50 protein-coding genes and 2 pseudogenes (1 of these 52 running past the window's edge) are annotated in these 57,671 nt (G+C 61.6%); 32 read left to right on the top strand and 20 right to left on the bottom strand.

Annotation, left to right across the window (positions count from 1 at the left end):
- From NKH91_RS32420 to NKH91_RS24610, 12 genes and pseudogenes are all read right to left on the bottom strand, one after another.
- Positions 1–111, bottom strand: the 5' portion of a protein-coding gene (locus tag NKH91_RS32420; RefSeq protein ID WP_023678248.1) for a 4Fe-4S dicluster domain-containing protein. 84 nt of this gene lie to the left of the window's left edge; 111 of the gene's 195 nt are visible here — the first part of the coding sequence; the start codon lies at positions 109–111; its stop codon lies off the left edge, out of view.
- A 32-nt stretch (positions 112–143) separates the two neighbouring features.
- Complete coding sequence (gene nifB / locus NKH91_RS24660) at positions 144–1,622, bottom strand: nitrogenase cofactor biosynthesis protein NifB (RefSeq protein WP_352811392.1); 1,479 nt, start codon at positions 1,620–1,622, stop codon at positions 144–146.
- A gap of 238 nt (positions 1,623–1,860) precedes the next feature.
- Positions 1,861–2,217, bottom strand: a pseudogene (locus tag NKH91_RS24655) (helix-turn-helix domain-containing protein); the annotation flags it as partial.
- A 231-nt stretch (positions 2,218–2,448) separates the two neighbouring features.
- Positions 2,449–2,748, bottom strand: coding sequence for a ferredoxin family protein (locus tag NKH91_RS24650; protein WP_023678245.1), 300 nt, complete (start codon positions 2,746–2,748; stop codon positions 2,449–2,451).
- 11 nt (positions 2,749–2,759) lie between these two features.
- Complete coding sequence (locus tag NKH91_RS24645) at positions 2,760–4,067, bottom strand: FAD-binding protein (RefSeq protein WP_352811497.1); 1,308 nt, start codon at positions 4,065–4,067, stop codon at positions 2,760–2,762.
- Positions 4,068–4,076: 9 nt separating this feature from the next.
- Positions 4,077–5,186, bottom strand: coding sequence for an electron transfer flavoprotein subunit alpha/FixB family protein (locus NKH91_RS24640; protein WP_352811394.1), 1,110 nt, complete (start codon positions 5,184–5,186; stop codon positions 4,077–4,079).
- Between the two features lie 18 nt (positions 5,187–5,204).
- Complete coding sequence (locus NKH91_RS24635; protein WP_352811396.1) at positions 5,205–6,056, bottom strand: electron transfer flavoprotein subunit beta/FixA family protein; 852 nt, start codon at positions 6,054–6,056, stop codon at positions 5,205–5,207.
- A 188-nt stretch (positions 6,057–6,244) separates the two neighbouring features.
- Positions 6,245–6,625 carry a nitrogenase stabilizing/protective protein NifW gene (nifW, locus tag NKH91_RS24630; protein ID WP_352503026.1) on the bottom strand — a complete coding sequence of 127 codons (381 nt, stop codon included), beginning with the start codon at positions 6,623–6,625 and terminating at the stop codon, positions 6,245–6,247.
- Positions 6,622–7,830: a homocitrate synthase gene (gene nifV, locus NKH91_RS24625; protein WP_352811399.1), complete on the bottom strand. Its 1,209-nt coding sequence runs from the start codon at positions 7,828–7,830 to the stop codon at positions 6,622–6,624. Before nifV ends, nifW begins: the two co-directional genes overlap by 4 nt.
- On the bottom strand, positions 7,827–9,044 hold the full coding sequence (nifS, locus tag NKH91_RS24620) for a cysteine desulfurase NifS (protein ID WP_352811402.1): 1,218 nt from the start codon (positions 9,042–9,044) through the stop codon (positions 7,827–7,829). Before nifS ends, nifV begins: the two co-directional genes overlap by 4 nt.
- Positions 8,995–9,240, bottom strand: coding sequence for a NifU family protein (locus NKH91_RS24615; protein ID WP_352811405.1), 246 nt, complete (start codon positions 9,238–9,240; stop codon positions 8,995–8,997). Before NKH91_RS24615 ends, nifS begins: the two co-directional genes overlap by 50 nt.
- A 264-nt stretch (positions 9,241–9,504) precedes the next feature.
- Positions 9,505–9,825, bottom strand: coding sequence for a HesB/IscA family protein (locus tag NKH91_RS24610; protein ID WP_023678237.1), 321 nt, complete (start codon positions 9,823–9,825; stop codon positions 9,505–9,507).
- Positions 9,826–10,413: 588 nt separating this feature from the next.
- Between NKH91_RS24610 and hemP the strand changes: the two genes are divergently transcribed.
- Positions 10,414–10,518 carry a hemin uptake protein HemP gene (gene hemP, locus NKH91_RS24605; RefSeq protein WP_023678236.1) on the top strand — a complete coding sequence of 35 codons (105 nt, stop codon included), beginning with the start codon at positions 10,414–10,416 and terminating at the stop codon, positions 10,516–10,518.
- A gap of 32 nt (positions 10,519–10,550) precedes the next feature.
- On the top strand, positions 10,551–11,618 hold the full coding sequence (locus NKH91_RS24600) for a hemin-degrading factor (protein WP_352811408.1): 1,068 nt from the start codon (positions 10,551–10,553) through the stop codon (positions 11,616–11,618).
- Positions 11,619–11,822: 204 nt separating this feature from the next.
- Here the strand turns inward: NKH91_RS24600 and NKH91_RS24595 are convergent, their stop codons facing one another.
- Positions 11,823–12,170 (bottom strand): hypothetical protein, encoded by a 348-nt coding sequence (locus NKH91_RS24595; RefSeq protein WP_502897199.1) that lies wholly within the window; start codon positions 12,168–12,170, stop codon positions 11,823–11,825.
- Between the two features lie 318 nt (positions 12,171–12,488).
- On the opposite strand from NKH91_RS24595, the gene NKH91_RS24590 reads away from it, so the two are divergent.
- The 4 genes and pseudogenes from NKH91_RS24590 to NKH91_RS24575 all read left to right on the top strand — a co-directional run.
- Positions 12,489–13,706, top strand: a complete 1,218-nt coding sequence (locus tag NKH91_RS24590) for a cytochrome P450 (RefSeq protein ID WP_352811411.1) — start codon at positions 12,489–12,491, stop codon at positions 13,704–13,706.
- 41 nt (positions 13,707–13,747) lie between these two features.
- Entirely contained in the window at positions 13,748–13,939 is a 192-nt protein-coding gene (locus tag NKH91_RS24585; RefSeq protein WP_352705440.1) for a ferredoxin, read from the top strand.
- Between the two features lie 360 nt (positions 13,940–14,299).
- The gene (locus NKH91_RS24580; RefSeq protein ID WP_502897205.1) at positions 14,300–14,920 is read left to right on the top strand and encodes a nitrogen fixation protein NifQ; all 621 of its coding nucleotides are present in this window, start codon (positions 14,300–14,302) and stop codon (positions 14,918–14,920) included.
- A gap of 145 nt (positions 14,921–15,065) precedes the next feature.
- Positions 15,066–15,831: pseudogene (locus tag NKH91_RS24575) on the top strand (ABC transporter permease); the annotation flags it as partial.
- A 237-nt stretch (positions 15,832–16,068) separates the two neighbouring features.
- Here NKH91_RS24575 and NKH91_RS24570 read toward each other — a convergent pair.
- From NKH91_RS24570 to NKH91_RS24560, 3 genes are all read right to left on the bottom strand, one after another.
- The gene (locus tag NKH91_RS24570) at positions 16,069–17,319 is read right to left on the bottom strand and encodes an MFS transporter (RefSeq protein WP_352811416.1); all 1,251 of its coding nucleotides are present in this window, start codon (positions 17,317–17,319) and stop codon (positions 16,069–16,071) included.
- A 23-nt stretch (positions 17,320–17,342) separates the two neighbouring features.
- Positions 17,343–18,752 carry an RNA polymerase factor sigma-54 gene (gene rpoN, locus NKH91_RS24565; RefSeq protein ID WP_352811419.1) on the bottom strand — a complete coding sequence of 470 codons (1,410 nt, stop codon included), beginning with the start codon at positions 18,750–18,752 and terminating at the stop codon, positions 17,343–17,345.
- Positions 18,753–18,823: 71 nt separating this feature from the next.
- The gene (locus tag NKH91_RS24560) at positions 18,824–19,357 is read right to left on the bottom strand and encodes a peroxiredoxin (RefSeq protein ID WP_352483748.1); all 534 of its coding nucleotides are present in this window, start codon (positions 19,355–19,357) and stop codon (positions 18,824–18,826) included.
- A 1,289-nt stretch (positions 19,358–20,646) separates the two neighbouring features.
- Here NKH91_RS24560 and NKH91_RS24555 point away from each other — a divergent pair.
- The 23 genes from NKH91_RS24555 to NKH91_RS24445 all read left to right on the top strand — a co-directional run bounded on the left by NKH91_RS24555 (position 20,647) and on the right by NKH91_RS24445 (position 44,328).
- A complete protein-coding gene (locus tag NKH91_RS24555) occupies positions 20,647–20,889 on the top strand; it encodes a P-loop NTPase family protein (RefSeq protein ID WP_352818396.1) in 243 nt (80 codons plus the stop codon).
- Positions 20,890–21,034: 145 nt separating this feature from the next.
- Positions 21,035–22,237, top strand: coding sequence for a cytochrome P450 (locus tag NKH91_RS24550; protein ID WP_352811423.1), 1,203 nt, complete (start codon positions 21,035–21,037; stop codon positions 22,235–22,237).
- 94 nt (positions 22,238–22,331) lie between these two features.
- The gene (locus NKH91_RS24545) at positions 22,332–23,621 is read left to right on the top strand and encodes a cytochrome P450 (protein WP_352884528.1); all 1,290 of its coding nucleotides are present in this window, start codon (positions 22,332–22,334) and stop codon (positions 23,619–23,621) included.
- A gap of 1 nt (position 23,622) precedes the next feature.
- Positions 23,623–23,931 (top strand): ferredoxin, encoded by a 309-nt coding sequence (locus NKH91_RS24540; RefSeq protein ID WP_352811425.1) that lies wholly within the window; start codon positions 23,623–23,625, stop codon positions 23,929–23,931.
- Positions 23,918–24,763: an SDR family oxidoreductase gene (locus tag NKH91_RS24535; RefSeq protein ID WP_352811426.1), complete on the top strand. Its 846-nt coding sequence runs from the start codon at positions 23,918–23,920 to the stop codon at positions 24,761–24,763. Before NKH91_RS24540 ends, NKH91_RS24535 begins: the two co-directional genes overlap by 14 nt.
- Positions 24,763–26,106, top strand: coding sequence for a cytochrome P450 (locus tag NKH91_RS24530; protein ID WP_352811428.1), 1,344 nt, complete (start codon positions 24,763–24,765; stop codon positions 26,104–26,106). The genes NKH91_RS24535 and NKH91_RS24530 overlap by 1 nt, the downstream gene beginning before the upstream one ends.
- A gap of 137 nt (positions 26,107–26,243) precedes the next feature.
- Positions 26,244–27,236, top strand: coding sequence for a polyprenyl synthetase family protein (locus tag NKH91_RS24525; RefSeq protein WP_352811430.1), 993 nt, complete (start codon positions 26,244–26,246; stop codon positions 27,234–27,236).
- A gap of 147 nt (positions 27,237–27,383) precedes the next feature.
- Positions 27,384–28,934: a hypothetical protein gene (locus NKH91_RS24520; protein WP_352884503.1), complete on the top strand. Its 1,551-nt coding sequence runs from the start codon at positions 27,384–27,386 to the stop codon at positions 28,932–28,934.
- The gene (locus tag NKH91_RS24515) at positions 28,931–29,833 is read left to right on the top strand and encodes a terpene synthase family protein (protein ID WP_352811434.1); all 903 of its coding nucleotides are present in this window, start codon (positions 28,931–28,933) and stop codon (positions 29,831–29,833) included. The genes NKH91_RS24520 and NKH91_RS24515 overlap by 4 nt, the downstream gene beginning before the upstream one ends.
- An 85-nt stretch (positions 29,834–29,918) precedes the next feature.
- Complete coding sequence (gene fni / locus NKH91_RS24510) at positions 29,919–30,968, top strand: type 2 isopentenyl-diphosphate Delta-isomerase (RefSeq protein WP_352811436.1); 1,050 nt, start codon at positions 29,919–29,921, stop codon at positions 30,966–30,968.
- Between the two features lie 286 nt (positions 30,969–31,254).
- Entirely contained in the window at positions 31,255–31,581 is a 327-nt protein-coding gene (locus NKH91_RS24505) for a helix-turn-helix domain-containing protein (RefSeq protein ID WP_502897203.1), read from the top strand.
- Positions 31,556–32,812: a type II toxin-antitoxin system HipA family toxin gene (locus NKH91_RS24500; protein WP_352811438.1), complete on the top strand. Its 1,257-nt coding sequence runs from the start codon at positions 31,556–31,558 to the stop codon at positions 32,810–32,812. The genes NKH91_RS24505 and NKH91_RS24500 overlap by 26 nt, the downstream gene beginning before the upstream one ends.
- A gap of 480 nt (positions 32,813–33,292) precedes the next feature.
- A complete protein-coding gene (gene nifH / locus NKH91_RS24495) occupies positions 33,293–34,186 on the top strand; it encodes a nitrogenase iron protein (RefSeq protein ID WP_023801970.1) in 894 nt (297 codons plus the stop codon).
- Positions 34,187–34,284: 98 nt separating this feature from the next.
- The gene (gene nifD / locus NKH91_RS24490; RefSeq protein ID WP_352811440.1) at positions 34,285–35,787 is read left to right on the top strand and encodes a nitrogenase molybdenum-iron protein alpha chain; all 1,503 of its coding nucleotides are present in this window, start codon (positions 34,285–34,287) and stop codon (positions 35,785–35,787) included.
- A gap of 130 nt (positions 35,788–35,917) precedes the next feature.
- Positions 35,918–37,459, top strand: coding sequence for a nitrogenase molybdenum-iron protein subunit beta (gene nifK / locus NKH91_RS24485; protein WP_352811442.1), 1,542 nt, complete (start codon positions 35,918–35,920; stop codon positions 37,457–37,459).
- Positions 37,460–37,523: 64 nt separating this feature from the next.
- Positions 37,524–39,014: a nitrogenase iron-molybdenum cofactor biosynthesis protein NifE gene (nifE, locus tag NKH91_RS24480; RefSeq protein ID WP_352884505.1), complete on the top strand. Its 1,491-nt coding sequence runs from the start codon at positions 37,524–37,526 to the stop codon at positions 39,012–39,014.
- Between the two features lie 9 nt (positions 39,015–39,023).
- Positions 39,024–40,406 (top strand): nitrogenase iron-molybdenum cofactor biosynthesis protein NifN, encoded by a 1,383-nt coding sequence (nifN, locus tag NKH91_RS24475; RefSeq protein ID WP_352884507.1) that lies wholly within the window; start codon positions 39,024–39,026, stop codon positions 40,404–40,406.
- The gene (nifX, locus tag NKH91_RS24470; protein WP_352718331.1) at positions 40,372–40,869 is read left to right on the top strand and encodes a nitrogen fixation protein NifX; all 498 of its coding nucleotides are present in this window, start codon (positions 40,372–40,374) and stop codon (positions 40,867–40,869) included. The genes nifN and nifX overlap by 35 nt, the downstream gene beginning before the upstream one ends.
- Positions 40,870–40,886: 17 nt before the next feature.
- Positions 40,887–41,366: a NifX-associated nitrogen fixation protein gene (locus NKH91_RS24465; RefSeq protein ID WP_352884509.1), complete on the top strand. Its 480-nt coding sequence runs from the start codon at positions 40,887–40,889 to the stop codon at positions 41,364–41,366.
- 112 nt (positions 41,367–41,478) lie between these two features.
- A complete protein-coding gene (locus tag NKH91_RS24460) occupies positions 41,479–42,183 on the top strand; it encodes a winged helix-turn-helix domain-containing protein (protein WP_352884511.1) in 705 nt (234 codons plus the stop codon).
- A 233-nt stretch (positions 42,184–42,416) separates the two neighbouring features.
- Positions 42,417–43,172, top strand: coding sequence for a universal stress protein (locus NKH91_RS24455; RefSeq protein WP_352884513.1), 756 nt, complete (start codon positions 42,417–42,419; stop codon positions 43,170–43,172).
- A 362-nt stretch (positions 43,173–43,534) separates the two neighbouring features.
- Entirely contained in the window at positions 43,535–43,852 is a 318-nt protein-coding gene (locus NKH91_RS24450; RefSeq protein ID WP_352951014.1) for a GDP-mannose 4,6-dehydratase, read from the top strand.
- 128 nt (positions 43,853–43,980) lie between these two features.
- Complete coding sequence (locus NKH91_RS24445; RefSeq protein WP_352884515.1) at positions 43,981–44,328, top strand: ArsR/SmtB family transcription factor; 348 nt, start codon at positions 43,981–43,983, stop codon at positions 44,326–44,328.
- Between the two features lie 1,104 nt (positions 44,329–45,432).
- Here the strand turns inward: NKH91_RS24445 and NKH91_RS24440 are convergent.
- From NKH91_RS24440 to NKH91_RS24425, 4 genes are all read right to left on the bottom strand, one after another.
- On the bottom strand, positions 45,433–47,583 hold the full coding sequence (locus tag NKH91_RS24440; RefSeq protein WP_352884516.1) for a peptidase domain-containing ABC transporter: 2,151 nt from the start codon (positions 47,581–47,583) through the stop codon (positions 45,433–45,435).
- A 31-nt stretch (positions 47,584–47,614) separates the two neighbouring features.
- On the bottom strand, positions 47,615–48,700 hold the full coding sequence (locus tag NKH91_RS24435; protein WP_352884517.1) for an HlyD family secretion protein: 1,086 nt from the start codon (positions 48,698–48,700) through the stop codon (positions 47,615–47,617).
- 85 nt (positions 48,701–48,785) lie between these two features.
- Positions 48,786–48,974: a hypothetical protein gene (locus tag NKH91_RS24430; RefSeq protein WP_352884518.1), complete on the bottom strand. Its 189-nt coding sequence runs from the start codon at positions 48,972–48,974 to the stop codon at positions 48,786–48,788.
- 800 nt (positions 48,975–49,774) lie between these two features.
- Entirely contained in the window at positions 49,775–49,969 is a 195-nt protein-coding gene (locus tag NKH91_RS24425) for a hypothetical protein (protein WP_352884520.1), read from the bottom strand.
- A 2,291-nt stretch (positions 49,970–52,260) separates the two neighbouring features.
- On the opposite strand from NKH91_RS24425, the gene NKH91_RS24420 reads away from it, so the two are divergent.
- The 3 genes from NKH91_RS24420 (at position 52,261) to NKH91_RS24410 (ending at position 57,627) form a co-directional block, all read left to right on the top strand.
- Positions 52,261–53,565: a lysine N(6)-hydroxylase/L-ornithine N(5)-oxygenase family protein gene (locus NKH91_RS24420; RefSeq protein WP_352884522.1), complete on the top strand. Its 1,305-nt coding sequence runs from the start codon at positions 52,261–52,263 to the stop codon at positions 53,563–53,565.
- Complete coding sequence (locus NKH91_RS24415; RefSeq protein WP_352884523.1) at positions 53,562–56,642, top strand: class I tRNA ligase family protein; 3,081 nt, start codon at positions 53,562–53,564, stop codon at positions 56,640–56,642. Before NKH91_RS24420 ends, NKH91_RS24415 begins: the two co-directional genes overlap by 4 nt.
- 616 nt (positions 56,643–57,258) lie before the next feature.
- Positions 57,259–57,627 carry a hypothetical protein gene (locus tag NKH91_RS24410; RefSeq protein ID WP_352884525.1) on the top strand — a complete coding sequence of 123 codons (369 nt, stop codon included), beginning with the start codon at positions 57,259–57,261 and terminating at the stop codon, positions 57,625–57,627.
- The last annotated feature ends 44 nt before the right edge of the window (positions 57,628–57,671 follow it).

Raw genomic sequence — 57,671 nt, 5'->3', positions numbered from 1 at the left:
TTGCGGCTCGATCACATAGCTCTCGCCTTTGAACTTGATCGCGCCGGAGGGACACTCGAATTCGCAGGCGCCGCATTGGGTGCATTGGGATGCGATGATCTTGAAAGCCATTTTAACTCCTGGTCCGAATGGATGAGACGCGCTCAGGCCGTCGCCGCGAGTGCGGGGGTCCCAGACGCGGCCGCGTAAATCGCGCTGATTGCGGTCTCGATATAGTCGTGGGCATATGCGTCGGTGGCTTGGATTCCAGCGTCGGCGAGCTGATCCTGCGGGCAGTTTCCGATCTTGGCGCACAGCACGATATCTATGCCTTCAAGCGCTGCGATGACGCCATCGAGGGCGGCTTCTCCGCCCCAGCCGCCGAGGCAATACTGCTCCACCTTCCGATGCCCGGCAAAACTGATCCCTCTCGGCGAGGCTTGATAAACCTGGAATTCCTTCGCATGGCCGAAATGTTCATTGACGCGGCCGCCGCCCTTGGTCGCCACCGCGAAGAGAAGGGACTTGCCGGGGCTCGCTGCCTTGACCAATCCGATCGCTTCTCTCCTAGCCGCCACGTGATCACGGCGCTCCTCCGCGACCAGCTCCCGATAGGCCTTGCGATTGCTGGCATCGTAGGTGACCTCGCCGGGAATCCGGTCGACTGTGAATTCCTGGCCACGATCCTCTCCGAGCAGGCCGACGGCATCTGCCCGGCACTGCCGGCAGTGGCGCATCAACTGGGCGCCGCCTTCGACACGATCCTGAAGAGCCTTCATCTCCATTGCGTTTGGGCCGCGTTGCCCGCTCAGTCCGTAGTGCGTGCCGTGCGCCGGGTCCGAAATCAGCGGCATGAGGTTGTGCAGGAACGCGCCTCGCTCCTTGACCCATCTATTCACCTGGATCAGATGCTCATCGTTCACGCCGGGGATCATCACTGAATTGATTTTGGTGAGGATGCCGCGCGCGGTCAGCATCTCCAGACCCAACATCTGCCGCTCGTGCAGGATCCGGGCGGCTTCGATGCCGACGTAGCGGCGATGGTCGTAAAAGATCCAAGGATAGATCTTTGCACCGATCTCAGGGTCGACCATGTTGATGGTGATCGTCACGTGATCGACATTCATGTCGGCAAGCTCATCGACATGGTCCGGCAGCGCGAGCCCATTCGTGGAGATGCAAAACTTGATGTCTGGGATTTCCCTGGCAACTCGTTCGAACGTTGCCTGCGTCTTCTTCCAGTCGTAACAGGCATCGCCCGGTCCGGCGATGCCGAGCACGGAGAGCTGCGGCACCTCGTTGGCGACCGCAACCACCTTGCGTAGCGCCTGGTCGGGCGTCAGCTTTTCGGAGACCACCCCAGGCCGGCTTTCGTTGGCGCAGTCATATTTGCGATTGCAGTAGTTGCACTGGATATTGCAGCCGGGCGCGACCGCGACGTGCATGCGCGCGAAATAGTGATGCGCCTCTTCTGAAAAGCAGGGGTGATCCTTGATCTTCTCCCAGATAGCCGGATCCGTGTCGTCCGGCTTTATCGACGAGCCGCAGGACGAAGACGCGCAGCCACCGGCTTTCACGGTGGCAAGCAACTGGTCACCGAATGTCGTGCTGAGGCTCTCAAGCGAAATTGCCGGTGCGGACATCGAACGGCTCCGTTGCTGGGTGAATGTCGCAGTTCAAACCGCAAGAGCTATGCCAGCTCAAAGAGCGGTTTTGGTTCACGAATTGGCTTTCGTGTCGGATTCCGTCGGATTGCTCCGACACACCTTTGTCGGGCTTCCGACAGTGGACAAGCAAATCGGGTCGCGAAGGCTACCAGCCTTGGGCGCGCAGAGTGTGAGGGAGACTACTCCGGGCTTACGTTTGACGTCATCACGACGTCTAGAATTTCTTCACCTCGATACCATGCCGGCGCAGCGCGTAGCCGATTTGCCGCGGCGTGAGGCCGAGGATACGAGCCGCCCTGGCCTGAACCCACCCGGCTTTGTCCATCGCGTCGATCAGCCGGTCGCGTTCCGTCAGACACGGGGGACAAGCGGGATCGCTCGGATCGCCGGCCGCAAGGGGAGATACGTTGCCTGCGGAGGCACCGATGCGACTGGCCGGCAGCCGCAATCCGACCGGCACTGCGTTGACCCGTGCGAGATCGTCGATGGTATTGCCGCCATTCGAGCGGTCGGCTCGCTTCCAGAGGAGCCAGGAAAGGCACTGGCTCTTCTCACAGGCGAAATCGGATGAGGGCGGGTATCCCGAGGTGCTACCTCGTCGACCCGATCTTGCGGTACGTGAGCCATGGAAACACCTCAGGGGTTGTCGTCCAGAGTGCTCCTCCTTTTGTATCTCAATTCTGAAAGCACAGTATTCACGAGCTTCTCTTCGTTGCGAGGCCATTCCACCAAAGATAGACTTGGCCTTGGTCCCGACCTCAGGTGTACCAAGACTAACCCTCTTGATACGTGCGTGCGTCGGTCATCCGAATTTGAAGAGGACTCCGAAACCGCCGCGTGGATAGTTCCACTCGATCTCGCCACTGGTCTCACACAAAATCCGGCAGGTGCCGCACTCCATGCAGCCGTCGGCAGTGATCTCCACTTGACCTTTGTCGTTCAACTCATAACATTTCGCCGGGCAGACGTGGGTCAGCGCGAGCAAGTTCGCGCTTGGCCTCTCGTGCGGTCGCACTTTGATATGCGGACGGCCGGAATCCACCAAGTAGCGGTTCTGGTAAAGCTTGTCCTCGACACGTGACTTCGTCACTGCGATCGTCATTTCGTCTCCCCTCAGCGCCACGCCAATGCAAGGCGGACCGCGTCGCTGACCAGCCCCCAGCGCGAGCGCGCCTTGATGAAGGCCGCCGTGGTCGCCTTTTCCTTCTCGATCTTCGGCGTGCCGTCGACACGCATGAAGTTCTGCGCGGCTTGCGACATCAACCGCGGATAAGTCGTGAAGTAATTGCAGGAATTGGTGTGGAGCAAGGCCGGCATGTCTTTGTATTTCCTTAGGTCCTTGACCACGAAGGACTTGTCCAGCATGGCTTTGTAGAGGGCGAGATTCCGTTTGGTCATAGGACCGTTACGGCTGCTGACCTCGACGATTGCCTCAGCCGCGATGCGGCCGGAGGTCATGGCGAGGTTCGAACCCTCGCGGTGAATGGCGTTGTTCAGTTGCGCGGCATCGCCTACCACGACCCAACCGTCGCCAAAGAGCTGCGGAATAGCCTTGTAGCCGCCTTCGGGAATGAGATGCGCGGAATATTCTTTCACTTCCGAGCCGGCGATCAGCGGCCGGATCGAAGGATGGCTTTTTAAGGCGTCGAGGAGGACGTAAGGGCTCTCGACCATCGCGGCGAAATCGGAGACGAGGCAGCCAATGCCCAGTGAGATCGACTCCTTGTTGGTGTAGAGGAAGCCGAGCCCGGCCATGCTGCGGGAGGTCGTGCCCACCGCCTCGATCACGCAGCCTTCATCGCCTTTGAGGCCGAACCGCTGCTCAATGACCTCTTCGGGCAGGAAATGCATTTCCTTGACGGCGAGCGCCACGGTTTGCGGCTTCGGCATCTCGCGCAGGCCGGCCCGCGTGCCAAGCAGTCCACAGACACCTTCTGCGAGGACGACCACGTCCGCGTAAATGGCTCCGCCGGCCCGGTCTGTGCGGACGCCGATCACCCTGTCCTTGGCGTCACGGATGAGTTCCGTCACTGTCGTCTCGCACAGAACCGTCGCGCCGGCCTCGCGCACCTTACGCGAAAACCACTTGTCGAACTGGGCACGAATGATCGTGTAGCGGTTGGGCTTCGCCTCATTGAAGTCGTCCGACCGATAGTGAATCCCGGTATGGGATGTGTCGTCCATCACCCAAAGCCGCTGTTCAACCAAATGCCGCTCGAGAGGCGCATCGTCCCGGAAATCCGGGATGATCTTCTCCAGCATGTTCGCGTACATGATGGCACCCTGGACATTCTTGGAGCCTGGATATTCACCCCGCTCCAACTGCAGCACCTTCAGGCCGTGGCTGGCCATGGTGTAAGCAGCTGCGTTTCCGGACATGCCGGCCCCAATAACAATGGCGTCGAATTTTTCCTCAATCATGTCCATCCCTTAGCTCGCAAGCTTATCGCGACTGTGGGGCGACAGCCGCCGGGTGAAGGCTTCCGTCAGTGCGGGCAGGAAGCGGATCGCGTCGGTGACGATCCCGAGGTGAGCGAAATCGAAAATCGGCGCGTTCGGGTCGGTGTTGATGGCCACGATGAGATCCGCCCCCTCGACGCCAACCCGGTGCTGGACGGCGCCGGAAATCCCAGCCGCTATGTAAAGCTTCGGCCGGATGGTCTTGCCAGTTTGGCCGATCTGCCGATCAGCCGGCATCCAGCTCTTCTGGACCAACGGGCGCGAACAGCCATGCTCGGCACCAATTGCCCGCGCGAGATTCTTCACAAGCTGCAGGTTCTCCGCCGCTCCAAGACCGAGGCCTCCCGCAACCACGATGTCGGCATAGGCAAGATTTGCCTTTGCCGACTGACTATCCGGCAGGAAGCCCAGGACTTTGGTAACGATCTCGTCCTCGGCTACCGAGAGCTTGTGCCGGATGACACGCCCGACCGGTTTATCCGCTCGCTGCGGCATGGGCATGACCCTCGGTCGCACTGTCGCCATCTGGGGTCGGAAATTCAGCGTATAGATCGTGCACAACAAGGAACCGCCGAAAGTCGGACGGGTGGCGGCGAGCGAACCGTCGGTATCCACATCGAGTTCGGTGCAGTCGGCCGTGAGCCCTGTCTGCAAGGTCGTCGCCACGGAGCCGGCAAGATCCCTGCCGAGTGTGGTGGCACCGAGAAGAAGGATCTCGGGTTTGTGGGTATCGACCAGATCCGTCATCGCCTTGGTGAATGGCTCGTTCCGATAGTCGGCGAGCAGCGGCGCCTCGACGATATAGACAAGGTCGGCGCCATAAGCGAAGGCTTCGGGAACGGCGTTCCCGATGGCCTCTCCCGGCGGTCCGAGCACGACGCCCGCAAGCTGGACCTGAAGCTTGTCGGCTAACTTGCGACCTTCGCCGAGCAGTTCGAATGATACGGGATGAACCTGGCCGCGTTCGAGCTCGATGAAAACCCAAACGTGCCGGTAGTCCTTGAAATGCGCGGGCAGCTCCTTCTTTATGCCGGCACGGCCGGCGGCAGGGCGAGGCGTTTCTCGGTTCGCGTTCGACATCGTCTGATCCTTGCCCTCTCACGCGCCGCCGTTGAAGGCGAGCTCATGTTCCAATGCCGGCTGGCGGGTGAAGATTGCCGTGATGAGTTCGTCAGCGACATCGCGCAAGGCCATCTCGGCGGTGTCGATTTTTGCCGCCTTTTCCGCCCGCGCAGGAGGGGCGAAAACGCGCTTGACGACCGTCGGTGAACCGCGCAGGCCGCATTTGGTGAGATCCTCAATGCCGGCGTCGGCCGCACTCCATTTCAAGACCTGGCTGCGCGCGGCGCACAGGGCGTCCTGGATCGAGCCCCGGCGGATCTCGTTTGTGCCTTCCAGCATGGTGATCAGGCAAGGGAGCCTGCTCTTCAGCATCTGTGTGCCGCCTTCGGAGCGGCGCTCAACCTTGATCTCGCGCGCAGCAAGGTCAATAGAGGCGATCTTCGCGACATAGGTCAACTGCAGGAGTCCGAGGCGCTTGGCGATGCCGGGCCCGACCTGGGCGGTGTCGCCATCGATCGTCTGCTTGCCGGTGAAGACGAGGTCTGGCGTGCCGAACGTCTCGCCAACCTTCGCGATTGCCTGGGAAAGGGCGAACGAGGTCGCCAGCGTGTCGGAGCCGGCAAAATAGCGGTCGGTCAAGAGCACCGCTCGGTCGGCGCCGTAACCGAGCGCCTTGCGCAGCGCGTCCTCTGCCATGGGCGGACCCATAGTGAGCACGGTGACTTCGCCACCATAGGCGTCGCGCAGTCTGAGGGCTTCTTCGAGGGCGAACAGGTCGTAAGGGTTGATGATGGTCGGAACACCCTGGCGCATGATCGTGTTCGTCACCGGATGGACCCGTATCTGTGCCGAGTCCGGCACCTGCTTGACGCAGATTACGATGTGCATTGGCGGTTTCTCCAGGCTCCTGTCCGGATGCGGGCTTGGCGGTTCATCTCCTTGGTTTGCATCATTCGTGCCAACTGTTTTGCGCTGCCCCCTATTCCTAGAACTTCACTTGGTTGCTTCTGAGGGCGCTTGGTGATGACTGGGTTTGTCGGCTTCTCGACATTGTCGCGTCGCAACCCGTGTCGCGGTCATTCCTGTCCGAACCGCTTCAGTACGGAGTCGAACGGGACAAAGGTGCGGCCCGGCGTGGCAGGTTTGTTTGGATCGTGGTCTTTGAGCACCTTGAAGACCCGATGGGTGAGCGGCGAGGAAACCGCGAAGTCCTCGTAAGCGCGTTCGAGCGTCGCGCGCACCCGCGCGGCAATCACCTGGTCGGGCAGACCGGAGAAATCTTCTTCGGCAAGGTATTGGCCCACGCGCTTCATGATATGGAGCCGCGAGACATTCAGCACCTTCGGATCATAGGAGACGCCAAGGACTGCGAAGAACTCCTCCGCAGCCGACAGGCGCTTCAGTCGTGCGAGGATGTCGGTGACATCGATGGGGCGGCTGTCAGCGGAACAATTCATTGCATTCTCCCTGGTCGCAAAACTGTGGCGTCGGTGCGCTCGCGAACGGCTGACCTGGACCCGCACAGCTCCGCGAGGGATGCCTCGCTGCACATTCCATCGTAGAGCTCGACCAGTTGAGTTGCAGTGACGGTCGATTTGGTCTCGGCCGCCTCGCGCCGGACGCGGGCCACCATCGCGGCTGCCAGATCCGGGTCGAGATCGCGACCGCTTTCGCTCAGCACATGGGCAATCGCAGTAGCGCCGGAATGCTTGCCGATGACGATACGCCGGCAGCGGCCCACGAGAGCTGGATCGAGCCCCTGATAAGTACGCGAGTCCTTCAGCAACCCTGCGACGTGAATGCCGGATTCGTGCGTGAAAACATCGGCGCCGACGACCGGTTTAATGGCCGCGGTTTGCCGGCGGGCGGCCCAAGCCACCTGGGCGGCGAGGTCGGGCAATGCGGTCAGCTCGATGCCGGTATCCGCGCCGTCGAGGACCGCCATCGCGGCGGCCACCTCTTCCAGCGCGGCATTGCCCGCACGCTCGCCGAGCCCCAGGACGGTGACGGACGCATGGCGCGCGCCTGCGCGGATCGCGGCAAGCGTGTTGGCGGCAGCAAGTCCGAGATCGTTGTGCGCATGAAATTCAAGTTCGATTGGAGACTGCGCCACGAGCTGGGCGACAAGTTCGAAGGTCGAAAACGGGTCGAGAACGCCGACTGTGTCGGCTAGCCTGACGCGGCTTGCGCCGGCGCGTGCAGCCGTCTCGATGACGCGGGCGAGATGATCTCGATTGGCCCGCGAGGCATCCTCGCAGCCCACCGCGACGAAGAAGCCGGCGGCGGCTGCGCGCCTGACCATATGCTCGATGACCTGGAGCGCTCCCGCCTTATCGAGGCCGAGCTTGGCGGCAAGTTGGATGTCCGACGCAGGCAGCGATAGATTCACGGCGTGGACGCCGCTCTCGATCGCTGCATCGAGATCCAGCGACGTCATCCGGCACCAGGCCATGAGCCGAACCGGGAGACGCCGCGCGACCGCGGCGCGAATTGTTTCGATCTCGTCGGCGCCCATGACCGGCGTGCCGATCTCGATCTCTGTGACGCCGGCCGCCGCAAGAGACTCGGCGATCTCCAGCTTTTCCGTCGTGGTAAAGGCGACGCCGGGCGCCTGCTCGCCATCGCGCAAGGTCGTATCGTTGAGAAAGACATGACGGGTCATGAACGGTAGCCTGTTCTGCTGCCGCCCAGGCACAGACCGGATTGAACGTCTTCGGAGCTTCGCTTACCCGGCCCAGAACTGGGAAAGCCACGCAGCTTCTCCACGATTGCCGGCATGACCTCGAGCACCCGGTCGACGTCCGCTTCGCCGTTGTCCCGCGCCAAGGAGAAGCGGACTGCCGCGTGTGGCGTTTTCATCGCGCTCAGGACATGGCTCGGTTCCAGAGAGCCGGAGGTGCAGGCGGAGCCGGAGGAACACGCGATGCCCACGCGGCTGAGGAGGAGTGGAATTCCATCACTTTCGACATGTTCGAAGGAGATGTTTGCGGTGTTGGGCAACCGTTCCAGGGGATCACCAGTGACACAGGTGCTTGGGATGCGCTGGAGAATCCCGTCCTCTAAACGGTCGCGGAGCGACTTTACCCGTGTGGTCTCGTCGTCCATGAATTTCAAGGCGAGTTCGGCCGCCATGCCGAGCCCGACTATGCCGGGCGTATTCTCGGTGCCAGCACGCCGGTTGTGTTCTTGGTGCCCCCCCTTGATCAGCGAGTGGAAATTGACGCCACGTTTTACGAAAAGCGCGCCGATCCCTTTCGGCCCGTGCAGCTTGTGGCCGGAGAGCGACAGCATGTCGATTGCGGTCGACTTCAGGTCCATCGGAAGCTTGCCGACCGCCTGCACAGCATCGGTATGGAAAAGGGCGCCCACTTCCTTGGCCAACTCGGCAAGCCTGGCCACGGGGAAGATCACACCAGTCTCATTGTTCGCCCACATTATCGAGACGATTGCCACCTGTGGGGTGAGGGCGGCCATATAGGCGTCGAGGTCGAGCCGGCCACGGCAATCCACCGGGATCCTGTGCACCTTGACGCGGCGGGTCTTCTCAAGATGCGCGCAGAGCGTCAGCACGGCGGGATGCTCGACCGCGGACGTCACGATCTCGGTTCGGTTGGGCGCCGCCTGGAGCGCCGAAAGAAGCGCTGCATTGTCGCTTTCTGTCCCACCCGAGGTGAAGGTGATCTCATCGTCGAACTCCGCGCCGATCAGAGCTTGCAACTGCCTCCGCGCCTTTCCCACCGCCGCACTGACTGAGGCGCCAAGAGCGTGCGCCGACGAAGGGTTGCCGAATTGATCCCTAAAGAACGGCAACATCGCTTGCACGACCTCAGGATCGACCCGTGTGGTTGCGTTGTTGTCGAGGTAGACAGGTATCATGTGCGATCCTCAGTTGACCGGAATGACGCGAGCGCGCGACCGCCTCATTGAGCCTCTGGCGTATGCCGTTGATGATGATGGGCCCGAACTGGCAGCCGGCGCGGACGCCCGAGAGTTTGACGTAGACTGGATCGGCGTCGACATGGACAAGTCCGCAGTCGCCGCCGTCAGCCCGCAGGTAAGGACGCCCGAACACGACAACGTTATCGATAAGCCGAATTTGGCGCAGCGGCGCGATTTGGCCGCCAGCAGCTTGGGTGCCACCAGGAACCGAACTGTTTCGGGAGGCGACGTTCTTTGCATCCTACCTGAAGCGATTGCCGGTCCCAAGATCGGCTTCAACCTTGCCTTATTCTTGAGGACAGGGACATCTGTTGTGCCGGCCATATAAGCCTCCTCTGCCGCAAATGAGTCCGTCGGCGGCAATCGCTTCATGGACCCGCACAGGCGCTTCGGGCGATCAACTGAAGGACTTGCCGCAGCCGCACTTCTCGCGCGCGTTGGGGTTATCGAAGACAAAGCCGGAAGATTCGAGCCCGGTGAGGAAGTCGACGGTCATGCCGGCGACATGCGGTTGGGAGCCCGCGTCCACGAACAGCTTGATCCCATCTGTCTCGGTGATCGCGTCGCCCTCGCGCGACACGCTCTCCAGGCCCATTAAGTATTTGAAGCCGGCGCAGCCGCCGGCCTGGACCATGATGCGAAAGCCTTCCGCCGGCTCGCTGGCGCGGGAAAGAGCAGTCTTGATGGCGGCAACAGCGTTGTCGGTGAGCGTAATCATGGCTCCATTCTCCTCAGTCCGGGACCTGCTTGCGCATCACGTTGCATGCACCGTGCCAAAGCGAAAAAATGTTTCAACACAGCGCGGCATCTCTGACACTGCGGTGGTTCTTGTGAGTCCATTGCTGCGAAGGTGTCGGCCAACCGACACGTACTGTCGGGTTTGTCGGGTCCGCCACAGGGGATGTTGGGCCTGAGTTGTTGGCTGAACTCACATTAAAGCAATGACCATTACAGAAGACTTCTTCTGAGCTTGCTTCGGCGCAACTGGCACGGTTTTTGAAGCTCCATTTGGCGAGGCGGCAAGAGACTGCCGATCCACAATCATGTCGGGGTGCCCTCGCGGTCGATGGGGCGAAGCAAGGGAGCAAAATGTCAGGACTGGGTCAGATACGCTTTGTTTGGCAAAGCAGCGCCGCCCGTGGCATCCGAATGCCCGATTGGCAGATTGCGACAACACCCACAATCGCTCACCACCGCCCAGTGGCCGCCGACCGGCTCGATGGGATTCCGTCGGCATGTGCCTGCTCGTGTCACTCGGGTCTCGCCGCTCCGACAGCACCCCCGGTTTTCGCGCGGGTGCGACGACGTGCGCACGCTGTCCAGCGACACTTTGTTCACGGGCCAGCAGCAGATCAGGGTCGAGCATTACGGCGCGCCCTATCGGCTGAAGATTCACCGGCAGGGCAGCTGATCCTCACACGTAGGTGGAAGCAGGGGTAAGACATGGACCAGCGCGAGAAACCGTCGCCGGACGAAATCCGGCGGGCGTGCGAAGACAATCCAAAAATCCGGGAGCATGATCTCGCCGCTCGATTGGGCATTTCGGAAGCCGAATTGGTTGCGGCGCATTGTGGTCACGGCGCGGTGCGCATCGAGCCGCGCGTCGATGATCTGCTGACCGGCCTCGAAGCTGTGGGCGAGGTGATGGCGCTCACCCGCAACGAAAGTGCCGTGCACCAAAAGATCGGCGTCTACGACAAAGTGGTCACCGGCAACCAGCATGCCATGGTGCTCGGCGACGACATCGACCTGCGCATTTTCCGGAAAGCGTGGGCGTATGGCTTCGCCGTCGAGAAGCGCGAGGGAGCCGAGATCCGCCGCAGCCTGCAATTCTTTGATGCCACCGGCGCGGCGATGCACAAAGTACATCTCAGGCCCGCCTCGAACCTGCACGCCTATCAGGATTTGGCGGCAGAGCTCGTATCCTCCGACCAGGAGCCGATCATATCGATCGAGGCGAGCGGGGCGCGCGATAACGCAGTGAGTCCAGACCAAGCCGCCACGGTCGACGACCTACGCGAGCACTGGAGCCGGCTGAGCGACGTGCATCAGTTCCACCATATGTTGAAGACACTGAAGCTCAGCCGCTGCCAGGCGATGCGTATGGCCGACGAGGATTACGCCTGGCTGCTCGACAATGATGCCGTTGGCGCCCTGTTCCAACAGGCTGCCGAAGACGAGATGCCGATCATGTGCTTTGTCGGCAATCGTGGTTGTATCCAGATCCATTCCGGCCCGATCAAGTCCGTCAAGCAGATCGGGCCGCGGATCAATGTGCTCGACGAGACCTTCCATCTGCATCTTAGGACCCATCACATCCGCGAGGTCTGGGCCGTGCGCAAGCCGACGAGGGACGGTCACGTCACGTCCATTGAAGCCTATGGCGCCGACGGCAAGATGATCATCCAGTTCTTCGGCACGCGCAAGGAAGGCGAACGCGAGCGCAGCGACTGGCGGTTTCTGGCCGAGAGTCTGCCACGCGTTCCCGGTCCGACCGACAGGGATGTGTAGAGCCGACAGGCCCTCGGATTGAACCGGCCGCCATAGGACTCGGCACTACGTTCCGACAGCGGCTCGCGAGGAAATATAGGTCCATGTGCGATAGAGCTTGCCGTCGTAGCGCATACGGACGGTCAGGGTGCACGCCGGAATTGACCGCATCGATACAGTCAAGCTCGTCGTCGGCCGGACCGCTGCGCACGAGTGCATCGCCGTCTAGCCGGAAATCCTTGCAGCGGCTGCGAGCGACACAACGAAGCGCGGCTCGACCTTGTTGATAATTTCGATCATCGCGCGCAAGCGCCGCCGGGTATTGTCGGACCGCACCCGATCCTTGCGCTGGATCGCGTCGTTGCTCAATCCGGGCCGTGCGAGCGATCTCCTCGCTCGTCGGCAGGAAGGCAGTGCAGCAGCAGCCAGGCCGAACAGCCCGATGTCGCGGACTCGACAAAACCGACCGTGGATGTCGGTTGTCGGACGTTGTCCTAAGAATGATCGACAGGTGATCATCAACTTAGCGGCGGCGGGCCCAGTGCAGGCTGGCATCGCTTGGTGCAGCGCCATGGGTAACGCCTATCCGGCACGCGACTTGCTTTGACAATTTGATCAGCAGGGCGTCAGCAGTGCGTCACGGAGCTCAGCGGTGATTGGCCAGACTCTCAACCCTAACTTGATAAGCGGCGGCTTTGCTTCATGACCGCAGCGCGGCGGAGATGCCCCTTCTGATTGACTTCGATCTCATCCGCGCTGGTGCAGGTGGGCTGTATCGGGCGACAGAATCTAGAAGGCGCCCGACAAGAGACGTACCCATGCTGGAAATCGACTTTATGAACAGCGGTGCAATCTCAATCGAGCCATGAACGCCAATGTAGAGAAAGCAAAATGGCGACCAACCCCGTTCCAGATCATGTCCCGCCCGAAATGGTGAGGGACTTCAGCCTGTTTACGTCACCAGGGATGTCACCGACGCCCAACGGGGATCCGCAAGCAGCCGTCGCTTGCGTACATGCCGGGCCGCCGATCTTCTATTCGCGCTGCAACACGCGCGATGGGCGGGGTACCTGGGTCATCACTCGCGCCAGTGACCAGCGCCGGGTGCTGCAGGACGCCGAAACGTTTTCGAGCCATCGCAGCATCTTCGCGTCCGCGCTTGGCGAAAACTGGCCGATGATCCCGCTTGAACTGGATCCGCCTGCCCATGGCGTTTTTCGCTCACTACTCAATCCGCTGCTTTCGCCAAAGCGGGTGATGGCTTTGGAACCGGCTGTCCGCGAACGGGCGGTCGAGCTGATCGAAAGGATCGCCGCGTCGGGCACAAGCTGCGACCTCATGAAGGATTTTGCATTTCCTTTCGCGGTGAGCATCTTCCTTCGCTTTCTGGGGCTGCCGGATCACCGACTCGACACATTTGTCGGCTGGGGGAAAGATCTGCTACACGGTAACGATGTGAAACGCCCGGCGGCGGCCCGGATGATCGTGGCATTCATCGACGAACTTGCAGCCATGCGGTGCGAGGAGGCGGTTGACGATTTCATGACCTTTATCGTGCAGGCACAGGTCGAGGGCCACCGGCTGACGGACACCCAAGTCCGCGGCATCGGCGTGCTTGTCTTCGTCGCTGGGCTCGACACGGTCGCAGCAGCTATAGGCTTTGACTTGGCCTACCTCGCGCGCAACCTCAAAGATCAGCAATTGCTGCGGAGCGAACCGGACCGGATCGTGCTCGCGGCCGAAGAATTGCTGCGCGTCTATCCGACCGTTCAGTTGATCCGCGTGGCAACGAAAGATATCGACTTCGAAGGCGCGCCGATCCGGAAGGGGGACTATGTTTCCTGCGCCACCATGATTGCCAATCGTGACCCGGCGGAATTCGAATGCCCCAACACGATCGATTTGGAGCGGGAGGACAACCGCCACGCCGCCTTTGGGTATGGTCCCCACCGTTGCCTTGGCTCACACCTTGCCCGGCGGGAGATTGTCGTTGGCCTGGAGGAGTGGCTGGCGCGCATCCCGGCTTTCAGGATCAAGCAGGGTACGGCACCCATAACCTCTGGCGGCCATGTATTCGGGATCGAAAATTTGATCCTGGACTGGTCCTAGGCCCCGCCCCAAGCCGGGGCACAGAGAATGGAGGCAGCGCCATGCGCATCATCGTCCAAAATGCCAAATGCCAGGGTCACGCGCGATGCGCGGCGCAAGCGCCGGACATCTTCAAGCTTGATGACGAGGGTTATATCCTGCCTGGTGACATTGAAGTTGCGGAAGGGGAGGAGCTGCCTGCATCGCGAGGCGCGCGATGCTGTCCTGAACGTGCGCTGGAACTCACCCGCTGACGCTTTGAATCAGACGTCATTCAACCGAGAGTCTGGCGGGCTTGAATGGGGTCGACCATGTGGCCGCACTGGAAAGGACGGCATGCGACCTCTGTCCCAGCACGGTCCACGTCCAACTCCGCGGGGGCACTTCCGGCGCCGAGGTGTTCCCCATGAGGCGCAAACGGCACGGCGGGGGTTCGCGACACACCTCTTCCAATCACAGAATTTGCGACAGAGCCGATGGACCAGACGAAAATTACCGCACTACTCGACCGCGAGACGATCCGCGACTGCCTCTACCCGAAGAACTGCCCGACCCATGTTGCGGCCGGCCGGGTCGCTGCATGACTTGATAGGACAAACCAGGAGAACGGCACCATATTTGCCCAACACCATGCCCGGCTCAGCACCGGCCGATGGGCGCAGATCGAGCTGGAGAGGAGGTTCGACCAGCATGTGCTTGCCTGTGTGCTTTCACGTGCGCTCGAGGAGATCGAGGCCGGCGAGGCGACGGCGACGCAGGCAACCGGCCTTTCGCGCGCCGAGCTGCGCGATGTCCTGGCCCGCTGTTTCCCTGCTATTCCTATCAACGCGTTTGCCTTGGAAGAGGTGAGCGAGCCCGAGCCGGACCTGGAGGAAGAACTTCTGCGCGGACTGCTGCTGGCGCATGCCCGGCCGGGCGACCCGGCGAGCGCTCGCTTCGCCAAGATCATCGCCCGGCGTGCCATGCGCAATGACCATCTCTGGCAGGACCTTGGCCTTTTTAATCGAACCGACCTCGGCCGCCTGCTCGCCTCGCATTTTCCGACGCTGGCGGCCGGCAACACCCAAAACATGAAATGGAAGAAATACTTTTACCGCAAGCTCTGCGAGGCCGAAGGTTTTTCGCTGTGCAGCGCGCCCAGTTGCCGGGAATGCAATGACTTCGAAAACTGCTTCGGCCCGGAGGAAGGCGAAAGCCGCCTCACACGGATCAAGAACGGCATCGCCTCGGATTGAGAGCCGCTTTCGTCAGTCGTACAGCCCCAGCGCTCGCGCCGCGCCATATGTCTCTTGTCTAATGTCGACGGACGCCTTCGAGGATTTGAATGCTGTGCCTGCTGTCCGATTGCTCGCGATGCTCGCTTCGGCGGACGCCGTCATCATGGCGGTGCAGGACCCGACCCGCACCATCGCCGCCGAGCAAATGGTGTTCTCCGGGCCGTTGCTGCTCGCCTGCCTGGCCGGGCTCTATTCGGAGCGGGCCGGCGTCTTCGACATCAGGATCGAGGGCAAGATGCTGGCCGGCGCCTTTGCGGCGCCTTGGCGGCCGCGGTTACAGGCTCGGCCTGGGCGCCGCCGTAGCCACCGCTGTGGGTTTTTCGCGCTAGTGCACGGTTTCGCCTGGATCACCCATCGCGGCGGCCAGATTGTCTTCGGCGTCGCCATCAATTTCATTGCTGCCGGCTCCACCATCATTCTCGCCAGGCCTGGTTCCAGCAGGGCGCGCGCCGTCGCTCTCTGAAGACTCGCGATTCGATCGTTGTGCCTAGCGCCGAAGCGGTGCGCGGCGTGCCGGTGCTCGGGCCAGTCTATCCCGAGCTGATCTACGGGCCATTCGCTGCTGGTCTATGTCGCGTCCCTGATGGTGCCATCTACCTGGTTGGTGCTGTTTAGCACCCGCTCGGCCTAGGACTTCGCGCGGTCGGCGAAAATCCGGCCGCCGTTGAGACCACTGGCATTTCGGTGACCTGGCTGCGCTATCGTGCGGCATCTTCACCGGCGTTCTGACGGGCATGGCCGGCGCGTAGCTGTCGCTCGCCCAGAATGCCGGCTTCGTGAAGGATATGACCGCCACCAAGGATTCCATCGCGCTGGCAGCGCTCATCGTCGCCAAATGGAAACCGGTGCCGGCGAGGTTCGCCTGTCTGGCGGCGAAGGTCGCCATGGCCCGGAGGTGAAGCCGGCGAGGCGCTGGCGCTGGTCCATGCGAGATCGGAGGCCGACACGGAACAGGCTGCCGCGGCGGCGATCCAGTCGGCCCTATACGCTCAGCGAAAACGAAGCCTGCAACCGCCAAAGTAATCCTGCGGAGGATCGCGCCGCGCCGTGCATGCGATTGCATCTCTCGTCCCGCTGCGCTGCTGAGGCCTCTTCTGTCAGGGGATCTAGGTCTCGCGCTTCGGGCCCAGCAGGAACACTGTCAGGGCGGCGAGGAACGTGGCAACAGCACTGTAGGCAATGGCACTGGTAATCCCGGCATTGTCCACCAATAGTCCGCCGAAAATCGCGCCGGCTGCGATTGCCACTTGGAACGCTACGACCATCAGCACACCGGCGCTTTCGGCCTGCTCGGGAGCGGCGCGCCATACCATCCACGTCTGCAATCCCATCGGCACTGCGCCGAAGGCAAAGCCCCACGCGGCAACCGCAACCGCCGAGGCCGAGGCCGATGCTCCCGCCGTCAGCAGCGAAACAGCGGCTATCGCTATGAGCAGCGGTGCAAGGGCCGCGACTGCCTTGAGACTGTACTCGGCCAGCAGCCCGCCGGCCAAATTGCCGAAGAATCCGCCGATGCCAAAAGCAAGCAACACAAGCGAGATCGTCTCGACATCCAGCGCGGGAACCTTCTCGAGGAAGGCGCGGATATAGGTGAAGCCGGCGAAGTGGCCGGAAGCGACCAGCAGGACGACCAAAAGCGCGACCTTGATCGTCGGAATCTTGGCCACATCCAGCAGGCTGCGGAAGCTAGCCACTCCAACCGGAGGCAGCCTCGGAATGGTTATGAGTTGCACCAGCAGTGTAGCGGCGCCGACGACTGCGGCGATCATGAAGGCGCTTCGCCATCCCCAGATATCGCCGACATAAGCGCCGATTGGAGCTGCGCAAACGGAAGCGACGGAAACGCCGGTGAGGATGATCGATATGGCGCGCGGCAGGAGGTGGCTTGGAACGAGCCGCATCGCCAGTGCTGCCGACATGGACCAGAAGCCTCCGAGCGCTATGCCGAGCACGACGCGTGCCGTCAGGAGTACCGCCAGCGACCACGCGCCGGCCGCCACAACGTCCGACAGGATCAGCAGCAGCGTCATCGCCCACATGACGATCCTGCGGTCCAGGCGCTTTGTGATGATGGCAACCGTCGGCGCCGAGATCGCCCCGACGATAGCGGTCGCCGTCATCGCCTGTCCAGCCGCACCCTCGGTGACACCGAGATCATGCGCGAGGGGCGTGAGGAGGCTGACAGGCAGAAACTCTGCCGTCACCAGCCCGAAGGTGCCCAGGGAAAGCGAAATGACCGCACCCCATGCGGGATCAGACGGTGGGTCGGGCTTTTCTGGGTCGTGCAGAACAGCGTCATGACGCCTGCCGCGGATCGGGTCATGAACGAAGTCTCCACTTTGGATGCACTGCAACATGAGGTTGGCTGCGTTGACCCACATTAAAGACACAAGCGCATTTCGCGGCGGCGTTGCACGGAGGAGGGGATGTTCATTGCTTCGCGATATTTTGTGACGGTGCGGCGCGCAACATCGATGCCGGTTTCCTTCAGCCGGACAGCGATGTCATCGTCGGAAAGCACGTCGCCGAGAGATTCTGCGGCAATCATCGCTTTGATCCGATGGCGGACAGCTTCGGCGGAGTGCGCATCGCCGCCTTGGCAGGACGCGATCGCGACGGTGAAAAAATACTTCAGTTCAAAGACTCCGCGCGGGGTAAGCATGTACTTGTTCGAGGTCACCCGGCTTACCGTCGACTCGTGCACGCCGATCGCGTCAGCGACGATTCTGAGATTGAGAGGCCGCAGGTGGGCGACGCCATGTTCCAAAAAGGCATCCTGCTGGCGCACGATTTCAGCCGCAACCTTAACAATCGTCTTGGCGCGCTGATCGAGGCTGCGGATTAGCCAGTTCGCGTTTTGCAAGCATTCGTCGAGAAATGCTTGATCTTTCGAATTTTGGACAGTTTGACGCGAGACTTCGGCATAGTAGGTTTGGTTGATCAGCAGCTTGGGCAGTGTGGCCGGATCAAGTTCGATCTGCCACCCGCCTTCCGGCGAGCGCGTGACCCAGACGTCGGGTATAATTGATTCAGACGCACCGGATTGGAATCGGTTTCCAGGCTTGGGGTCGAGCGCCCGAATCTCATGCATCATGTCGAGAAGGTCGTCTTCATCGACACCGCAATGCTGCTTCAGTGCCTGGAAATCGCGTCGCCCAAGCATTTTAAGATTGGCAACCAAAGCTGCCATTGCCGGGTCGAACCGGTCTCGCTGGCGCAACTGGAGCTCGAGGCATTCTTCGAGAGTTCGCGCAAAAATTCCCGGTGGATCAAAGTGCTGCAAGGTTCCGAGAACCCGTTCAACGTCAGCCTCCTGGACACTCAGGCTCTCGGCAAGATCCAAAAGGTTGGTCTGAAGATAGCCAGTGTCATCCAGATCGGCGGCAAGCTGGTCAGCGATCAGCCGCTCCTTTGGTGTGAACGCGGTGAGGCCGATCTGACCAGCGACATGGTCGTGCAATGTTTCGGCGAGGGTGGCAAACTCGTCGAGGGAAGGGCCATCACCCGACGGGTTGTTGGTCTTCTTGCGGAGTGACCCGGCCCCGGTCGGTCCGTCAACGGCGTTTGCACGCGGGCCGATAGGCTGATCCGCTCCCGAAATCGAAACGTCGCCAAAAGACCCGTCATCGTTTGACGCAGATTCCAAGAGCGGGTTCTTCTCGATTTCCTGCTCCACGAACAGATGCAGTTCAGTATGCGCCAGTTGCAGCAAGCGAATCGACTCAATGAGTTGAGGCGATGTGACCATGGATTGCTTCTGGCGCTGAAGTAGGCTTGCTGAGGATTGCATGGTGAGCGCGACATCCTGTCGAGGAGCTTCTTGGGGTGGGTAATGGCACCAGGGAGGAGACGTTTTCTAGGTCATGCGGCGGCCTTCAGCGTTTCGAGAACGTTTTGCGGCGATGAGACGCCATAGGGGTCGGCCTCGCAGTTGTCGGAGAAACCTTCCTCCTCGAACCACTGCTCCACCACGCCATTGTTTATCAGGGCGGCGTAGCGCCAGGAGCGCATCCCGAAGCCGAGATTGTCCTTGGCGACCAGCATGCCCATCTTGCGTGTGAACTCGCCTGAGCCATCGGGGATGAGCTCGACCTTCTGCAAGCCCAAGGACTTCCCCCACGCATTCATGACGAAGGCATCGTTGACGGAGACGCAGTAAATCGCGGCAATTCCCTCCTTCTCAAACTCATCATAGAGGTCTTCGAAATTGGGCAGTTGGTAGGTCGAGCAGGTCGGAGTGAAGGCGCCAGGCAGCGAGAACAGGATGACGCGCTTGCCGGCAAAGTAGTCGTCAGATGTCTTTTCTTCCCAGCGATATGGATTTGGGCCCTGGACTGACTCATCGCGAACACGCGTGAGAAAGGTGACGAAGGGAACCTTCTTTTGAACGGTCATCAACTTGCTCCTCAAGAAAAAACTGGCGCGCTGGAGTCCGGCAGACGCTGGCGCAATACCGAGCAAAGGCTCGTCTGCCGGGCATGAAATGAGGCCCTCGCGGCTCGCACCCTCCTTTTTCCATCCGGATGCATGGGAACGTCTTGGCTGTTGGTCTTGGTCACTCGAACGCCATCGATCTGAGCGAGCTGGAGGCCGTCGAGCCGCGTGCGATCTTTCCACGGCTATGGCGCTGGAAGCGGCATCGATCACTCGCGTTCGTGTCTTGATAGCGGCCGGAAGTAGCCAATGTCGGAAGCGTATGGAGGCCTCAAATGTGACTTCACGCAAGAGACCCGCGTCACTGAGCTGGTTCGGCGTATTGTCGAAGTTTGCCAGTGACCCGCCGACCTTGGCTTCGGTGGCTCTTTGATGGGGCTCTTGGGCACTCACATGCTGATCAGAACCGGTAAACGGCAATTGCGCGAGCGCCATGTGTTGGCGTGCCGGCATCGGACCAGCCGTGCGCAAAGCGGCTGCCGAGGAGGGACCTCCGGAGGAGATGATGTCCCGATGTTCAGCGGGAACAGGCACAGTCGCCTCGTGCCACCGTGTAGAGCTTCGCGTGTCAGCCATGGTTCGGTAGTCGCTTTCTTCGTGCTTTGATGGGCTCTAACCACGAGTAGCAAGCGGCATGCCATTTCAAATAGAGATGCCTTTGGAACCGCCCCCTTTTCTCTCGGAGGCCGTGTCTTCGCCGAGATCGGGCGCGCGCTATAACTGCCTCGTCACCACACTTGACGACGGTGCTCTATGGTGCGGACATTCGGCGCTTCCGCACCGGCTGGGCAAAGACGAACCGGAAGCCGAGCCGATGCACTACTCACACCGGCGGGCAGTGCAGCGATTGCGTAGCGTTTGCCCGCTAGCGTGTTCTTGCGTGCGCAGGCACGGTTATCGCGAACACGCGCCTGTCGCCGCAACCATGAGCGTGCGGCCTTGGGCAAGCTCTGTTCCGAGAGGATCGCATTCCCCAAGCGTGTCTATTTGCAACCCTCTTATGTTCGAAACTGGACCAGAATGTCGCAAGCCCGACCGAAAGGTCGCCCAGGCGCGTGCTATCCGACATTGTTCTGTCGCCGTTGTTGGTCCGCGACACCGGCCATTTCGCCGAGCTCTTGTCCGGCCTCAGGCTACGTCGCTGAAAAGCAAACATAATTCTTTTCTTCTGCTGGGTCGGCTAAATTGGCACGAGTTTTGAAGCCTCTTCGTTGCTGGCCGGGAGCCGCCGACCGACCTTCATTTCGTGGATGACACCGCGATCGATGGAACGAAGAAAGAAAAGCAAAATGTCAAATCCGCATCAAATAGCATTCTATGGGAAGGGGGCCTCGGCGAAACCGCCCCTACCAAAAAAGGCTCGCCGCCTTGGTCGAACCCTTGCCCAGGAAATCTTGATGGCCGGCTGCTGCTCAAAGGCCTGCCACACTCGCTTTATCCTGAACTCGAAGGCGCAGGATAACGTTCTGCATCTCGCCGCGGGGTATGCCTAGGCAGTTACACGTTGGCCGATCTTGAAAATCGAGTCAGGCTACGCCGCGGAGGACGTCGTCTACATGCCGTCTTACGTCATTCGATGCCCGCAGCGCCTGCCGGTCACCTTCCGCCCTTCCATCGCTTAGAGAGTCAAGTGCCACCATGTGCGAACAACCCTTGCCGACGCTGCCGATGTGGCGCGTCGATCACATCGAGCCCTCGCCCGAGATGTTGGCACTATGCGCCAAGGGTCCGATCCACCGCGTGCGCTTCCCGTCCGGGCACGAAGGCTGGTGGGTGACAGGCTACGACGAAGCCAAGGCGGTGCTGTCCGACGCGGCCTTCCGGCCCGCGGGAATGCCGCCGGCGGCATTCACCCCGGATTCGGTGATTCTCGGTTCGCCGGGGTGGTTGGTCTCGCACGAGGGGGGCGAGCATGCGCGGTTACGCACGATCGTGGCGCCGGCCCTCAGCAACGGCAGGGTGAAGCTGCTCGCGCAGCAGGTCGAGGCGATCGCCGCGCAGTTGTTCGAGACGCTGGCGGCCCAACCCCAGCCCGCCGACCTGCGGCGCCACCTCTCCTTTCCGCTTCCGGCCATGGTCATCAGCGCGCTGATGGGCGTGCTCTACGAGGATCACGCCTTTTTCGCCGGACTCTCCGACGAGGTGATGACGCACCAGCATGAAAGCGGCCCGCGAAGCGCGTCGCGCTTTGCCTGGGAAGAACTGCGCGCCTACATTCGCGGCAAGATGCGGGACAAGCGCCAGGATCCGGGCGACAACGTGCTGACGGATCTGCTCGCGGCGGTCGACCAGGGCAAGGCGACCGAGGAAGAGGCGATCGGCCTGGCGGCGGGCATGCTGGTGGCGGGGCACGAGAGCACCGTCGCGCAGATCAAATTTGGCCTGCTGGCCATGTTCCGCCATCCGCAACAGCGCGAACGCCTGGTCGGCGATCCATCCCTGGTGGACAAGGCGGTGGAGGAAATCCTGCGCATGTACCCGCCGGGCGCGGGCTGGGACGGCATCATGCGCTATCCGAGGACCGACGTGACCATCGCGGGCATGAATGTTCCCGCGGAGAGCAAGGTGCTGGTCGGCCTGCCGGCGACGTCGTTCGATCCGCGCCATTTCGACGACCCGGAAATCTTCGACATCGGACGCGACGAAAACCCGCACCTCGCGTTCTCTTACGGGCCGCACTACTGCATCGGCTTGGCGCTGGCCAGGCTGGAACTCAAGGTGGTGTTCGGTTCGATCTTCCAGCGCTTTCCCGCGCTGCGCCTGGCCGTGGCGCCCGAAGAACTGAAGTTGCGCAAGGAGATCATCACTGGCGGGTTCGAGGAGTTCCCGGTGCTCTGGTGATGCGCGGACGCCGCCGGGAATCACGATGTTCTCCGCAATTTGCCGGCGCGCCTGGCGCGCGCCGATCAGATCAGCCAGCCAACAGGTAACCAAGATGGACGTGCAAGAAACCACGGCAGCATGCCGGGACGCCTTCGCCGAACTGGCGTTGCCAGCGTGCATCCACGATCCGTATCCGTTCATGCGGTGGTTGCGCGAGCACGATCCGGTGCATCGCGCGGCGTCGGGCCTCTTTCTGTTGAGCCGCCACGCCGACATCTACTGGGCGCTCAAGGCCACGGGCGATGCGTTTCGGGGACCGGCGCCAGGCGAACTGGCGCGCTATTTCCCGCGTGCGGCGACCAGCCTGTCGCTCAGTTTGCTGGCGTCCACTTTAGCGATGAAGGAACCTCCAACGCATACGCGTCTGCGCCGGCTGATCTCGCGCGATTTCACCATGGGCCAGATCGACAACCTGAGGCCGACCATCGCTCGCATCGTCGCAGCGCGCCTGGACGGCATGGCGCCCGCGCTGGAGCGCGGGGAGGCGGTGGACCTGCATCAAGAATTCGCGCTGGCCTTGCCCATGCTGGTTTTCGGCGAACTGTTCGGCATGCCCCAGGACGATATGTTCGGGCTCGTCGCCGGCATCAGCGCCATTCTGGAAGGCCTGAGCCCGCACGCCAGCGATCCCCAGCTCGCCGCGGCGGACGCGGCCAGCGCCAGGGTGCAGGCCTATTTCAGCGACCTCATACAGCGCAAGCGCACCGATTCCCGTCACGACATCGTGTCAATGCTGGTCGGCGCACACGACGACGATGCCGACATGCTGTCGGATGCGGAGTTGATCAGCATGCTGTGGGGCATGCTGCTGGGCGGCTTCGCCACCACTGCTGCGGCCATCGACCATGCGGTCCTGGCGATGCTGGCGTTTCCCGAACAGCGGCACTGGCTGCAGGGAGATGCCGTGGGGGTGAAGGCATTCGTCGAAGAAGTGCTGCGCTGCGACGCGCCCGCCATGTTCAGCTCCATTCCGCGTATCGCCCAGCGCGACATCGAACTGGGCGGCGTGGTGATCCCGAAGAACGCGGACGTGCGCGTGCTGATCGCGGCCGGCAATCGCGACCCGGACGCCTTCGCCGATCCCGACCGCTTCGATCCCGCGCGGTTCTACGGCACCAGTCCTGGCATGTCGACCGACGGGAAGATCATGCTGAGCTTCGGCCACGGCATCCACTTCTGCCTCGGTGCGCAACTGGCCCGGGTGCAGTTGGCCGAGAGCCTGCCGCGGATCCAGGCGCGCTTCCCCACGCTGGCATTGGCCGAGCAGCCGACCCGGGAGCCCTCCGCGTTCCTTAGGACGTTCCGCGCCCTGCCGGTGCGGCTGCACGGGCAGCGGGGCTGAGATGCGCGTCGTGGTCGACCAGGATCTGTGCGGAACCACCGGGCAGTGCGCGCTGACGCTGCCGGGCACCTTTCGCCAGCGCGAACCGGACGGCGTGGCCGAAGTGTGCGTGGCGACGGTCCCGCAGGCGCTGCACGCCGCCGTGCGGCTTGCGGCCAGCCAGTGCCCGGTCGCCGCCATTCGGGTCATCGAAAGCCACCCTGGCGATGACGAGCGCGCCAGCGCCGACCCTGCGCCTTCTCCGGCGGAGGCCGAGCGGCATGCCGCGAAAGACCAACATAATCAGGGAGCACACGATGGGACGGTTTGAGGGCAAGGTTGCCGTGGTGACCGGCGCTGGCGCGGGCATCGGCAAGGCATGCGCCCTCGCCATTGCGCGGGAGGGGGCCCGAGTGGTGGTGGCCGACATCGATGGCTCGGCGGCCATCGCCTGCACCGCGCAGATCGCGGCCGAAGCGGGCCACGCGCTGGCCTTGGCCATGGACATCGCCGACGCGCAGGCGGTGGCCGCGCTTTTCGAGACGGCGGAGCAGCACTTTGGTGGGGTCGACCTGCTGGTGAACAACGCGAGCGCCATGCATCTGACCCCGCGCGACCGCGCGATCCTCGACCTGGACCTAGCGGTTTGGGATGAGACGATGGCGACCAATCTGCGTGGCACGCTGCTCTGCTGCCGGCAGGCCATCCCACGGATGATCGCCCGTGGCGGTGGCGCGATCGTCAACATGTCGTCGTGCCAGGGGCTCAGCGGTGACACCGCGCAGACGTCCTACGCCGCCTCGAAGGCGGCGATGAACATGCTGTCGGCCTCGCTCGCCACCCAGTACGGGCACTCGCAGATCCGCTGCAACGCGGTTGCGCCGGGTCTTATCATGACCGAGCGTCTCCTCGCCAAGCTGGACGAGTGCATGCAACGGCATCTGCGCCGGCACCAGCTCCTGCCGCGCGTCGGCCGTCCCGAGGACGTGGCCGCGCTGGTGGCGTTCCTGCTCTCCGACGATGCTGCGTTCATCACCGGCCAGGTCGTGTGCATCGACGGCGGCATGCTGACGCATGTGCCGACATATGCCGATGGTGGCAACAGCCGCGCCGCGCGGCCAGCCGGCGACACCGCCGAAGCGGACGCTGCGCCAGGGAGGTGATGGACATGCTGCTCAACCCGCTCAACCGTCGGCACCGGCTGCGATACGACATCCCGGTCATGCCCGGCGCTTTCCCCCTGGTCGGGCATCTTCCCGCCATCGTCCGCGACCTGCCGCGCCTGCTGCGGCGCGCGGAACGGACGCTGGGCAGCCACTTCTGGCTGGACTTCGGTCCTGCCGGACACCTGATGACCTGCCTGGATCCGGATGTGATCGCATTGCTCCGGCACAAGCACGTGTCCTCGGCGCTGATCGAAGAGATCGCGCCCGAAATCCTTGGCGGAACGTTGGTCACTTTGAACGGTAGCGCGCACCGGCAGGCGCGCGATGGGATCAAGGCGGCGTTCCTGCCCAGGGGGCTGACCGAGGCCGGCATTGGCGAGCTGTTCGAGCCCGTCATCCGGGCGCGGGTGCAGGCGTGGCGCCATCGCGGTGAAGTAACTATCCTGCCCGAAACCGGCGACCTGATGCTCAAGCTCACCTTCAGTCTCATGGGCATCCCCGCCCAAGACCTGCCGGAGTGGCATCGCAAGTACCGGCAACTGCTGAAGTTGATCATCGCGCCCCCGGTCGACCTGCCCGGAACGCCCTTGCGGCGCGGCCGCGCCGCCCGCGACTGGATCGACGCGCAGTCGCGCCAGTTCATCCGCGACGCGCGCGCGCATGCCGCGCGCACCGGGTTGATCAACGACATGGTGAGCGCCTTCGATCGCAGCGACGATGCGCTATCCGATGACGTCCTGGTCGCCAATATCCGCTTGCTGCTGCTTGCCGGTCACGAGACCACCGCCTCGACGATGGCCTGGATGGTGATAGAGCTGGCGCGGCAGCCTGAGCTGTGGGACGCCCTGGTCGAGGAGGCGCAACGCGTGGGCGCGGTGCCGACCCGGCACGCGGACCTGGCGCAGTATCCGGTCGCCGAGGCGCTGTTCCGCGAGACGCTGCGCATGCATCCGGCGTCCTCGCTCGTACCGCGTCGCGCGACGCAGGAATTGCAACTCGGCCAGCGGCGCATTCCCGCGGGCACAAGTCTATGCATCCCGCTGCTGCATTTCTCGACCTCGGCGCTGCTGCACGAGGCGCCTGATCAGTTCCGCCTGGCGCGGTGGCTGCAACGCACCGGGCCGATCGGGCCGGTGGACATGCTGCAGTTCGGCAGCGGCCCACACGTCTGCATCGGCTACCACCTGGTATGGCTGGAACTGGTGCAGTTCAGCATCGCCTTGGCGCTGACCATGCACAAGGCCGGGGTGCGGCCGCGGTTGCTGAGCGACGCCGAAAAAGGCCGGCGCTATTACCCGACAGCACAACCCTCCATGAATATCCGCATCGGATTCTCATGAGCTGGCATCGTATGCCCCGTGTGGCGAGGCAGCGGCGCCGGCGACGCGCGGCATTGCTGCACTCGGCGCGCGCGCTCGGTGCGACGCCGGCAACACCGCGTCGCCGTGGCCGTGTCAGGTACAAGGACATAAACAACATGCAGACCGGTTCCACGCTACACGACGACCGAACTGGCGTTCCCGCGCTCGGCGGATTGGGCGCGCAGGCGCGCGCCGCATCCGGCAGGCTGCTGCCGGAGATCTGGATGCAGGACGGCGCAAAGCGGGTCGAACAGGCGCTGGCGCGTCTTCTCTGCGCCGAAGACGACGGTGAGACCGAGCTGATGGCGGCGATGCGCTACGCCACCTTGCATGGCGGGAAGCGCACCCGCGCCTTGCTCTGTCTGGCGGCCGGCGCACTGGCCGACACGCCGGCGCACATGCTCGACGACGTCGGCGCCGCCATCGAGATGATGCACGCCTGTACCCTGGTCCACGACGACCTGCCCGCGATGGACGACGACGTGCTTCGCCGCGGCCTTCCGACCGTGCACGTAAAGTTCGGCGAAGCCACTGCGATCCTGGTCGGCGATGCGCTGCAGGCGCACGCCTTCCTGACCCTGGCGAACCTGGATGCGCCGGGCGACAACCGAATCGCGCTCGTGCGCGAACTGGCGCAGGCGGTGTCCGCCGAGGGTGCCGCAGGCGGGCAGGCCATGGATCTGTCGCTGGTCGGAAAGCACGCCGAGCTGGACAGGATCGTGGCGATGCACCGGAAGAAGAGCGGAGCGCTAGTGCGCGCGTCCGTTCGCATGGGCGCGCTATACTCCATCGCGGACGATGCCGCGCACGCTGCGCTGTACTGTGCGCTCGATCGCTACACCGCCTGTTTCGGCCTGGCGTTGCAGGTGGTCGACGACATTCTCGACGCGACAGCGGATACTGCGACGCTGGGCAAGACCCCCGGCAAGGACGCGGCGGCGCAGAAGCCGACCTGCGCGTCGATTATGGGGCTGCAGGCAGCGCGCCAGTTCGCGCTGGATTTGTTGCGCGACGCCGGGGAGGCCATCGTCCCGCTGGGGCCGCGTGCGGAACGGTTGGCGCAGATGCTGCAGCGGGCCAACGTGTATCTGTCCGCGCCATACGCATGAGCGCGTCCGTCCGCATGGACTCGCCCCTGTGCTGCTGCGATCGGCCGGCGGGCGGTGCATGCTGCACTGTGTCCGAACCGGCGGCGACGTGCGCGGCGTCTGCCCGATCCTGGTTGTCGTTAGCCCTCTGCAGAAGGAACATCCCGCGTGAACGCGCTGTCCGAACAGATCCTTTCCGAATTGCGCCACCTGCTGAGCGAGATGAGCGACGGCGGCAGCGTCGGTCCGTCCGTCTACGACACGGCGCGAGCTCTGCAGTTCCACGGCAACGTCACCGGTCGGCAGGACGCATACGAGTGGCTCATCGCGCAGCAACAGGCCGATGGCGGATGGGGAAGCGCGGACTTCCCGCTGTTCCGCCATGCGTCCACGTGGGCGGCGTTGCTGGCATTGCAGCGTGCCGATCTTCTTCCCGGCGCTGCCCACGCAGTCCAGGCTGCAACCCGGTTCCTCGAGCGCCAGCCCGATCCCTACGCGCATGCGGTGCCGGAAGACGCGCCGATCGGCGCGGAGCTGATCCTGCCGCAGTTATGCGGCGAGGCCGCATCCTTGCTGGGCGACGTGGCGTTTCCGCGCCACCCGGCGCTGTTGCCGTTGCGGCAAGCGTGCCTGGTCAAGCTGGGGGCGGTTGCGACGTTGCCGAGGGGCCATCCGTTGCTGCACTCCTGGGAAGCCTGGGGGACGTCGCCGACCACCGCATGCCCGGATGACGACGGCAGCATCGGCATCAGTCCGGCGGCCACCGCCGCGTGGCGTGCGCACGCCGTGACACAGGGGAGCACGCCGCAGGTCGGGCGCGCCGACGCGTATCTGCAGGCGGCATCGCGGGCGACGCGCAGCGGCATCGAAGGTGTCGTTCCCAACGTCTGGCCGATCAATGTGTTCGAGCCATGCTGGTCGCTGTACACCCTGAATCTGGCCGGGCTGTTCGCGCATCCCGCGCTCGCCGAGGCGGTGCAAGTGATCGTCGCGCTGCTCGACACCCGCCTGGGCGTGCGGGGTCTGGGCCCGGCCTTGCACTTCGCGGCCGATGCGGACGACACCGCCGTTGCGTTGTGCGTCCTGCGCCTTGCAGGCCGCGACCCGGCGGTCGATGCGTTGCGCCATTTCGAAATCGGCGGGCTGTTCGTCACCTTCCCCGGCGAGCGCAATGCCTCGGTGTCAACCAACATCCACGCCCTGCATGCGTTGCGAATGTTCGGAAAGCCCGCCGCCGGCACGAGCGCCTACGTCGAGGCCAATCGCAACCCGCACGGTCTATGGGACAACGAAAAATGGCACGTTTCGTGGCTGTATCCCACCGCGCATGCGGTCCCTGCGCTGGCGCAAGGCAGGCCCCAGTGGCGCGACGAGCGCGCGATGGCGGCGCTGCTGCAGGCGCAGCGCGACGACGGCGGCTGGGGCGCCGGTCGCGCGTCCACATTCGAGGAAACCGCCTATGCGCTGTTCGCGTTGCACGTGATGGACGGGAGCGAAGAGCCGACCGGGCGCCGGCGCATCGCGCAGGCGGTGGCGCGTGCGCTGGAGTGGATGCTCGCCCGCCACGCGGCGCATGCACTGCCGCAGACGCCGCTGTGGATCGGCAAGGAACTGTATTGCCCCACCCGGGTGGTGCGCGTGGCCGAACTCGCCGGGTTGTGGCTGGCGCTTCGTTGGGGGCGGCGCGGCCTAGCCGAGGGAGCAGGAGCGGCGCCATGATCCAGACCGAACGCGCGCTGCAGCAGGTGCTGGAGTGGGGGCGTTCCCTGACCGGGTTCGCCGACGAGCATGCCGTGGAAGCGGTCAGGGGCGGCCAGTACATCCTGCAGCGCATCCACCCGAGCCTGCGCGACGCCAGCGCCCGCACCGCCCGCGATCCGCAGGACGAAACGCTGATCGTGGCGTTCTATCGCGAACTGTCGCTGCTGTTCTGGCTCGACGATTGCAACGACCTTGGCCTGATCGCGCCGGAGCAGCTCGCCGCGGTGGAGCAGGCGCTGGGGCAGGGCGTGCCGTGCGCGCTCCCCGGATTCGAGGGCTGCGCTGTGCTGCGCGCTTCGCTGGCCGCGCTCGCCTACGATCGTCGCGACTATGCTCAGCTTCTCGACGATACCCGGTGCTACTGCGCGGCGCTGCGCGCCGGACACGCGCAGGCGGCAGGGGCGGAACGCTGGTCCTACGCCGAGTACCTGCACAACGGCATCGATTCGATCGCCTACACGAACGTGTTCTGTTGCCTGTCGTTGCTGTGGGGGCTGGACATGGCGAGCTTGCGCGCGCGTCCGGCGTTTCGCCAGGTCCTGCGGCTCATCTCCGCGATAGGGCGCCTGCAGAACGATCTGCATGGACGCGAAAAGGACAGGTCGGCCGGCGAGGCCGACAACGCTGTGATCCTGCTACTGCAGCGCTATCCGGCTATGCCTGTGGTGGAGTTCCTCAACGACGAGCTGGCCGGCCATACGCGCATGCTGCACCGGGTGATGGCGGAAGAACGCTTTCCCGCGCCGTGGGGACCGTTGATCGAGGCCATGGCGGCCATCGGCGCGCAGTACTACCAGACCTCAACCAGCCGCTACCGCAGCGACGCTGCGGGGGGAGGCCAGCGTGCGCCGGCCTGAACGCGCGGGAGGCGGTGGCGTGCGCGCGCTGCCGTCGGTCCGATCCGACGCAACGCCGTCGCCCCATGCGACGGATGGAGCGAGCATGAGCGACACCAACCTGAGCCGGCGCAAGGACGACCACCTGGACATCGTGCTGGATCGGCGAACGGCGCCGGCCAAGGCCGCCGCCGGCTGGGAGTACATCCGTTTCGAACACTGCGCATTGCCCGAGTTGGACCTGAAGCAGATCGACCTGCGCGCCTCGCTGCTGGGCAAGACCATGCGCGCGCCGCTGCTGATCAGCTCCATGACCGGCGGCATGCCACGCGCCGAGGCCATCAACCGGCATCTGGGCGAGGCAGCGCAAGCCTTGGGGATCGCCATGTGCGTCGGTTCGCAGCGCGTGAGCCTGCAATCCCGCAGCTCCCAGGGGCTGACGCGCGCGCTGCGCCGCCTGGCCCCAGACATTCCCTTGCTGGCCAATATCGGCGCCGCGCAACTGCGCGAGGCCGACGGCCTGGACCTGGCGCGCCGGGCGGTGGATGCGCTGGAGGCGGATGGACTCATCGTCCATCTCAATCCGCTGCAGGAAGCGGTACAGCCGGAGGGCGACCGCGACTGGCGCGGCGTCCTGGCGCAGATCGCTCGCGCCGCGCGCAGCGTGGGCGTGCCGATCGTGGTCAAGGAAGTGGGATCGGGCCTGTCCGCCTCGGTGGCCTGTGCGCTCGTCGAGGCTGGCGTGGCGGTGATCGATGTCGCCGGCGCTGGCGGCACCAGTTGGGCCGCGGTGGAGGGCGAGCGCGCCCGCGATGCCGCCGACCGTGCAGTGGCGATGGCGTTCGCCGATTGGGGGATTCCGACCCCGGCCAGCGTGCAGGCGGTACGTCGGGCGCTGCCAACGGTGAAGCTGATCGCGTCGGGCGGGATCCGCGACGGCGTCGACGTGGCCAAGGCCATCCGCCTGGGCGCGGACATCGCCGGGCAGGCGGCCGGCGTGCTGCGCGCGGCTAGGGTATCCACCGAGGCGGTTGTCGCGCATTTCGAGATCGTCATCCGCCAGTTGGCCGTCGCCTGCTTCTGCACCGGCTCGGCTGATCTGGCGGCGTTGCGTCAGGCGCGCTTGGTGCCTTCGGCGCATCTGCCCGCCGGTTGATGCCGGGGTCGCGTCTCTTTCGCATTCATAGGGCCACCGTCGGGCGCATCGGCGCTGAGGTTAAACTAGCCATTCGCTGAAGTGGCGGTGGCCATGGCAGCTGTTCTCGGAGGAACGCCGTTCGCTGTGCGGCGCTAAAGCCCGGGAGATCCTCGAATGAAGGAATGATCTCTTTGCATATCATTATCTTCATGTATACGCGAACAGATCATTAAAGATTTGACTTGCTCGTTGGATGAGATACCTTTCCGTATCATCGGGCATTGGAATGGATCGTATAAGTATCATGGTGGAGTCTGAATCGGAAATTCTGCGCGAAATCGGTGGGCTTTTCAGGCAGGCGAGGCTGGCCGCTGCCATGACGCAGGAGCAGGTCGCTGACTTGGCGGGTATATCCCGTCCCCGCTATCGCGACATTGAAAAGGGAGCCGCGGCCGCGCGTGCGACGACGCTCATGAATATCGCTCGCGCGCTCGGTCTGGAAATGATGCTGGTTCCGCAAGTCATGGTGCCGGCTGTCCAGGCTCTATTGCGTCCGCAGGATGACGATCGCCCCGCCTTTGTTCCTCAACCTGACGATGACGATCATGGCTCCAGTCTTTCGCGCACCTAAGACGATCCAGTCCCTGGACGTGCTCTTGAACGCACTGAAGATCGGCACAATCGTTAGGACGCCGGGCGATTTCAATGCATTCAACTTCGATGAGGCCTACCGCGCGACGGGCGGCTTTCCGGTTGTCAGCCTGTCGTTCCGGGCAGCGACGGGAGGATTGCGGAAAGATCCGAAGCCTCTGGCGGGCGCCTTGCCCGCTTTTTTCGCGAACCTTCTGCCGGAAGAGAAGTTGCGCGAGGCGATGGAAAAGCACCATGAAGGCAATGTGCGGCCAGGCAATGATTTCGATCTCTTAGCGGCGCTGGGCGCCGATCTGCCGGGAGCCGTACGGGCGTTGCCCAGTGACGGCGCGATAGCGGGTTCGCAGGATGCTTCAAAGGATAAGCCCAAGGCACGGTTCTCACTTGCCGGCGTGCAGATGAAGCTGTCGGTCATGAAGAACACTGGAAAAGGCGGGGGCCTTACCTTGCCGACGGACGACGAGCAGGGCCGGTACATCGCCAAGTTCCCTTCGACGGCGTTTCCGGGCGTTTCGGAGAACGAATTCGCCAACCTGGCGCTGGCTGCAGCAATCGGCATGGAGGTTCCTGAATGCGAACTGGTCGAGAAGTCCGATTTTGAGGGCGTTCCCGAAGAATTCAACACGCTGTCGGAGGGCAAGGTCCTTCTCGTCAAACGCTTCGATCGCGGCGCCGATGGCGAGAGGATACACATCGAGGATTTCGCTCAGGTCTTCGGTGTCTATCCCTCGCGCAAATATGAGGGGGCCGCTTATCACGACATAGCCTTGGCCCTTGGCGTGGCAGTCTCGCCTACGGCGGCTCTCGAATTCGTCCGCCGCCTGGTGCTGACGGTCATCACCGGCAATGGGGACATGCACCTGAAGAACTGGTCTTTGATTTATCCCGGTAACGGCGACAAGCCGGTGCTTGCACCAATCTACGACGTTTTGTCGACCGTGCCATATATTCCCGCCGACGCCATGGCGCTTTCGCTTGGAGGGGAGCGCTCGTTCAAGGCGCTAGCAGCACCGCGATGGAAGGCATTTGCGAACCGCGCAAGGCTTCCGGAGCCGGCAGTCCTGAAGGCAGTGGTCGAGACCGTCGAACTCGTCAATGAGCACTGGTGGCATCTGCCTGAGCGCGACGTTGTCGCGGCGAAAGTGCTTGAGCGGATTGACGAACATGTCAAGGCGATGACGCCGATACTGAACTCCTGCGCCGATAAGTGAGCCGCGTCGCCTTGGGTTGGTGAAATGGCGGAATTGTCGCCCGTGGCTCCGGATGGATGCCGTGGATCGATGGTATGCCAGCGGCGCGCAGATTCAGCGCAGGTTCGATGAGGACACGCGAGACCAAGCACGTCAGCTCGCCGGAACAGAAGAGTTCGCAGCATCCCCGCAATTAACGCTAGGGTCGAGATGCTGTTCGCCCACCTCACCACAACGATGCGGTTCGAACGAATGCGGTGACTGAGGATCGCGATCCGACGCTTTGTGTCGCCATTGTCGGGTCCGCTACACGGCTTGTTCCGCCGATCCTTTCTTTGGCCTCAAGCTAAATCCCTGAAAAGCAACCATGAAAACATTCTTCGGTTCGATCAGCCAAATTGGCACGAGTCTTGAGATCCTTGGGTGCGAGGCGGCGACAGCTGCCCGACGGCATTCATGTCGCGGCAGCCGCGATGAATGGAACGAAGGAAGGAAAGCTACATGTCAGGTTTGCGTCAGATCGCCTTTTACGGCAAGGGCGGCATCGGCAAGTCCACCACCTCTCAAAATACGCTCGCCGCCCTCGTCGATCTCGGGCAGAGAATCCTCATCGTCGGCTGCGACCCCAAAGCCGACTCCACCCGCCTGATCCTGAACGCGAAGGCGCAGGATACGGTCCTGCACCTCGCGGCCGAGGAAGGTTCGGTGGAAGACCTGGAACTCGCGGACGTGCTCAAGGTCGGCTACAAAGGCATTAAATGCGTGGAGTCGGGCGGCCCCGAGCCGGGTGTCGGCTGCGCCGGCCGCGGCGTAATCACCTCGATCAACTTCCTCGAGGAGAACGGCGCCTACGACGATGTCGACTATGTCTCCTACGACGTGCTCGGGGATGTGGTGTGTGGCGGTTTCGCGATGCCGATCCGCGAGAACAAGGCCCAGGAAATCTATATCGTCATGTCCGGCGAGATGATGGCGCTCTATGCCGCCAACAACATCGCCAAGGGCATCCTGAAATACGCCCATTCGGGCGGCGTGCGGCTCGGCGGCCTGATCTGCAACGAGCGCCAAACCGATCGCGAGCTCGACCTCGCCGAAGCGCTGGCTTCCAGGCTCAATTCCAAGCTTATCCACTTCGTGCCGCGCGACAACATCGTCCAGCACGCCGAACTCAGGAAGATGTCTGTCATTCAATATGCGCCGGACTCCAAGCAGGCCGGGGAATACCGGGCGTTGGCCGAGAAGATCCATGCCAATTCGGGCCAGGGCACCATCCCCACCCCTATCACCATGGAGGAGCTCGAGGACATGCTGCTCGACTTCGGCATCATGAAGACTGACGAGCAGATGCTTGCCGAGCTTCAGGTCAAGGAAGCGGCCAAGGCGGCCGCACAGTAACGACCGCTGCCGAACGAGGCGCGGCCTTGACCTGGCGCGCCTTTCAAAGAACGGCGCCTCGTTGGTGAGGCGTCACCCTGAACCTTGAAAGGGGTCCCATGAGCCTGGAATACGAGAATGACGGCGCCCTCCATGCGAAGCTTATCGAGGAGGTGCTGTCGCAATATCCTGACAAGGCGGCGAAGCGCCGCAAAAAGCACCTGAGCGTCGCAAAGAGCGGCGACGAGGCTTGCGAGGAAAGCGAGGTCCTTTCCGAATGCGAGGTCAAATCGAACATCAAGTCAATCCCCGGAGTGATGACGATTCGCGGCTGCGCCTATGCCGGCTCGAAAGGCGTGGTGTGGGGTCCAGTCAAGGATATGGTCCATATCTCGCACGGCCCGGTCGGCTGCGGGCAATATTCCTGGTCGCAACGCCGCAACTACTACGTCGGCACGACGGGCATCGACACGTTCGTCACGATGCAGTTCACCTCCGATTTCCAGGAGAAGGACATTGTTTTCGGCGGCGACAAGAAGCTGGAACGGATCATCGACGAGATCGAGGAACTGTTTCCGCTGAACAAGGGCATGAGCGTGCAATCCGAATGTCCGATTGGCCTGATTGGCGACGACACCGAAGCTGTGTCCCGCAACAAGGCCAAGGAGCACGAAAAGACGATCGTGCCGGTGCGCTGCGAGGGCTTCCGCGGCGTCTCGCAATCGCTCGGCCACCACATCGCCAACGATGCGATCCGCGACTGGGTGTTCGAGAAGAAAGACGTCGAGTTCGAGGCCAGCCCGTACGATGTCAATGTGATCGGCGACTACAACATCGGCGGCGACGCCTGGGCTTCGCGCATCCTGCTCGAGGAGATGGGCCTGCGCGTGGTCGGCAACTGGTCCGGCGACGCTACGCTGGCCGAAATAGAGCGCGCGCCGAAGGCCAAGCTCAATCTCATCCATTGCTACAGGTCGATGAACTACATCTGCCGGCACATGGAGGAAAAGTATGGCATCGACTGGATGGAGTATAATTTCTTCGGCCCCTCCCAGACCGAAGCCTCTCTGCGCAAGATAGCCAAGCATTTCGGGCCGGAAATCGAGGCCAAGGCCGAGGCGGTCATCGCCAAATACCGGCCGTTGGTCGATGCCGTCATCGCTAAATACCGGCCGCGCCTCGAAGGCAGGACGGTGATGCTCTATGTCGGCGGGCTGCGCCCCCGTCACGTCGTCACGGCATATGAGGATCTGGGCATGGTGATCGTCGGCACTGGCTATGAATTTGGCCATAACGACGACTATCAGCGTACCGGCCATTACGTGAAGAAGGGCACGTTGATCTATGACGACGTGACTGGTTACGAGCTGGAGAAGTTCATCGAGGGGATCCGTCCTGATCTCGTTGGGTCCGGCATCAAAGAAAAGTACCCGGTCCAGAAGATGGGCATACCGTTCCGTCAAATGCATTCCTGGGATTATTCCGGCCCGTATCACGGCTACGACGGCTTCGCCATCTTCGCCCGCGACATGGATCTGGCCATCAACAACCCGGTCTGGGGCCTCTACGACGCTCCCTGGAAGAAAAAAGCCGAGCCGTCGGCGGCGATCGCTGCGGAATGAAAAACCTGGCCTCCCGGAAGCCGGGAAGGCCGATGAACGCCTGCGGCCCCTTGTCCGCGGGAGACGTGAAACGTTTCGACGTCCCTGTGCCGCCGTATGGCGCGGCCAGATGGAGAAGAGGTAACCATCCATGCCGCAGTCGGCTGAAAAAGTTCTCGACCATGCGCCCCTGTTCCGCGAGCCGGAATATAGGCAGATGCTCGCCGAGAAGAGGCTGAATTTCGAATGTCCGCACCCGGACCAGATCGTTACCGACCAACGCGAATTCACCAAGACGTGGGAATACCGCGAAAAGAACCTCGCTCGCGAAGCGCTTGTCGTGAACCCCGCCAAGGCCTGCCAGCCGCTCGGCGCGGTGTTCGCGGCCGCAGGCTTCGAGCGAACCATGTCCTTCGTCCACGGCAGCCAGGGCTGCGTGGCCTATTACCGCTCGCACCTGTCGCGCCATTTCAAGGAGCCTGCTTCGGCAGTTTCCTCCTCGATGACCGAGGACGCGGCAGTGTTCGGTGGCCTGAAGAACATGGTCGACGGGCTCGCCAACACGTACCAACTCTACGACCCGAAGATGATCGCCGTCTCGACCACTTGTATGGCGGAGGTCATTGGCGACGACCTGCACAGCTTTATCGAAAACGCCAAGGACGAAGGCTCGGTCCCGCGCGACTTCGACGTGCCCTTCGCCCACACGCCGGCCTTCGTCGGCAGCCATGTCGACGGCTATGACGTCGCGGTCAAGGGCATTTTGGAGCATTTCTGGAAAGGCGAGGAGCGAACGGAAGCCGAGGGAACCATCAACATCATTCCGGGCTTCGACGGCTTCTGTGTCGGCAACAACCGGGAACTCAAGCGCCTGCTCGATCTGATAGGCGTGTCCTATACCTTTATCCAAGACGCCTCTGACCAGTTCGACACGCCGTCGGACGGCGAATATCGCATGTATGACGGCGGCACGAAGATCGAAGACGTGAGGAAGGCACTCAACGCCGAGGCGACACTTTCGCTACAGCATTACAACACCCGAAAAACACTGGAGTATTGCGAGGGGGTAGGGCAGGCGACTGCCTCGTTTCATTACCCGCTCGGAGTCCAGGCGACCGACGACTTCCTGATGGAGGTCTCCGCGATTTCCGGCAAGCAAATCCCCGAGGCAATCCGCCTGGAGCGCGGCCGACTTGTTGACGCCATGGCGGACAGCCAATCCTGGCTGCACGGTAAGAAATATGCCGTCTACGGCGATCCGGACTTTGTCTACGCCATGGCCCGCTTCATCATGGAGACGGGCGGCGAGCCGACCCATTGCCTCGCCACCAACGGCACCTCGGCATGGGAAGCGGAGTTGAAGGAACTGCTTGCATCATCGCCCTTCGGCAAGGACGCTCAAGTCTGGGCGGGCAAGGACCTCTGGGCCATGCGCTCGCTGCTCTTCACCGAGCCGGTGGACCTGCTGATCGGCAACTCCTATGGCAAGTATCTGGAGCGCGACACCGGCACGCCGCTGATCCGGCTGACGTTTCCGATCTTCGACCGGCACCATCACCATCGCTTTGCGCTCATGGGCTACCAAGGCGGGTTGCGCGTCCTGACGACGATCCTCGACAAGATCTTCGACAAGCTCGATCGCGAGACAAGCGAGACGGGCGTGACGGACTATTCGTATGACCTCACCCGCTAAGGGTGGCGGCCGGCTCTTCGGTGAGGCCGGTCGTCTTCCCGAAGGGACTTCGGAGACCAACGGAATGTCCTCGCTCAGAGCCAAAATCCAGGATGTCTTCAACGAGCCTGCCTGCGAGCAGAACCGCGGCAAGGATGCCAAGGCGCGCAAGGAGGGCTGTTCGAAGCCACTGACCCCCGGGGCGGCGGCCGGCGGCTGTGCCTTCGATGGCGCCAAGATCGTGCTGCAGCCGATCACCGACGTCGCGCACCTGATGCATGCGCCGCTCGCCTGCGAGGGCAATTCCTGGGACAACCGCGGTGCGGCTTCGTCCGGGCCAACGCTGTGGCGCACGAGCTTCACGACCGATCTCACCGAACTCGACGTGGTGATGGGGCGGGGCGAGCGGAAGCTCTTCAAAGCGATCCGCGAGATCAAGGAAGCGTATGGGCCGCCGGCTATCTTCGTCTATCCGACCTGCGTGACGGCGCTGATCGGCGACGACATCGAGGCCGTCTGCAAGCGCGCGGCGGAAAAGTTCGGCCTACCGGTGGTGCCGGTCAATGCGCCAGGCTTCGTCGGCTCCAAGAATCTCGGCAACAAGCTTGCCGGCGAGGCGTTGCTCGAGCATGTCATCGGCACGGTAGAACCGGACGACGCCGGACCCTATGACATCAACATTCTTGGCGAATTCAACCTCTCGGGTGAATTTTGGCTGGTGAAGCCGCTGCTGGATCGGCTCGGTATCCGGGTGCGCGCCTGCATTCCGGGCGACGCGCGTTACTTCGACATTGCCTGCGCGCACCGCGCCCGGGCGGCTATGATGGTGTGCTCGACCGCGCTCATCAATCTCGCCCGCAAGATGGAGCAGCGCTGGGACATCCCGTTTTTCGAGGGCTCCTTCTACGGCATCACCGACACCTCGGAAGCGCTCAGACAGATCTCTCAGCTGCTCGTGAAGAAGGGTGCCGATCCGGAGATCCTCGGCCGCACCGAGGCCTTAATTGCAGAGGAGGAGGCGATCGCGTGGAAAAAGCTCACGGCCTACCGGCCGAGGCTCGAAGGCAAGCGCGTGCTGCTCAACACCGGCGGTGTGAAGTCCTGGTCGGTCGTCCATGCGCTGATGGAGATCGGCATCGAGATCGTCGGCACCTCTGTCAAGAAGTCGACGGTCGAAGACAAGGAGCGCATCAAGCAGATACTCAAGGACGACAACCACATATTCGAGCAGATGGCGCCGCGCGAGCTTTACGCCATGCTCTCAGAACACAAGGCCGATATCATGCTGTCAGGCGGGCGCACGCAGTTCATCGCGCTGAAGGCCAAGACACCCTGGCTCGATATCAACCAGGAGCGCCAACATCCTTACGCCGGCTATGACGGCATGGTGGAACTCGTACGCCAGATCGACTTCGCCATTCATAACCCGATCTGGCGCCAGGTGCGGGAGCCGGCACCATGGGATTGCCAGACTGCGGTGAGGGAGGAACTGCCGAGCACGAAAAGCGAGACCGCGACCTTGCATGTTGTCCAGGAATTCGCCGGCACGACGATCGACGATTTCGGCGGGTGTTGAGGAAAGCCGATGGTCCGCATCCTTCCCCAGACCAAAGCGGCGGCGATCAATCCGCTGAAGTCATCGCAGCCGCTGGGTGCCGCCTTGGCCTTTCTTGGCGTCGACGGCGCGATGCCGTTGTTCCACGGCAGCCAGGGGTGCACCAGCTTTGCGCTCGTGCTGTTCGTGCGGCATTTCAAGGAAGCCATCCCCTTGCAGACGACGGCGATGGACGAGGTGGCGACGATCCTCGGCGGGGCAGACCATCTGGAAGAGGCGATCCTCAACCTCAAGGCCCGCACAAAGCCAACGCTGATCGGGGTCTGCACCACGGCGCTGGTGGAAACCCGGGGCGAAGACTGCGCAGGAGATATCGCCAATATCAGGCTGAAGCGCAGGCAAGAACTCGCGGGTACGGAGGTGGTGCTAGCCAACACACCGGATTTCGACGGCGCGATCGAAGAGGGCTGGGCCAAGGCTGTCACCGCGATGATCGAAAGGATTACGCGGCCCGGCGAGCAGGCGCGGCAGTCGAAGAAGATCGTGATCCTGCCTGGCTGGAACCTCACTGTGGCTGATATCGAGCATTTGCGTGAAATGATTGAAAGCTTTGGACTCAAGCCGGTGATTCTGCCGGACGTCTCCGGCTCGCTCGACGGTACGGTGCCCGACCGCTGGATCACGACCACCTACGGCGGCACCAGCATCGAGGATATCCGCGAGCTTGGCACGGCCGAGCAATGCATCGTCATCGGTGAGCATATGCGCCGCCCGGCCGAGCTGCTTCAGAGGTTGACCGGCGTGCCTTACGTGCTGTTCCGGTCGCTGACTGGATTGAAGAACGCCGACCGGTTCGTCTCTCTGCTGTCCGCGGTTTCGGGCGCGGCAGCGCCGGCTGGGGTGCGCCGTCGCCGGGCGCAGTTGCAGGACGCGTTGCTCGACGGACATTTCCACTTTGGAGGCAAGAAAATTGCGATCGCTGCTGAACCAGACCAACTCTACCAACTCGCGAGCTTCTTCATCGGCATGGGCTCCGAAATCGCGGCGGCGGTCACCACGACCGACATGTCGAAAATTTTGGAGGAAGTACCGGCGCAGTGGGTTCAAATCGGCGATCTCGGCGATTTGGAAGCGCTTGGCGCCGGCGCTGATCTTCTCGTCACCCATTCCCACGGCCGCCAGGCGGCGCAGCGCCTCGGCATTCCGCTCATGCGCGTCGGCTTCCCGATCTTCGACCGGCTCGGCAGTCAGCACAAGCTCACAATCCTCTACCAGGGGACCCGCGACCTGATCTTCGAGGTTGCCAATATCTTTGAAGCCAACCGGCACACGCCGACGCCTGAGGCGCTTGATCCACTCCGTAAGCGAGAAATGCCAGATGAGCTCCGTTCGTCGCCTCTCGCTCGTCACTGACGAGGTTCACGCACCGACGCCGGAACGCCAAGCCGGCGCATTGCGCGTGGCTATCGCCACGCAGGACATGAAGAACCTCAACGCCCATTTCGGTTCGGCCAGGCGCTTTGCTGTCTACGACGTGCGACGCGAGGAGTGGAATCTCGTTGAAGCCGTAGCGTTCGATGACGTTTCCGACGAGAGCGGGGAGCACCGAACTGAGGGCGATGACCGCATCGCCCCGAAGGTGGAGGCGCTGAAGGGCTGTCATCTGCTGTTTTGTCTGGCCATCGGCGGACCTTCGGCGGCCAAGGTTGTTTCGGCAAAAATTCATCCGATCAAAGTGCCGCAGCCCGAAACCATCCAAGAGGTGCTGTTGCGCACGCAGATGATGCTCAGGACTTGTCCCCCCCCCTGGCTGCGCAAGGTGCTGGCGCAGGCAGGTGTCGCCGAACAGAAACCGTCCTTCGAGGAGGAGGACTGAAATGAGGAGGAAACGAAATGTCTGATGCCACGGTTACCTCCGCTGTCAACGAGAACGAGGCGGCCTTTGCCACCCCGTTCGTCAAATGCCTCCTGCGGCTGATCCGCGCTCAGGATTCCTACGGGTTATGGGAAGGCAAAACGGACGCCGAACTGCTGGCCGACTTCATCATCACGAGGGAACAGCGCCGCGCGATCCCGATCATCGGCGATCCCGATCCGGACGTACTGTGGAGGCTCGAGATTTTTTACGCCGCTGTCGGGCTTGCGATCGAGGAACGCTCCGGCCTGATGGCATCGCCGATGATGGAGGTGAGCCATGAGGGCTTCGGGCGCGTGCTTTTCACGGCCGGGCGGTTGGTCGTTCTGTCGAAGACCCTGCGCGACGTCCACCGGTTCGGCTTCGAGACGTTCCGGAAGCTCGCTCAGGCCGGCACGAAACTGGTCGGCGACGCAATCGCTACCATCGAGACCTATCCCGAGGTGGCGCGTGCGTGATGAAGCGGATCTTCGAGCAAGGGGGGCCATGACAATCTTGAGCGATCGCGATAGCCAGCCCACGGAAGCTGAGGCGGGCCAGGTCGATGAGGGGACTGTTGGGGTAGCGCCGATGAAGCCACTCGTCCTGATCTGTTCGCAAGATGCGGAGTTCTATCTGAATTATAGCCACATTCTGGAGTCGGACCGCTTCGCGAGTGAGCAGGCAGGCTGCGCGAAGGAAGCATTTGTATTGGCCGAACAACGGGAGTTCCACGCCGTCGTGCTGGACTGCGTGCCAGCAAGCGCGACGGGAGCCACAATCTGCGCCCGCCTCAAGGAGGAGCCGCGGACGGCCGACCTGCCCGTTATTGCCCTGATCGCGCGCGGCGCCGAGGACCAGCACCTCGATCTCCTGAAAGCTGGCATTGACGAGATCTTTGTGCGGCCGATCGACCCGGCCAAGCTGCTCGACTGTCTACGGGCGAGGCTGGCGCTGCCGAAGCGGGGCGCAAATGGTCTTGAAAACGGCGGCTGGCTCACCTGTGGCGGCCTCGAGATGAAGGTGGATGCCCGCCGGATTCGCTGCAATGGCCACGACATTCACCTCGGGCTCATCGAGTTCAACGTGCTGCGGCTTATGATTGAAGCTCCCGGCAAGGTCTTCAGCCGGGAGGAGCTTATCGGCAGGGCCTGGGGGGACAACATCCATGTCGAACCACGCACCGTCGATGTCCATATCAGCCGGATCAGAAAAGCCCTGAAAACGGCTTCGCCCGGCAGCGTCATTCGCACCCTCCGGTCGGCCGGCTACTCGCTCGAAAAGCCGGACGGCTGAATCAAGTGACGGTGTAGTGCCACTCCCTTTCCCTCGCGCTGTGAGCCGGTCTGGTGGCTTGAAACGCGTCCCTAAACGAATACTCAGGAAGAAGCAGATAAAATGGGTTTCAAAAACGTCCTCTGTGTGACCGACGCTAACATTCCGATCAGGACGTCAGAACTGCTGCGAACTTGTGTGCCGAAGTCGGCGCGCACCTTTCCGTACTGATTGTACCGCCTGCGATGCTCGTTATGGCGCGTCTGCCGGTCGGAGATGGTGTCCCAGAGTGGCCTGTAGGAAGTGGGCAGGCAATCGCCACATTAAACAATCAGTATCGGCAAATCGATAGATTTTCACAGGAGGTGGCTAGCCAGGAAAAACGCTCCAAGGATATCCAGAAGCTGCTGAGAGCCATGTGCGTTTCCTATGACCTCGATACCGATTATTGCGATGCGAGCGGCCTGGGTGAGATTGTGCGTCAGCGGGCGCTCTGCGCCGACCTGACAATTGTTGGCCCCGCACTTCTCAACGACAGTATTCTCGGACCTGTTGTTATTAACGGCAGCTTATTCGATACGGGAAGGCCGGTGCTTATTGTGCCGAACGGCGCTGAGGCGACCCTGTGGCCACGGCGCGTCCTGGTCGGTTGGGATTCACGGCTCGAGGCGTGCCGTGCGGTTCGGGAAGCGCTGGGTCTCCTATGCGCTGCTCAGGAAGTTTGTGTCGTCCTGGTCGATCCGAAGGCGAACTACAAAGGGAACGGCGCGGAGCCTGGAGCCGACATCGCTGCCTATCTCACTCGGCATGGTGCTCGGGTATCGGTCGACCGGCTGCCGAGCGCGGGCAAACCAGTGGCCGCGGTCCTTGCGCAGCACGCAATCGACAGGTCTGCCGACATGATAGTCATGGGCGCTTATGGCAGCCGTCGGCTGCGTGAGCGGCTCTTTGGCGGGGTGACGAGATGGATCTTTGAGAAGCCGACATCGCCTCTGTTTTTGGCGCGTTGACTGGGTCCCGGAGTTGCACCGATGCTGTTCGAAGCTCCACTGCGATGGCCCGCATTCATACCGTAGATGCACTTCCATCGAAATATCGATTTTACGGAGACCAACGAACATGAAAAACGTCGCTCGGGAGGCGACGCCCACCGGAAATCTCTCCGGTCACGCGCAAGACGAAAGGTGGAACGGAGTCCTCCCAGTTCTGATGCCCGCGATACCAACTCAATTTAATCGCTCGCTTTCCTGGCGCATCCTGCAGCACCACGAGCCTGATGGTGCTCGCGACCGGCGAGACTCATTCGGTCCGCAGCTTTGTCGAGGCTGCCTTCAGGCGTGTCTGAAAGGAGATCGTCTAGGAGGGCGAAGGCATTGACGAGGTAGGCCGCGAACGCCGGAGTAACCCGGCGCTGATCCGGATAGACAAGCGCTATTTCCGTCCGACCGACGTGGTGATGGGCGACGCCTCTAAGGCGACCAGCAAGCTCGGTTGGGAGTCAAAGACCACTTTCGATGAGCTCGTCTCGGAAATGGTCGAGGCCGATTGTCGCGCTGCGGAATCACGCTCGATTAAAGTGAAAGACAATTGTTTCGTTGGGGGCAAATGCGCCTGGTCTCCGGCCACGCCGGCATGGTTGGGGTGCGCAGTGGGGCGCCGGATGTCCGGCGCGTCCGGGCAAAGGCCTTAACGGCGGACACTCGTGATCGGACCTATTCCCGGTGGTGTTGAATCGCCAGCGCACATTGGCGAGTGAGGTCTATTGAATCAGACGCGATTGCCCCCATAGCGCCGGATAAGCAGGAAGTATGGGGATCCATGATCTCGAAAAAGCTAATCGCCAATGCCGAATCAGCGGCTGCGTTTCTGACGCTGATGGGCAACGAGAAACGACTGTTGATCATGAACTATCTGGCCGACGGTGAAGTGTCGGTCGGCGCTCTCGCCGACAAGGTTCTGCTCAACCAATCCGCTCTGTCACGCGATCTAGCCAAACTCCGGGCGCTTGATCTCGTCCAGACCCGGCGCGACCGGCAGATGATCTACTATTCCTGTAAATCCGATGCCGTGCGCGAACTTCTCAACACCCTAGACGGGATTTTCGGCCAAGGTGAGCTCTCGCAGATGGCATGCCCGCCCGCGTCACTCCGGGACCTGACCGGCTAGTGCATGTCGTCCAAAAGGCTGCCCTCGGGCTTGATCCGAAGGTGCAAAGCGGTTTGGGGATAACGACAGGTGACTGGCCGCGTCGCAAACATTCTTGGTTTACCATCGGCGCAGCGACGACTGTCTGGTCCGGGCACAACGTCGACCTGGTTTTCCAGGCTGCCGCTAAAAAGATGTTCCGATGCTTACATTTTCGCAATCCCTAACGCACTGGCGTCATCGGGCATTCCACCGGCGATGAGGTCGGTCGCGTCACAGCCGAGCTCGACGCCTTTGCTGCGCCGCCTGATACACAATGTCTTGCCCACACATCTTCCAGGCTTGGTGTTGAAAGCCTAATGCCTCCCCATGATCAGGCCAAGCGAAGAATGGTGTCGCCGCATTCAAGACCGCCCGTTCTTGGTCGCCAAGCCCGCCTAACACCGGCGTGTCATGGTCGAGGCGGGCGACTGCGCCCGATTAAATTGCGGGGTAGGCTTGGAAAGCATCTCGCTGACGGCGAGCCGGGCGGACATTCGTCGGTCCCGCCCACGCGCCACCGATCGCCGACCTCGGTGTCGAAGACCTGCACGGTACGCCTCGACAACAACAAACACGGCGTCGGCCGTCCGGTCGATGTCCACGCAGTGCCCGCAAGATCGTCATCCGCTGGTATCGCGTGGTCGTCGCCGACCATGGCCGCTCCATCGGGCGCGGCGAGACCGTTGATCGAATCTAGCACTACTCCCGTGCTTGCCCGCGCCGCACGATGGCGATCGGCAAGTCGTGCCGATCCAGGCCGAGGTCTTGACTGACGGCATCATGGCGAGCAACGGAGAAATCCAACAAGGACGTGCTCATCCCTGCGGTTGGTGTCGAATACCCTTCGCCGACGATGATGTCGCGGATGCGATGGATGTGAATAGCGAGGGCAGGGCGTTGTGATGCGGGACTACAAAGAGGCAAAGGCGCACAGGACGTCGCGACCGACACGCAGGCCCTGATTGCGCAAACTGACGTCCCTCTCGTTCTTGTATGAAACAACATGACAGCGCCGACAGGCCGTTCTCGAATCGGAATAGCGTACGATCCTGGAAATTCTGCGATGAAGCCTCACTCGAACCGTTAGCTAGATTCAGTCTGCGCTCGCCACAAGCGAGCGTAAGTGCCTTCAGTTGTCACCAGATCAGCATGCCTTCCCTCAGCAACAACCCGCCCCTTGTCCAACACCACTATCTTGTCGGCCCGACGGATGGTGCTGAGTCGATGAGAGATGACGACGATCGTCTTGCCGTCCCGACGCAGATCCTCAACCACCCGCAGAACAAGCGCCTCGGCGACCGAGTCGAGAGAGGAGGTCGCTTCGTCGAGGATCAGGATCTCCGGATTCCGGTACAGAGCCCGAGCCAACGCAAGGCGCTGCTTCTCGCCCCCGGAGAGGCGCACGCCGTTCTCGCCTAGATAGGCCTGGAAGCCACCGGGCCAGCGCTCGATCACCTCCCTGAGCCCTGTTTGATCGCAGATTCGCAGGATCTTCTCCATGTCCGGCTCGAACTCGCCAAGGGCGATGTTCTCGATTACCGAGCCCGAGAACACGTCGATCGATTGCGGCACCGCAGCGACAACTTTGCGCAGGGATACGGTCGATAGGTCCTGGAGGGCATAACGGCCGATCCGGATGTGTCCCCCCTCAAGCGGGTAGACATTCTGCAGCAAGGCCGCAAGGGTGCTCTTGCCCGAGCCGCTTTCACCCACCACTGCAGTCATTCTCCCACGGGGGAAGGTGACGCTAAGATCCTGGAAAAGCTCCAGCTGCCGGCCATGGCGGAATGTGACATTCTCCAGGTGGATGTCACCAATTCCAGATTTGGTGGCATCGATGCAGCCACCGCCTTCCGGCTCTAGGTCGAAGATCTCGAACAGGCGATCTGCCGCGACAAAAGCATCCTGAACCATCCGGTTGGTCTGGATGAGACTGGCAACCGGCCGGGTGACATAGCCCAGCAAGGTATAGCAGGACAGTAATTCGCCGGGCGTGACGGTTTGATCCAGGGCAAGCGTCGTTCCGAACCACATCAGCACGATGGTGAATAGATTTGCAAGGAAAGTCGAGGTACTGTCTCCGAAGATCGAGATCAGGCCGGAGCTGTAGACGGAGTGCAGCATCTTGATGAAGCGGGTCTCCACCTTGAAGTTGGCGAAGCTCTCCGTGCCGGATATCTTGATCGTGGAGACAGCTCCGAGGGATTCCACCAGTTGCGTCTCCAGTTCGGCAGCGTTCTCCATCATGGCGCGCTGGCGACCCCTATTCAGCCGGTTGATGGTCCAATAGACCGAGAGGTACAAGGGGATGGAGACCGCCACGACCAAGGCGATCTTCCACGAGTAGATGAACATCAGCCCTAACGAGAACAGTATCGTTAGCACGTCGACGAATATGTTGATCGAGACGTCGTTCAGGAAGCTCCTGATCTTCACCGCGTCATTCATGCGGGAAATGATTTCGCCCATGCGCATGCTGTCGAAGAACTTCTGAGGCAAGCTTAGGATGTGATTGTAGTAGCCGAGGATCAGCTGGACGTCGATCTTCTGCCCCGTTTGCAGGACGAGGCGGTTTCTGAGGAGATTAATTAGGATCTGCACAACCAGGATCAGCAGCATGGCGACGCTCATCAGGTTGAGCAGGTTGCGGTTGCCTGCTGTGATCACATGGTCGACGATCTTCTGGACGTAAATGGCCGTCGAGAGGCCAAGGATCGTCGTCGCCAGTGCCCCGACGAGAGCCTGCGCCATCGCCGCCTTGTGTGGCGCAAGCAGACGCGCGAATCGAGCGAGGGGTGAGGTGGTCTCGTCGCCGCGCTTGAAGGTGTCTGCCGGAACCAGGAGCACCATGGCGCCAGTCCACTGCTTTTTGAATTCCTCGTGCGCCAGCTTGCGGATTTCACCATAGGCTGGGTCCATGATGGTGACCCACCTAGCGTCGATCGCCTGAATTACGACGAAGTGGTGCAGGACCTCGTTGACGATTACGTGCGCGATGGCGGGCTTGGGGATCTTGTATAGGCTGTCGAAGCCGCCCTTCACCCCCTTGGCAATAAAGCCCAGCTTCCGGGCCGCTTCCATGAGGCCCAGCACAGTGGTGCCGGAGCGGTCGGTCGAGGCATACTGCCGGATCCGCGACAATGGCAACTTGTAGCCATAGAAGGCCGCGACAGAAGCAAGGCTGGCGGCCCCGCAATCGGTGATGTCGCGCTGCTTGAACTTGATAACCGACATGGTGGCTCGCTGACTGTCTGGAAAATAAGGATCAGTGGCCCGCCAGCAGCGGATTGAGCCAATCGTCGACCTCATTGTAGAGGAGTTGCAGCAGCGTGCGGTCCCCCAGGAGGAAGCGGGCCCGCACGGTCATGCCTTTCTTCAGGTGACCGATCGCCCCGTGCTTGAGGGCGAGATGGCGGCGAGAGAGCGCGCAGCGGACCTTGAAAACCGGGCTCCCGTCATGGAGAGTAAAGTCCTCCGCCACGTCCAGCACCGTCGCGTCAATGAAACCCCATTGATTGGAGTTGAAGGCATCCACTTGGAGACGCACCGACTGCCCCGGGCGCACAAAGCCGATATCGTTGGGAGAAACGTAGATTTCTGCCACCAGTTCGCCATCCGGCGAAACCCAAGCGACGGTCTGCCCGGCCTGGACATAGCTGCTGGGGGTAAGACCCGAGAATTGCTGGAGAGCGCCTGACACGGGGGCTCGAATGCGCGTCAGATCCCGTTCGTTCTCGAGTTGATGCAAGGCGGCCGTGAGCTCCTTGAGCCGTAGGTTAACATCCAAAAGCTGCTGGTTCCATTCGGCGGATTTCCGCCGGGCGAGGATCTCGCCCTGAACCTCAATTGTCTGAAGGGCGAAAGCCTTTTCCTCAACGGCCTTTGCAGGCGCTACAGCAGCGGAGAGCAGTCGCTTAGCACGCTCGAGTTCCGCGGCGGCATTGCTGCGGGCATATTGGTTCTCCCGCAGCAGGTTGAGGAAATGCGCGCGATCGGCCGTGGCGGACTCGGTCAAGAGGCGGATCGGGTCCTTGGCTTGCGTGCCGGAGGAGATCAGGGTTTCGAGGTCACGGGCAAGATCGCTCTTTGCGCGAATATCGCCTGTAAGCGCCCCGAGCTTTTCCTGAACCACCTCATCATCGAGGGCGAGGATCTCTTGCCCCTGGGCAACCAGATCGTTTTCATCGGCAAGGATGCGGGAGATGCGTCCGGATACGGGCGCGACCAGGGGCGTCTTCTCGACGATGGGGCGAATGATACCGGCACTTTGGACAGAGACCGTTATGGTGGTGAGTGGCAGCGACACCAATGCCGCAACCACAGAGAGCACGATGACTTTGTAGATGACCAAAGATCGCCCTGATCGTCGGGAAAGGATGCTCTCTGCAGTGTAGCAGGCAATTTCTGGAGGGAGAGAGATATTGTTCACGGGTTCGCTAGTCCCCATTAATGGGTATATGATGTTTCAGCTTGTACACTATATCTTTAATAACAATGGATATTACGCCGGTGAAAAATGCAGAAATAAGCCCCCCAGCCAACCAAATAAGCCACCCGCCGGAAGTTGCGGACGCTTCTTCTGGAGTTAACTCGGTCGCACCATAGGCTGACATATCGGTCTTCATTGATTTCTCCTTTTGCAACAAGCAGATCAGTCAATAATGACTGTCGGCAGATCGTGCCGCCGTACAACGAGAACATCAAGACTCGTGCCAGCTGCGCATGAAGCTCGGGACAAAGCCATTATGCATTCCTATTCAGCGGCTTAGGTGATAGTGCGGCGGTGGTCGGACGAACATCACTCTGTCGCGGTCGCGACAACGGCCTGCAGATCGTCCTGATCGCCGGGAGAAGATGCGCTCTGCGGTGTAGCAGGCTATCAGGAGAACATAAGGACACTAAGCAGGGGTTCAATTGAATCTGTGCGTAACGTTTATGTTAATTTTGTTAGGATGGATGTATCACGGATCAATGCCATCCGTGCTTTATACCACGTACAATAATGTACGGCAGTACAGCAACGGCTGCCATGAGAAAAATATTTGCAAGAGGCGCGATTATCATTGGAAGTACATATCCCCAGACGTTACACATGCTTGTTCAGAAGTTAACTCGGTCACATCGTAAGCTGACGCCTTCATTGTGGTGTCCTTTCCTAGAGCTCAACAGAAGGATATGAATCAGTCATCCCGGGTCGGCGGCGTGTGCAGCCGCACAATTGAGAACATCAAGACTCGTGCCAGCCGCGCAGGAAGCTCCAGAAAAAGCCATTATGCATTCTTGTTCAGCAGCTTAGTGATAGTGCGGCGGTGGCCGGCCGAACATCACTCGGGGCGCAGATGCGACAGATCCGACGACACCATATAGATGAAGGCGTGCGGTTCTACGCAACAGAAGGCTATTCCAGGATTGAGTAAGATATTCTTCACGTACCCGTCATTGATCTCAATAATTTATGATGCTTCATCGCATCAGCTAGGTATATACTCGCAACGATCACCGACGCTGTAAGTCCGACGGCGACAGCTCCCAACGCGAACCAGAAAAATCCTCCGGAAATTTCAGATGATTCTGCGGTAGTTAACTCGGTGACACCATAGGCCGACGCATCGATCTTCATTGTGTTTGCTCTCGCATTAGTAGCCCATCAAACGGATCACTTTCGGCAGCACCTCCCCCGCGCGCAAAGACACCCAAAACGTGCCAACTCCGCGGGAAAGGCCAAAAAGACCGTTCCGCATCTTATTCCACGGCCCACTGAGAGTGCGTCGGCCGAACATCACCCTCTGGCGTAAGCGACAACCCCGACGATAGCTGCCTGTAGACGACCAAGCATCAACCCCATGCTGTCGCCGAAGACTTTCTTGCCGCTCTTCTTAATGATGCTTAAGTTTCATAATCGGGAGTGCTATAGCCAGTCCTGCCCCAATAACTCCCGCAATTGCTCCCACGATGGGCCACACCCACCCTCCGGACGTTGCACACGCTTCTTCGGGCGTTAACTCGGTCACGCCATAGGCTGACATATCGGTCGTCATTTTTTTCTCCTTTTCAAATGAGCAGATCGTCCGATGATCACCGTGAGCAGCTTCTGCCATCGCGCAAAGACACTCAAAATTCGTTCCAACTGCACGAAAGTCACCGACGCGACGAACTTGGCAGCAGTGTCTAGATCACCAAAGATTACCTTGCGAGAGGACGCGCTATGCGGGGTAACAGGCTATTTCATGCCGAAGAAAGATATTGTTCACCGGCCTGTTACTCACCGCCTGCTACCAATAGTGCATATAGCGGGTACCCCACGTAATCATAGTCAAGCGACTCGTAACGCTGCTATTACGTCCGAAATATCCCTCCCGAAAGGGCCGACTCTTCTTCGGGGGTCAATTCGGCCGCACCATAAGCTGACATCTTCGCCTTCATCGTGTTGTCCTTTCGTGGAGCTCAAATAAGAGTATGAACCAATGATGCCGGTCAGCGGCGTGCGCCGCCATTCAGGGAGGACATCAAAAGTCATGCCAACTGCGCAGGAAACCCTCAGAACAACTGCTCTGGTAGATGTTTCAATGGCCTCAAGAGCGCGGCGGCGAGCTGGGCGAGCATTGCAGTGTCGCAGACGCGACAACAGCCTACAGATCGCCCTGATCGTCGGGAGAGGATGCGCTCTGCGGTGTAGCAGGCTGTCGGGAGGAGGTAAGATTTTGTTCGCGGGCCCGTTAGTCACGGCTTAAATAGTTTATGATGCTTCATCGCGTCCACTGGACGCCGTGTATCGCTGTGATTACAGCTGTGATAACAAGCCAAAACCCTCCTCCCGAAATTGCAGATGCGTCGTCAGGAGCCAATTCGGTCACACCATAAGCTGACATATTCGTCATGTGTTGTCCTTTCATAGAACAAGAGGATTTATCGGTAATGTCGGGTCGGCGGCCTGTGCCGCCGTGCAACGAGAACATCAAGAGTCATGCCAATCGCGGGAAGCGCCTCAGAAACCTATTCGGCATGTCATTCAGCGGCTTCACTGAGTGCGCGGGGGGGCACCGAGCTGCCGTGTCGCAGACTCGACAAACCCGACAAACCCCGACAAGTAGGAGTCGTATATCGGACAATGACCGGACGTCCATTATGCAACCGAAGCTACAGACGTCCAAGGGCGCAGTGGCCGGCGGTGATTCACAGGGTGGATCAACTCTTTTAGGTGGGTCAGAGCCTTTGGGCAGATCAGCTTAGTGAGGTCCGCGCCGCGCGGAGATCGCCAGAGCTGTTTTGCACGCCACAGTCCCTAAATTGTTGGATTGCTTGCTCTTGCTAGATATTTTTCGAATGCGGAGCTGGCCTATTAGCCCCACCGGCAAGAGGGCGGCGACGTGCAAATCGGCCGCCGGCGCAAGATTTCCCCTCAATGTCGGATAGCCGACGGGACTCACAAACCAGCCACCCTTGGCTTTCATGATAATTTCCGTCTGGCACGTTCGATGCAGAGGATCTTCCGAACACATCAGCGGATGTCCACCTATGGTCAGGCTCTCGGAAAAATGCTGTCGCCTCATTCGAGACCGCGCCCTCGCCCATCCCCAAGCCGATCAAAGGTCGGCGCATCGTTGGAGGCAGCCGACTGCGCCCGATTAAAACACGGAATAAGGTTGGAAAGCATCTCGCTGAAAGAGACGCGACCATGGAAGCGGGCGGAGACGTCGATCCCGCCCAGCCCCACAAGTCGCCGGCATGAGTGTCGATCTCATCACTATGCTGGGATCCATGGGCTTCACAGCCGACCACACGAACGCGGGGACAAACCCTCGCAAATCCAGCGGCACAGAGGTCGAGAAAGCCCGCGTGGAGCGTAAGCCCAGTGGCCGATATTCGCCTCGAACGTTGCCTAGTGGGGAAACACCTTTAGGAGGAAGACAAGTGGAGCTCTCTTGCATTGGAGTGGGTGCTGGGCCGTCCAATTTGAGCCTTGCGTGTCAGATACACGAGCAAATTGGGCGAGGCGCACTGTTCTTGGATCGGCAAATCGACTTCCGCTGGCACCCAGGCATCGCATTCAATTCCTCGGAGCTCCAGGTCAGCCACTTCAAGGATCTGGTCACGCTGGTGAATCCGCGATCAGCCTACACTTTCGTAAACTACCTACACGAGAACGGGCGTCTGTACCACTTCCTGAATGCACAGTTCGGGGCTGTGCTCAGAGCTGAGTTCGAGCAATACCTGAACTGGGCCTTCCACAGGAACCCGCTTGTCCGCGGCGGCGAAACGGTGCGCGAGATCCGCTTTGACGGCGAGTTTCGGGTGCACACCGATGACGCGGTTCTCGGCGCCAGAAACGTCGTGGTCGGCATTGGCAAGCAGGCGCATATTCCGCCTCAGTTTCAGGGCTGGACTGGACGCAATCTGTTCCACTCATCTGAATTATTGCACATTTGTCCTGAGGTGCACAAAAAGCATGTCTGCGTGGTCGGCGGGGGACAGTCCGGAGCCGAGGTGCTGTTGCACCTTGTTGGCCGGACGAAAGAACGGCGGCCTCGATCGATCAGTTGGGTTTCGCAGCGCGAAAACTACCTGCCCATCGACAACAGCCCGTTCACAAACGAGTTGTTCATGCCCTGCTTTTCGGATCGTTTCGCGGCAATGAGCGAGTCGCAGCGCAAGCTGTTCCTGCGGCGTTTCGTGCTTGCATCAGACGGCATTTCGGAAAGCACGTTGCGCGCGGTTTATCAGGCGCTATACCGCCACGCATTTCTAGAGCCAAACCGATGCGACATCACATTGCGGCCGGGCTGCACTGTCTCGCATTGCATCAACGCCGGCGCGGGTCACAGGCTGACCCTGCGGCACGGCATGGACGAGGTTCAAGAAATCACGGCCGACATCGTCATCCTGGCCACCGGTTACGAGAATGCGGTGCCAGCCTTCTTGGAACCGATGGCTGACCGGCTGGAAAAGATCGACAACGAATTGGCTATTCGCGAAGATTTTTCGGTGTGCTGGGACGGACCGCGTGACAGACGCATCTTCGCACAGAACGCGAGCCTCCGGCAGCGCGGGCTGGCTGATCCGAATCTAAGCCTGCTGGCTTGGCGAGCGCGTCGCATCCTCGACAGCCTTCTGGGGCGCGCGCCGCGCGCCAACCCCGAGCATCCCGGCTTCATCAGCCCTACCTCCGTCGAGAGCTGGTCCGACCCCGTCGCCGAAGAAATGGGGAGCGGGATATGACCCGCCGACTACTGATCATCCGCGGTGGCATCCAAGGAATGATGTCCGCCTCCGCTGCGGCGAAGGCCGAAGCCTTCTCCGAAATCATCGCGACCGAACAAGCGTTTGGATCAAGCGGCGCATCGCATTATTCTGCGGGCGTGCATTTCCCCGACGGTCGTCAAGACCGTACTAGGTCGCTCACTCAAAAGAACGCAGTGGCCCCGGTCAATCCCTGGGTCAGAGGTCAACGACTGGCCTTAGCGATGCGCGTCGCGGGTGGACCATCTCAGGCGATTGATCCGGCCCAGTTTACGGAACCCATGGACGCGGCTGCGTCCGACATTGGCATTCTTGCGCTGAGCTTCTCCGAGGATGCGCGCTTCTGGAGTGTTGGCGGAAAACCATGTCGCCGACGTGCCCGCCTTCATCACCCTACTGCAAGGCGAGCTTGTCGCAGAGATCCGCGCGGCGCAGGATTGCGCTGCGTCACGCTGCGCGAGACGGGCGACGCTGCTGAAGCCGAGTTCGCTATGGGCGAAGTCATCACGGCGGACGCGGTGATCTTGGCGCTTGGCGCTTCGATCGTCGAGGCCCCCTTCCGCGAGCTCACCGGTTCGTTCTCAATCCGCATCAAGAAGGTCGTGGTCCTGGATTTCGACCCGACTTCTACATTGTATGATGCTCTGATCTTCACGCCTCATGTCAATGCTTTCCTGCTGCCGCAGCCAGCCGCCGGCCGCTGGCTGTTCAGCAACACTTCGACCGATTGGGATGTGAGGCCCGCGACACTGGCCTGTGGCCTGTCGCCAGGTGATCTTCAGGCCGGCCGTGCGGTGCTGGAACAGTTCTGCCCCGAGCTAGGCTGGAATCTGATCTTGGGCCGCGTCTTCTGTGATGCCAATAGCCCGACCGGCCCCCCGGTCGTCGCCCGTCTCACTCCAAGAGCCGGAGCATTCCGGCGGGGGCTGCCAACGGGTCGGGGTACCGTTTCTCTGCGCAGCTTGCACGGGAGGCTGTTGCATTGGCAGCCGAAGATATCACTGTCCCCAGAGGTTAGGTCTGTCATGCGAAAATTCACGCTTTCTCGAACGGCGCTGTCGCCCGGGTTCGGTGTCGACACGGCCACGCTTGGGACGGGAATCGCCGGCACGGCGTTTTCATTCGGAAAGGTTGGACCGGGCATCACATCCGAACCCCATCGGCACGACGAACTGGAGGCGTTCGTGATCCTGTCAGGAGCGGGAAAGGTCATCACCGACCTTGGGGAGATCTCGGTCGAGTGGGGCGATGTCGTTCTGTTCGAGCCTTTTGAAGCGCATGTGCTTCACAACGACGGGGACGAAGACCTAAATTTCGTTGATGTCTACTGGCGCGATGGCAACGCAGCCCTGGACGCCGCTGCACAGATCTCGGCTCCCCACGGGCCGATATTCGTCTTCTCCACGCCACCGACGCCAAACGGCGATCTGCATCTGGGGCATCTTTCTGGCCCTTATTTTGGCGCCGACGTGTACACGCGTTTCCTGCGCATGAAAGGGTTCGAGGCCTACCACCTGACTGGAAGCGACGATTACCAGAGGTACGTCGCAAGGCGTGCCGATGCGGATCAATCAACGCCCGAAAAGGTGGCGCACCATTACGCCGACGAGATTCGAGCCACACTTGCACTTCTCGACTCTGAGGTTCACAGCTTCGTACCCACGATGGGCGATGACGCTTATGCAGAGTTTCAAGCCGCATGTTTCCGTAGTCTTCTGAGCAGCACGGCGGTAGAACTGTGCGAGAGCCCTGCGCTCTTCGATGCTGTGACAGGCGATTACCTTTACCAACCGGATGTAAGCGGCCTCTGCCCCGACTGCGGCGGATCCGCTGGCGGTAACGTCTGCGAGGAATGCGGCGCGCCGAACCTATGCCACGACTTGGGTGCAGCCCGGTCGCGGCACTCGGCCGAGGCGCCGGTGGTCGGCTCCGTGCGGCGTGCCGAACTTGCGCTGGAACGGTGCTACGTCAATATCGACCGGCATCTAAGGGCGTCGGGCGCCCCAGTGCGGATCATGGACCTCTTCGCGCGTTTACGCCAACGCGGCGACTTTTCCGTGCCCATTACCCACCCGTCGGACTGGGGCCTACCGGCCGAAGGGTGCCCGGGCCAGGTGATCTGGAGCTCGTCGGAGATGGCGTTTGGTTTTCTTTACAAAATCCAGGCGCTAGCTAGCTCGCTCGGTCGTGACTGGAATGCGGCCCTACCCAGCAACAGCTGGCAAATTGTCCATTTCTTCGGCTTCGACAATTCCTTCAACCACGCGCTACTTTATCCCGCGCTTTACGCTGAGGTCTTCCCGAACTGGACGCCGCGCATTCGCTATCATGTGAACGAGTTTTACCTGCTCGACGGCAAGAAGTTCTCGACCAGCCGCGGCCATGCGGTCTGGGGCAAGGAGGTTCTGAGCCCAAAGACAGTCGACGTCGTGCGTCTCCATTTGGGGCTGACACGCCCGGAAGGTGAGCGGACAAACTTCACGCTGGACGCGCTGCGCCGTACCGGGAAGGAGATATTTCAAGGGATCTGGCTGAGTTGGCTTGATGCGCTGCACAGGGAAATCAAGCAGGATTTTGGCGGCCGTGTACCCGACGCAGGCGACTGGAGTCCGGCTGACCGCGCCTTCTTTGGTCGGGTGGAGATGTATCGCGCGGGGATGGAGCGCGCCTATTCGGACGATGGCTTCTCGGTCCGGCGCGCGGCCGCGCAGGCCTGCGATTTTGTGCGCGATTGCGCGATCTACCGTCAGGCACAAGACTATGCAGCGGCGCGACGTCTCTATCCCGCCCGCACCCGGACTTCGCTCGCCCTTCAGACAATGGCCGCTGCGATCCTGGCGCAGACACTCGCCCCGCTGATGCCCCGATTCGCCAGCTCGCTCGCGCGAGGCTTCGGTGGCGTCTCAACCGAAACATGGCCCACGTCCGTCCGGCGCCTTGCGCCCGGTATGACCTTTGATCTCGGAGCGCTGCTCGCATTCTATGCAAGATTCGCCAATCCTGTTCTCGATGAGGAGCAGCGGGACAAGGGAAACTCGCAAGGATCGGCAGATTAGATGATGTCCTCCCTGGAAAGATGCTTATGGATGTCCGCTACGGTGGCGTAGCGCGATCCCAGCATCAAAACAGCAGGGAGCCTGTGCACGGGCTATTCCCAATGCCGCAAACCATGCCGGAGTGCGGCTGCTTGGATTGGCAATGTCAACCCGCCGGTACGTCGTCTTTTGGGGTCGATAGCTCCAGGTCGGCTGTGATGGTGGCAGCGGAAGTCGTAAACCTTCGATGCCTTCCGCTGCCATCAAACCGGCGTATTGCATGTCTGACGACCGGCACCTGCTTCTTGCGAGCCGCTCACCTCCTGATTTCTAAATCACACAGGTCGAAAGCTAGAAAGCTTAGCTTTGCAAGCCTTTCTGCCAGGCAGTGTTGTCATGGATACGATTCGCTTCGACTTAGCGCAGTCCCATCTCAGGGAAGGCATATTCCAATGTGGCTTCGCCAGTTCCAGTTTCGTAGGCGCGCCCTAAGGCGGTCCTCCCAACCAAAGGCCGAACTCGCCAGCCAGCCTAACAACCCCACCAATACCCGATCCTCAATTGCCTGGATCGGCCGCCCCAGGCCGGTTCGCTCGATGCATGAGGCGCCGGACATCTCCTGAGGCAGGGGAGCCTGATGGGCATGAAATTGCGCAACCACCGGGCTGTGACGGCCCTTCAATTGCGGGTGGCTGTTGATCCCGGTTTCGAGCTGTCATCGCGGGGTCATCGTCCTTTCCGCGGTGAACGCCTCCTCGGTTGCCAGCGATGCGACGCCGCCAGAAGCGAGAAGCCCAGCCACATGCTGATGCAGGCCGCCCAAATCAAAAAGACTTACGTTGCGACCCGCGTTCCGTGCGATGTCGCGTTCCGCGTGTGCCCGGGTGAGATCCACGCCCTCCTCGACGGGAACAGCCCAGGGAAAAGCACGCTGGGCCGCATCATCACCGGGCTTACCCCCTCGTTGTCAATGCCGCCTGAATTTTCCCCAAAAGTGCCGAAGTAAAATTCCCCAGTTTCGCCGCTCAGACTGTCGCGGAGGGGTGTCCA

It is taken from the genome of Mesorhizobium sp. M0894, from assembly GCF_040319725.1.
Lineage (GTDB): Bacteria > Pseudomonadota > Alphaproteobacteria > Rhizobiales > Rhizobiaceae > Mesorhizobium.
Note: the sequence above shows the minus strand (reverse complement) of the source record. Positions and strands in the feature narration are given on the sequence as shown.

Bases quoted from the DNA above. Each gene is read 5' to 3' on its own strand.
- nifB (WP_352811392.1), bottom strand. From the start codon at position 1,622: ATGTCCGCACCGGCAATTTCGCTTGAGAGCCTCAGCACGACATTCGGT.
- NKH91_RS24650 (WP_023678245.1), bottom strand. From the start codon at position 2,748: ATGACGATCGCAGTGACGAAGTCACGTGTCGAGGACAAGCTTTACCAG.
- NKH91_RS24645 (WP_352811497.1), bottom strand. From the start codon at position 4,067: ATGATTGAGGAAAAATTCGACGCCATTGTTATTGGGGCCGGCATGTCC.
- NKH91_RS24640 (WP_352811394.1), bottom strand. From the start codon at position 5,186: ATGTCGAACGCGAACCGAGAAACGCCTCGCCCTGCCGCCGGCCGTGCC.
- NKH91_RS24635 (WP_352811396.1), bottom strand. From the start codon at position 6,056: ATGCACATCGTAATCTGCGTCAAGCAGGTGCCGGACTCGGCACAGATA.
- nifW (WP_352503026.1), bottom strand. From the start codon at position 6,625: ATGAATTGTTCCGCTGACAGCCGCCCCATCGATGTCACCGACATCCTC.
- nifV (WP_352811399.1), bottom strand. From the start codon at position 7,830: ATGACCCGTCATGTCTTTCTCAACGATACGACCTTGCGCGATGGCGAG.
- nifS (WP_352811402.1), bottom strand. From the start codon at position 9,044: ATGATACCTGTCTACCTCGACAACAACGCAACCACACGGGTCGATCCT.
- NKH91_RS24610 (WP_023678237.1), bottom strand. From the start codon at position 9,825: ATGATTACGCTCACCGACAACGCTGTTGCCGCCATCAAGACTGCTCTT.
- NKH91_RS24600 (WP_352811408.1), top strand. From the start codon at position 10,551: ATGGACCAGCGCGAGAAACCGTCGCCGGACGAAATCCGGCGGGCGTGC.
- NKH91_RS24595 (WP_502897199.1), bottom strand. From the start codon at position 12,170: ATGGCGCTGCACCAAGCGATGCCAGCCTGCACTGGGCCCGCCGCCGCT.
- NKH91_RS24590 (WP_352811411.1), top strand. From the start codon at position 12,489: ATGGCGACCAACCCCGTTCCAGATCATGTCCCGCCCGAAATGGTGAGG.
- NKH91_RS24585 (WP_352705440.1), top strand. From the start codon at position 13,748: ATGCGCATCATCGTCCAAAATGCCAAATGCCAGGGTCACGCGCGATGC.
- NKH91_RS24570 (WP_352811416.1), bottom strand. From the start codon at position 17,319: ATGTTGCAGTGCATCCAAAGTGGAGACTTCGTTCATGACCCGATCCGC.
- rpoN (WP_352811419.1), bottom strand. From the start codon at position 18,752: ATGCAATCCTCAGCAAGCCTACTTCAGCGCCAGAAGCAATCCATGGTC.
- NKH91_RS24560 (WP_352483748.1), bottom strand. From the start codon at position 19,357: ATGACCGTTCAAAAGAAGGTTCCCTTCGTCACCTTTCTCACGCGTGTT.
- NKH91_RS24555 (WP_352818396.1), top strand. From the start codon at position 20,647: ATGACACCGCGATCGATGGAACGAAGAAAGAAAAGCAAAATGTCAAAT.
- NKH91_RS24550 (WP_352811423.1), top strand. From the start codon at position 21,035: ATGTGCGAACAACCCTTGCCGACGCTGCCGATGTGGCGCGTCGATCAC.
- NKH91_RS24545 (WP_352884528.1), top strand. From the start codon at position 22,332: ATGGACGTGCAAGAAACCACGGCAGCATGCCGGGACGCCTTCGCCGAA.
- NKH91_RS24540 (WP_352811425.1), top strand. From the start codon at position 23,623: ATGCGCGTCGTGGTCGACCAGGATCTGTGCGGAACCACCGGGCAGTGC.
- NKH91_RS24535 (WP_352811426.1), top strand. From the start codon at position 23,918: ATGGGACGGTTTGAGGGCAAGGTTGCCGTGGTGACCGGCGCTGGCGCG.
- NKH91_RS24530 (WP_352811428.1), top strand. From the start codon at position 24,763: ATGGACATGCTGCTCAACCCGCTCAACCGTCGGCACCGGCTGCGATAC.
- NKH91_RS24525 (WP_352811430.1), top strand. From the start codon at position 26,244: ATGCAGACCGGTTCCACGCTACACGACGACCGAACTGGCGTTCCCGCG.
- NKH91_RS24515 (WP_352811434.1), top strand. From the start codon at position 28,931: ATGATCCAGACCGAACGCGCGCTGCAGCAGGTGCTGGAGTGGGGGCGT.
- fni (WP_352811436.1), top strand. From the start codon at position 29,919: ATGAGCGACACCAACCTGAGCCGGCGCAAGGACGACCACCTGGACATC.
- NKH91_RS24505 (WP_502897203.1), top strand. From the start codon at position 31,255: ATGGTGGAGTCTGAATCGGAAATTCTGCGCGAAATCGGTGGGCTTTTC.
- NKH91_RS24500 (WP_352811438.1), top strand. From the start codon at position 31,556: ATGGCTCCAGTCTTTCGCGCACCTAAGACGATCCAGTCCCTGGACGTG.
- nifH (WP_023801970.1), top strand. From the start codon at position 33,293: ATGTCAGGTTTGCGTCAGATCGCCTTTTACGGCAAGGGCGGCATCGGC.
- nifD (WP_352811440.1), top strand. From the start codon at position 34,285: ATGAGCCTGGAATACGAGAATGACGGCGCCCTCCATGCGAAGCTTATC.
- nifK (WP_352811442.1), top strand. From the start codon at position 35,918: ATGCCGCAGTCGGCTGAAAAAGTTCTCGACCATGCGCCCCTGTTCCGC.
- nifE (WP_352884505.1), top strand. From the start codon at position 37,524: ATGTCCTCGCTCAGAGCCAAAATCCAGGATGTCTTCAACGAGCCTGCC.
- nifN (WP_352884507.1), top strand. From the start codon at position 39,024: ATGGTCCGCATCCTTCCCCAGACCAAAGCGGCGGCGATCAATCCGCTG.
- nifX (WP_352718331.1), top strand. From the start codon at position 40,372: ATGAGCTCCGTTCGTCGCCTCTCGCTCGTCACTGACGAGGTTCACGCA.
- NKH91_RS24465 (WP_352884509.1), top strand. From the start codon at position 40,887: ATGTCTGATGCCACGGTTACCTCCGCTGTCAACGAGAACGAGGCGGCC.
- NKH91_RS24460 (WP_352884511.1), top strand. From the start codon at position 41,479: ATGAAGCCACTCGTCCTGATCTGTTCGCAAGATGCGGAGTTCTATCTG.
- NKH91_RS24455 (WP_352884513.1), top strand. From the start codon at position 42,417: ATGGCGCGTCTGCCGGTCGGAGATGGTGTCCCAGAGTGGCCTGTAGGA.
- NKH91_RS24445 (WP_352884515.1), top strand. From the start codon at position 43,981: ATGATCTCGAAAAAGCTAATCGCCAATGCCGAATCAGCGGCTGCGTTT.
- NKH91_RS24440 (WP_352884516.1), bottom strand. From the start codon at position 47,583: ATGTCGGTTATCAAGTTCAAGCAGCGCGACATCACCGATTGCGGGGCC.
- NKH91_RS24430 (WP_352884518.1), bottom strand. From the start codon at position 48,974: ATGAAGACCGATATGTCAGCCTATGGTGCGACCGAGTTAACTCCAGAA.
- NKH91_RS24425 (WP_352884520.1), bottom strand. From the start codon at position 49,969: ATGAAGATCGATGCGTCGGCCTATGGTGTCACCGAGTTAACTACCGCA.
- NKH91_RS24415 (WP_352884523.1), top strand. From the start codon at position 53,562: ATGACCCGCCGACTACTGATCATCCGCGGTGGCATCCAAGGAATGATG.
- NKH91_RS24410 (WP_352884525.1), top strand. From the start codon at position 57,259: ATGGGCATGAAATTGCGCAACCACCGGGCTGTGACGGCCCTTCAATTG.